Source organism: Enterobacter sp. UCD-UG_FMILLET (genome assembly GCF_000762975.1).
GTDB lineage: Bacteria > Pseudomonadota > Gammaproteobacteria > Enterobacterales > Enterobacteriaceae > Enterobacter > Enterobacter dykesii.
This window is the reverse complement of sequence record NZ_JRJC01000036.1, coordinates 344,793-402,463: the sequence shown is the minus strand read 5'-3', so window position 1 is coordinate 402,463 and position 57,671 is coordinate 344,793. Positions and strand designations below refer to the sequence as shown.

43 protein-coding genes and 3 pseudogenes (1 of these 46 only partly in view) are annotated in these 57,671 nt (G+C 53.4%); 37 read left to right on the top strand and 9 right to left on the bottom strand.

The window, feature by feature from the left end:
- Window positions 1–107: 107 nt before the first annotated feature.
- Entirely contained in the window at window positions 108–1,109 is a 1,002-nt protein-coding gene (locus tag LA04_RS23140) for a restriction endonuclease (protein ID WP_052119559.1), read from the top strand.
- 55 nt (window positions 1,110–1,164) lie between these two features.
- Here the strand turns inward: LA04_RS23140 and baeR are convergent, their stop codons facing one another.
- The 7 genes and pseudogenes from baeR to yegD all read right to left on the bottom strand — a co-directional run bounded on the left by baeR (window position 1,165) and on the right by yegD (window position 13,477).
- Window positions 1,165–1,887: a two-component system response regulator BaeR gene (baeR, locus tag LA04_RS16935; protein WP_023312418.1), complete on the bottom strand. Its 723-nt coding sequence runs from the start codon at window positions 1,885–1,887 to the stop codon at window positions 1,165–1,167.
- A pseudogene (locus tag LA04_RS16930) lies at window positions 1,884–3,141 on the bottom strand (two-component system sensor histidine kinase BaeS). The gene baeR and the pseudogene LA04_RS16930 overlap by 4 nt, the downstream one beginning before the upstream one ends.
- Window positions 3,138–4,553: an MFS transporter gene (locus LA04_RS16925; RefSeq protein WP_047652481.1), complete on the bottom strand. Its 1,416-nt coding sequence runs from the start codon at window positions 4,551–4,553 to the stop codon at window positions 3,138–3,140. The pseudogene LA04_RS16930 and the gene LA04_RS16925 overlap by 4 nt, the downstream one beginning before the upstream one ends.
- Window positions 4,554–7,631 (bottom strand): multidrug efflux RND transporter permease subunit MdtC, encoded by a 3,078-nt coding sequence (gene mdtC, locus LA04_RS16920; RefSeq protein ID WP_047652480.1) that lies wholly within the window; start codon window positions 7,629–7,631, stop codon window positions 4,554–4,556.
- On the bottom strand, window positions 7,632–10,754 hold the full coding sequence (locus LA04_RS16915; RefSeq protein ID WP_047652479.1) for an MdtB/MuxB family multidrug efflux RND transporter permease subunit: 3,123 nt from the start codon (window positions 10,752–10,754) through the stop codon (window positions 7,632–7,634).
- The gene (locus LA04_RS16910) at window positions 10,754–11,956 is read right to left on the bottom strand and encodes an MdtA/MuxA family multidrug efflux RND transporter periplasmic adaptor subunit (protein WP_047652478.1); all 1,203 of its coding nucleotides are present in this window, start codon (window positions 11,954–11,956) and stop codon (window positions 10,754–10,756) included. The genes LA04_RS16915 and LA04_RS16910 overlap by 1 nt, the downstream gene beginning before the upstream one ends.
- Window positions 11,957–12,124: 168 nt before the next feature.
- A complete protein-coding gene (gene yegD, locus LA04_RS16905) occupies window positions 12,125–13,477 on the bottom strand; it encodes a molecular chaperone (RefSeq protein ID WP_047652477.1) in 1,353 nt (450 codons plus the stop codon).
- Window positions 13,478–13,607: 130 nt separating this feature from the next.
- On the opposite strand from yegD, the gene alkA reads away from it, so the two are divergent.
- Window positions 13,608–14,486: a DNA-3-methyladenine glycosylase 2 gene (alkA, locus tag LA04_RS16900; protein ID WP_047652476.1), complete on the top strand. Its 879-nt coding sequence runs from the start codon at window positions 13,608–13,610 to the stop codon at window positions 14,484–14,486.
- On the opposite strand, the gene LA04_RS16895 is transcribed toward alkA, so the two are convergent.
- Entirely contained in the window at window positions 14,445–17,774 is a 3,330-nt protein-coding gene (locus LA04_RS16895) for a diguanylate cyclase (protein ID WP_047652475.1), read from the bottom strand. The genes alkA and LA04_RS16895 overlap by 42 nt on opposite strands.
- 344 nt (window positions 17,775–18,118) lie before the next feature.
- Between LA04_RS16895 and udk the strand changes: the two genes are divergently transcribed.
- From udk to asmA, 3 genes are all read left to right on the top strand, one after another.
- Window positions 18,119–18,760: a uridine kinase gene (gene udk / locus LA04_RS16890; protein ID WP_008500855.1), complete on the top strand. Its 642-nt coding sequence runs from the start codon at window positions 18,119–18,121 to the stop codon at window positions 18,758–18,760.
- A 91-nt stretch (window positions 18,761–18,851) separates the two neighbouring features.
- Entirely contained in the window at window positions 18,852–19,433 is a 582-nt protein-coding gene (dcd, locus tag LA04_RS16885) for a dCTP deaminase (RefSeq protein WP_023312408.1), read from the top strand.
- Window positions 19,434–19,455: 22 nt separating this feature from the next.
- On the top strand, window positions 19,456–21,306 hold the full coding sequence (gene asmA, locus LA04_RS16880; RefSeq protein ID WP_047652474.1) for an outer membrane assembly protein AsmA: 1,851 nt from the start codon (window positions 19,456–19,458) through the stop codon (window positions 21,304–21,306).
- An 89-nt stretch (window positions 21,307–21,395) separates the two neighbouring features.
- On the opposite strand, the gene LA04_RS16875 is transcribed toward asmA, so the two are convergent.
- On the bottom strand, window positions 21,396–22,979 hold the full coding sequence (locus LA04_RS16875; protein WP_047652473.1) for a TerC family protein: 1,584 nt from the start codon (window positions 22,977–22,979) through the stop codon (window positions 21,396–21,398).
- A 693-nt stretch (window positions 22,980–23,672) separates the two neighbouring features.
- Here LA04_RS16875 and LA04_RS16870 point away from each other — a divergent pair.
- The 32 genes and pseudogenes from LA04_RS16870 to LA04_RS16720 all read left to right on the top strand — a co-directional run.
- Entirely contained in the window at window positions 23,673–24,812 is a 1,140-nt protein-coding gene (locus LA04_RS16870; RefSeq protein WP_014170829.1) for a polysaccharide export protein, read from the top strand.
- A 6-nt stretch (window positions 24,813–24,818) separates the two neighbouring features.
- Window positions 24,819–25,262, top strand: a complete 444-nt coding sequence (gene wzb, locus LA04_RS16865; protein ID WP_023312405.1) for a low molecular weight protein-tyrosine-phosphatase Wzb — start codon at window positions 24,819–24,821, stop codon at window positions 25,260–25,262.
- A 2-nt stretch (window positions 25,263–25,264) separates the two neighbouring features.
- Window positions 25,265–27,427 carry a tyrosine-protein kinase Wzc gene (gene wzc / locus LA04_RS16860; protein ID WP_047652472.1) on the top strand — a complete coding sequence of 721 codons (2,163 nt, stop codon included), beginning with the start codon at window positions 25,265–25,267 and terminating at the stop codon, window positions 27,425–27,427.
- Between the two features lie 65 nt (window positions 27,428–27,492).
- Entirely contained in the window at window positions 27,493–28,335 is an 843-nt protein-coding gene (gene wcaA, locus LA04_RS16855) for a colanic acid biosynthesis glycosyltransferase WcaA (RefSeq protein WP_023312403.1), read from the top strand.
- On the top strand, window positions 28,335–28,826 hold the full coding sequence (gene wcaB / locus LA04_RS16850) for a colanic acid biosynthesis acetyltransferase WcaB (RefSeq protein WP_023312402.1): 492 nt from the start codon (window positions 28,335–28,337) through the stop codon (window positions 28,824–28,826). Before wcaA ends, wcaB begins: the two co-directional genes overlap by 1 nt.
- On the top strand, window positions 28,823–30,040 hold the full coding sequence (gene wcaC, locus LA04_RS16845; RefSeq protein ID WP_047652471.1) for a colanic acid biosynthesis glycosyltransferase WcaC: 1,218 nt from the start codon (window positions 28,823–28,825) through the stop codon (window positions 30,038–30,040). The genes wcaB and wcaC overlap by 4 nt, the downstream gene beginning before the upstream one ends.
- On the top strand, window positions 30,015–31,235 hold the full coding sequence (gene wcaD / locus LA04_RS16840) for a colanic acid polymerase WcaD (protein ID WP_047652470.1): 1,221 nt from the start codon (window positions 30,015–30,017) through the stop codon (window positions 31,233–31,235). Before wcaC ends, wcaD begins: the two co-directional genes overlap by 26 nt.
- A 16-nt stretch (window positions 31,236–31,251) precedes the next feature.
- A pseudogene (gene wcaE, locus LA04_RS16835) lies at window positions 31,252–32,000 on the top strand (colanic acid biosynthesis glycosyltransferase WcaE).
- Between the two features lie 15 nt (window positions 32,001–32,015).
- Window positions 32,016–32,565: pseudogene (gene wcaF, locus LA04_RS16830) on the top strand (colanic acid biosynthesis acetyltransferase WcaF).
- 24 nt (window positions 32,566–32,589) lie between these two features.
- Complete coding sequence (gene gmd / locus LA04_RS16825) at window positions 32,590–33,711, top strand: GDP-mannose 4,6-dehydratase (protein WP_014884502.1); 1,122 nt, start codon at window positions 32,590–32,592, stop codon at window positions 33,709–33,711.
- Between the two features lie 2 nt (window positions 33,712–33,713).
- Complete coding sequence (gene fcl / locus LA04_RS16820) at window positions 33,714–34,679, top strand: GDP-L-fucose synthase (protein ID WP_047652469.1); 966 nt, start codon at window positions 33,714–33,716, stop codon at window positions 34,677–34,679.
- 2 nt (window positions 34,680–34,681) lie between these two features.
- Window positions 34,682–35,161, top strand: coding sequence for a GDP-mannose mannosyl hydrolase (locus LA04_RS16815; RefSeq protein WP_045418617.1), 480 nt, complete (start codon window positions 34,682–34,684; stop codon window positions 35,159–35,161).
- Window positions 35,158–36,381: a colanic acid biosynthesis fucosyltransferase WcaI gene (wcaI, locus tag LA04_RS16810; RefSeq protein WP_047652468.1), complete on the top strand. Its 1,224-nt coding sequence runs from the start codon at window positions 35,158–35,160 to the stop codon at window positions 36,379–36,381. The genes LA04_RS16815 and wcaI overlap by 4 nt, the downstream gene beginning before the upstream one ends.
- A gap of 3 nt (window positions 36,382–36,384) precedes the next feature.
- Complete coding sequence (gene cpsB, locus LA04_RS16805; RefSeq protein ID WP_047652467.1) at window positions 36,385–37,821, top strand: mannose-1-phosphate guanyltransferase; 1,437 nt, start codon at window positions 36,385–36,387, stop codon at window positions 37,819–37,821.
- Between the two features lie 110 nt (window positions 37,822–37,931).
- Entirely contained in the window at window positions 37,932–39,302 is a 1,371-nt protein-coding gene (gene cpsG / locus LA04_RS16800) for a colanic acid biosynthesis phosphomannomutase CpsG (protein WP_047652731.1), read from the top strand.
- Between the two features lie 46 nt (window positions 39,303–39,348).
- Window positions 39,349–40,743 carry an undecaprenyl-phosphate glucose phosphotransferase gene (wcaJ, locus tag LA04_RS16795; protein ID WP_047652466.1) on the top strand — a complete coding sequence of 465 codons (1,395 nt, stop codon included), beginning with the start codon at window positions 39,349–39,351 and terminating at the stop codon, window positions 40,741–40,743.
- 1 nt (window position 40,744) lies between these two features.
- Window positions 40,745–42,223 (top strand): colanic acid undecaprenyl disphosphate flippase WzxC, encoded by a 1,479-nt coding sequence (gene wzxC / locus LA04_RS16790; protein WP_047652465.1) that lies wholly within the window; start codon window positions 40,745–40,747, stop codon window positions 42,221–42,223.
- A 17-nt stretch (window positions 42,224–42,240) separates the two neighbouring features.
- On the top strand, window positions 42,241–43,521 hold the full coding sequence (wcaK, locus tag LA04_RS16785; RefSeq protein WP_047652464.1) for a colanic acid biosynthesis pyruvyl transferase WcaK: 1,281 nt from the start codon (window positions 42,241–42,243) through the stop codon (window positions 43,519–43,521).
- A complete protein-coding gene (wcaL, locus tag LA04_RS16780) occupies window positions 43,518–44,738 on the top strand; it encodes a colanic acid biosynthesis glycosyltransferase WcaL (protein WP_047652463.1) in 1,221 nt (406 codons plus the stop codon). Before wcaK ends, wcaL begins: the two co-directional genes overlap by 4 nt.
- 12 nt (window positions 44,739–44,750) lie before the next feature.
- On the top strand, window positions 44,751–46,148 hold the full coding sequence (gene wcaM, locus LA04_RS16775) for a colanic acid biosynthesis protein WcaM (protein ID WP_047652462.1): 1,398 nt from the start codon (window positions 44,751–44,753) through the stop codon (window positions 46,146–46,148).
- Window positions 46,149–46,330: 182 nt separating this feature from the next.
- Window positions 46,331–47,326: an NAD-dependent epimerase/dehydratase family protein gene (locus tag LA04_RS16770; RefSeq protein WP_047652461.1), complete on the top strand. Its 996-nt coding sequence runs from the start codon at window positions 46,331–46,333 to the stop codon at window positions 47,324–47,326.
- Between the two features lie 215 nt (window positions 47,327–47,541).
- Window positions 47,542–48,438 carry a GalU regulator GalF gene (galF, locus tag LA04_RS16765; RefSeq protein WP_017383282.1) on the top strand — a complete coding sequence of 299 codons (897 nt, stop codon included), beginning with the start codon at window positions 47,542–47,544 and terminating at the stop codon, window positions 48,436–48,438.
- 355 nt (window positions 48,439–48,793) lie between these two features.
- Window positions 48,794–49,879 (top strand): dTDP-glucose 4,6-dehydratase, encoded by a 1,086-nt coding sequence (gene rfbB / locus LA04_RS16760; RefSeq protein ID WP_047652460.1) that lies wholly within the window; start codon window positions 48,794–48,796, stop codon window positions 49,877–49,879.
- Window positions 49,879–50,748: a glucose-1-phosphate thymidylyltransferase RfbA gene (rfbA, locus tag LA04_RS16755; protein ID WP_047652459.1), complete on the top strand. Its 870-nt coding sequence runs from the start codon at window positions 49,879–49,881 to the stop codon at window positions 50,746–50,748. The genes rfbB and rfbA overlap by 1 nt, the downstream gene beginning before the upstream one ends.
- Complete coding sequence (locus LA04_RS16750; protein ID WP_047652458.1) at window positions 50,745–51,152, top strand: sugar 3,4-ketoisomerase; 408 nt, start codon at window positions 50,745–50,747, stop codon at window positions 51,150–51,152. Before rfbA ends, LA04_RS16750 begins: the two co-directional genes overlap by 4 nt.
- Window positions 51,153–51,232: 80 nt before the next feature.
- Entirely contained in the window at window positions 51,233–52,336 is a 1,104-nt protein-coding gene (locus LA04_RS16745) for a DegT/DnrJ/EryC1/StrS family aminotransferase (RefSeq protein WP_047652457.1), read from the top strand.
- Window positions 52,333–53,583, top strand: coding sequence for an O-antigen translocase (locus tag LA04_RS16740; protein WP_047652456.1), 1,251 nt, complete (start codon window positions 52,333–52,335; stop codon window positions 53,581–53,583). The genes LA04_RS16745 and LA04_RS16740 overlap by 4 nt, the downstream gene beginning before the upstream one ends.
- Before the next feature lie 11 nt (window positions 53,584–53,594).
- Window positions 53,595–54,134: an acyltransferase gene (locus tag LA04_RS23785; protein ID WP_072015547.1), complete on the top strand. Its 540-nt coding sequence runs from the start codon at window positions 53,595–53,597 to the stop codon at window positions 54,132–54,134.
- Window positions 54,135–54,147: 13 nt separating this feature from the next.
- A complete protein-coding gene (locus LA04_RS16735) occupies window positions 54,148–55,083 on the top strand; it encodes a glycosyltransferase (protein ID WP_047652455.1) in 936 nt (311 codons plus the stop codon).
- A 10-nt stretch (window positions 55,084–55,093) separates the two neighbouring features.
- On the top strand, window positions 55,094–56,383 hold the full coding sequence (locus LA04_RS16730; RefSeq protein ID WP_047652454.1) for an O-antigen polymerase: 1,290 nt from the start codon (window positions 55,094–55,096) through the stop codon (window positions 56,381–56,383).
- Between the two features lie 44 nt (window positions 56,384–56,427).
- The gene (locus LA04_RS16725; RefSeq protein ID WP_081957718.1) at window positions 56,428–57,507 is read left to right on the top strand and encodes a glycosyltransferase; all 1,080 of its coding nucleotides are present in this window, start codon (window positions 56,428–56,430) and stop codon (window positions 57,505–57,507) included.
- Window positions 57,504–57,671: the start of an NAD-dependent epimerase/dehydratase family protein gene (locus LA04_RS16720; protein WP_047652452.1), read on the top strand. It continues 750 nt past the right edge of the window; the window shows 168 of its 918 coding nt (coding positions 1–168); the start codon lies at window positions 57,504–57,506; its stop codon lies off the right edge, out of view. Before LA04_RS16725 ends, LA04_RS16720 begins: the two co-directional genes overlap by 4 nt.

Here is a 57,671-nt window from a genome sequence, read left to right as displayed (position 1 = left end):
GTCATCAAGTCGTCTGTTCAGGAACCTATCTGAATACGTAGCTTGATTAATGAAGAGAAAAAGACGGAATCTGTTTATGAACCGTTACCATTTGTCAGGGGAAAAGTATGGCGAGGCTGGATTTCTGTGAACTTGCTTCTGCAAACGCAGAGACTGCAGATAGCGACCAATTTGAGAAGTTCGCAAAAATATTCATGGAAAAAATTTTGGGAGGGATTGTAACTAAAGGCCCAAGCCGGGGGGCGGATGGTGGCATAGATATACGGGTTGAGTTTGATATTGCCGGACGTCGCATTGCCAAACTGGTTAGCTGCAAACACTACGCTCCGTCTAAAAAGTCCGTTGGTCGCAGTGATGAAGAAGACATTCAGGACAGACTTGCTGAATTTGAATGTGATGAGTTTGTTGGATTCTATTCCACCATTGCATCGTCCGGACTTGAGCAAAAACTGGAGCGACTGAAAGATAAAAAAGGGATTTTGTACCAGATTTATAATTCAGAGGATATTGAAACCTTGTTACTGGAAAATCACGCGGGCTTTCAGTTAGCAAAGCGTTTTTTTCCTCGTTCAGTGCAAAATATATTACCACAATTTATTGCCCTACTGCCCACCTACACATCCTGTGATGCAGTGCGTCATTCTTCAGGTTGGATAGTCCCGGATGTTTATAGTGACTACGAGCCACGGGTCTACGCCTGTAATGCTAATTTAGCTGCACAGTATGCAAATGAGAAGGCGATGAATGATATCCATGAACCTATGTTCTTGCAGGCATGGAAAGATGCCGTCCATATGTTTTCAGATTATTTCGTTATTCCTGCTGCCGGTATTAACAGTGTAAGCAATATTAATGAATTACCACCGGACTGGGATACTTCAGACGATATAATAAATTTATCCGCCGGGAAACGATGGGCACTTTTGGCTATCTGGAGTTTTTTTGATGATAAAAAGGTTAATGCTATTTTGAAGAAAATGCATAAACATCCTTCTCAGCAAGATTTGAACGTTACTAGCTTCGCTTTCCTGGCGATGATAACTGGCACCGAGCGTCGCGATGTATTAGCGCGACTTTTTGCCTATGCTACACCTTTTCGTTCCTGGTAAGGCCACAGTTTTAATGTCTGGCGTCTCTGCCCCGCAGTGCTGCGGGGCAATATTCTCACATTATCCTGCACGCATCCGCTTCCCAGCGATACCCCACGCCGTACACCGCACGAATAAACGACTGCTCGGCGTCCAGCGCCTCCAGCTTGCGGCGCAGGTTTTTGATATGGCTGTCGATGGTGCGGTCGGTCACGACGCGGTAATCGTCATACAGGTGGTTCAGCAGCTGCTCGCGGGAGAACACTTTCCCCGGCTCGTGGGAGAGGGTTTTCAGCAGGCGGAACTCCGCAGGCGTCAGGTCCAGCAGCTTGCTGCGCCAGCTCGCCTGGAAGCGGCTTTCATCCACAATCAGCGGGCTTTCGGCGTCGAGCACCTGAAGCTCGCGCTGCGGCCTGCAGCGGCGCAGAATGGTTTTCACGCGGGCGACCACTTCACGCGGGCTGTAGGGCTTGCAGATGTAATCGTCCGCGCCAATTTCGAGCCCCAGCAGGCGGTCAATCTCTTCAATTTTTGCGGTGACCATGACGATCGGCACGTCGGAGAAGCGACGAATTTCCCGGCACAGGGTCAGCCCGTCAACGCCTGGCAGCATTAAATCCAGCAGGATCAGATCCGGCGGGGTCTGGCGCACGTACGGCAGCACCTGGTCGCCGTGGCTGATTAGCGATGGAGCGTAGCTGGCCGCACGTAAATAGTCGATCAGCAGCTGTCCCAGCTTGGGTTCGTCTTCCACGATCAAAATGCGCGGCGTGTTTTCGTCAATCGGTAACTCGGTCATACTTCTCTCGATAAATCCCGTTCCAGAGGTAACTCTACTGTAATGCTAACCCCGCCAAAAGGCGAATGGGCGGCGCGGATCGTGCCATTATGCGCCTCGACGATGTTAACGCAAATCGCCAGCCCCAGGCCGGAGCCGCCGCTGGCGCGGTTGCGAGAACCTTCGGTACGGTAGAAACGTTCAAACAGCTTTTCCAGCTGCGCGTCCTGCACGCCGGGGGCGGAATCCGCGAAGGTGAGGGCAAAGCGCCCGTTTTCCTGCCTGCCTGAGATATGCAGGCCGCCGCCGCTGTCGGTGTAGCGCAGGCTGTTTTCCAGCAGGTTATTGAACAGCTGCATCAGCCGGTCTTTGTCGCCAAACACCACCGCGCTGTCCGGCAGGGAGAGGTCGATTTTCAGGTTGCGGCTGGCAAACCGCTCGCGGAAGGCGCCGCGTAAACTGGCGCACGCCGTCCTGAATGGCCTCCAGCTCGCCGCGCAGCACCGCCAGCGGGGTGCGCAGTTCGTGGGAGATATCGGCCATAAAGTCGCGGCGCATCTGCTGGTTTTTCTCCAGCGTGCTGGCGAGTTGGTTAAAGTCCTGCGCCAGCTTGCCCAGTTCGTCCTGGCTGCGGGTATCGACGCGGGTGGTGAAATCCCCGGCGGCGAGCTTGTGCGTCCCTTCCATCAGCCGTTTCACCGGAGCGAGCAGACCGCGCGCCAGCGGGAAGGTGGCGAGCGCGGCGAGCAGGGTGGAGAGGGCGACAATCAGCCAGCTTGTCCGGCGCTGCTGGCGGTCAAAGTTGATGTCGGTGTTGCGCGTCAGGCGCTCCACCGGGGAGGCGATAACCCAGCCGACTGTCGCGTTATTGACTTTGATCGCCCGACGGGTGCCGTCCGGCGGGATCGGCGCGCGCGGACCCACCAGCGTGCGCATGTCCTGATCAATCACCCAGAACTGGGTGCGCCAGCCGTGCGGCGGCATGCCCGGCCCCGGGCGATCGTCACCGGTATCGTGCTCCAGCGAGCGCAGGATCTGGAAAATAAAGCGGTCGTTATTGCGCAGAAAACGCCAGTTGCCGTGCTGGGCGTACTGTTCACTCAGCGCATCGCTTAAGCCCTGTAAACGCTGTTCATTGCCATGCTTGATGTAATCAATAAAACCGCGCTCAAAGCTTACCCGCACTGCCCAGTGCATGGTGACCAGCAGGACGATACAGGTGGCAAATATCGCCACGAAGAGCTTGCCGGTAATGCCCGGACGCCAGAATTTCATGAACCACTCCTTTTGCCGCGCCTAATCACGACGTTCTTGCTAGTATCATCCGGCACTCTGGCGAAGATGAAAGCGGGCAGGGCGATGATGACCGCCATGCTGAGATAGGTATACAAAAAGACCTGATGCGCCACCGGCGTATCGACGCTGAGATGGTGCTGGCCGTACATGCCGAGCAGTAAACCCGCGATGGTCACCCCGACGCTCATCGAGAGCTGCATGATCATCGACAGCAGGCTATTGCCGCTGCTCGCCAGATCGTCCGGCAGGTCCTTCAGCGTCAGGGTATTCATCGACGAGAAGCGCATGGAGTTGACGATCCCCTGGCAGAACAGCACCAGCGGCAGGACGTAGTACCAGCCCATCAGCGCCACGGCCATAAACAGCAGGCTGACCAGCGCCAGCCCCAGCGTGGCGGCCACCAGCACGTGACGGTAGCCAAAGCGGTTCACCACCTGCACCACGATGCGCTTCATTCCCATGCTGCCGAGCACCATCGGGATCATCATCAGGCCCGCGTGGAACGGCGAAAATCCCATTCCGATTTGCAGGAAAACGGGCGTCATAAACGGCAGCATGCCGCTGCCGACGCGCCCGGCGAAGCTGCCGAACAGGCCAAGGCGATAGGTAGGGTTTTTAAACAAGTTCAGGCTGAACAGCGCCTTATCGTTACCTCTGGCATGCCGCAGATACCACAGAATGGCGGTGATGCCGATAACGACCAGCATCCCCAGTGTCAGGGTGGAAATCCCGAGCCCTTTTTGCCCGTCCAGCGCCAGGGTAAGCATTGCCATGCCCGCCGCCAGCAGGATAAAGCCAAAGAAATCAAAGCGCCGCGTCTGCATTTTGTAGTTTGGCATCAGCGTCAGGGTGGCGATGGCGCCGATGATGCCAACCGGGAGGTTAATTAAGAAGATCCAGTGCCAGGAGGCGTACTCCACCAGAATGCCGCCGAGCGCCGGGCCCAGCAGCGGCCCAACCTGGCCGGGCAGGGTGACAAAAGTCATCGCCGCCATGTACTGCTCGCGCGGTACGATCTTCATCACCGTTAGCCGCCCGACGGGCACCATCATCGCCCCGCCGATGCCCTGCAGCACGCGCGCCATCACCAGCTGGTCGAGGGTGTTGGCCTGGGCGCAAAACAGCGAGCCGGTGGTAAACAGCACGATGGCGGTAAAGAAGATATTCCGCACGCCCACTTTATCGGCCAGCCAGCCGCTGGCGGGCAGCATCACGGCCACCGTCAGCACGTAGGAGACAATCACCATGTGCATATGCAGCGGGCTCTCCCCCAGGCTTTTCGCCATGGAGGGGAGGGCGGTGTTGACGATGGTCGTATCCAGCGACTGCATAAAGAAGCCGAAGGCGACTATCCATAATTGCCAGCGAACGTTGCTGGGAAGCTCGGTCATTTACCCGTTTACCGTTTCTCTGTTTTTACGCGAAAAGCGCAGCCGCAGGCGGTCGAAGAACAGATAGACCACCGGCGTGGTGTACAGCGTCAGCAGCTGGCTCATCACCAGGCCGCCGACGATAGTGATCCCCAGCGGCTGGCGCAGCTCTGAGCCGTCGCCGCCCGAGATAACCAGCGGCAGCGCGCCAAACAGCGCCGCCAGAGTGGTCATCATAATCGGACGAAAACGCAGCAGGCAGGCCTGGAAGATGGCCTCTTCCGGCGACAGATTGCCGTTGCGCTGGGCGTCCAGGGCGAAATCCACCATCATGATGGCGTTTTTCTTCACAATGCCGATCAACAGCATGATCCCGATGAGCGCGATCAGGCTGAACGGCGCGCCAAACAGCTCCAGCGCAAGCAGCGCCCCCACGCCCGCCGACGGCAGCGTCGAAAGAATGGTCAGCGGGTGAACGTAGCTCTCATACAGCACGCCCAGCACAACATAGACCGTGGCGATGGCGGCCAGAATCAAAATCACCTGCGAGTTCATCGTCTCCTGGAACACCTGCGCGGTCCCGGCAAAGCTGCCGCGCACGGTGGACGGCACGCCAAGCTGCGTCATCGCGCGGTTGATTGCGTCGCTGGCTTCAGAAAGCGACGAACCGGCGGGCAGGTTAAAGGAGATGGTCGACGCCGCCGACAGCCCTTGGTGGTTCACCGACAGCGGCGCGTTGGCAGGCTGCCAGCTGGCAAAATAGGAGAGCGGGATCGCCTTGCCGTCGTTGTTAATCACAAACATTTTGTCCAGGGCGCTGATGTCCTGGGTGTAGCGCGGATCGACTTCCATCACCACCTTGTACTGGTTCATCGGCTGGTAGATGGTGGAGATCTCGCGCTGGCCGAAGGCGTTATTCAGCAGGCTGTTGGCGGCTTCAACGTTAATACCCAGCCGCGACATGGTTTCGCGGTCGTAGGTCAGGGCCATCTCGGCGCCGTTGTCCTGCTGATCGGAGTTGACGTCCGCCAGCTCCGGCAGGGCGGCCAGCGCCTTGCGGATCTTCGGCTCCCACTCGCGCAGGGCGGCTAAATCGTCCGAGAGCAACGTGTACTGATAGCTGGCGTTCGCCTGTCGCCCACCGACGCGGATATCCTGAACGGCCATCAAAAACAGGTTTGCCCCCGGCTCTTTGGCGAGCTTCACCCGCAGGCGATCAATCACCTGCTGGGCGGTTTCGTTGCGCTCGCCGCGCGGTTTCAGGGTAATAAACATCATCCCGCTGTTGACGCGTGACCCGCCGGTAAAGCCGGTGACGTTATCCACGGCTTTGTCTTCCCGAATGATCTTCATAAAGTCCTGCAGCTTGCCGCGCATCGCCTGGAACGAAATGCTCTGGTCCGCCTGAATCCCCCCCATCAGCACGCCGGTGTCCTGCTCCGGGAAGAAGGTTTTCGGGATGGTGATGTACATCCAGACGTTCAGCCCAATGGTGGCGATAAGCACCAGGCCGACCAGCCGGGTATGGTTCAGCACCCACTTCAGCGATTTGCCGTAGCCTTCCTGCATCGCCATCAGGAAGCGACCAAAGCCTTTGCGGCGCGGCTGCGAATGGGGTTTGCTGCGCTTGAGCATCCAGCCGCACATCATCGGCGTCAGCGTTAGGGAGATCGCCAGCGAAATGCCGATGGCGACGGAGAGGGTGACGGCAAACTCGCGCAGCAGCCTGCCCGGCAGCCCGCCCATCAGCAGCAGCGGCAGGAATACCGCCACCAGCGACAGGCTCATGGAGAGCACCGTAAAGCCCACCTCGCGCGTGCCCTGCAGCGCGGCCTGCAGCGGCTTCACGCCCGCTTCCAGGTGGCGGGAAATGTTTTCCAGCACCACGATGGCATCATCCACCACGAAGCCCGTCGCTATCGTCAGGGCCATCAGCGACAGGTTGTTGAGGCTAAACCCGCACAGGTACATGGCGGCAAAGGTACCGATCAGCGATACCGGCACGGCCACTGCCGGGATAAGCGTTGCGCGACCGGAGCGCAGGAACAGGAAGACCACCAGGATCACCAGCGCGACGGAGATAATCAGCGTTTGCTCCACCTCTTCAAGCGAGGCGCGAATGGTCGGGGAGCGATCCTGGGCAATTTGCAGATCGATAGCTGCCGGGATGGTCTCCTGCAGGTCCGGAAGACGGGCGCGAATGCTGTTCACCGTCTCAATAATGTTCGCTTCCGGCAGCTTGCGGATCATCAGCAGAATGGCCGGTTTCGCATTGGTCATCCCGGCGTTACGCACGTCCTGCACCGAGTCGGTGACGCTGGCAACGTCGCTCAAGCGTACCGCCGCGCCGTTGTTGTAGTGAATAATGAGCGGCTGATATTCCGCGGCGGTTTTCAGCTCGTCGTTGGTGTGGATCTGCCAGCGGTGGCTGCTGTCCTCAATCGCCCCCTGCGGTTTACGCACGTTGGCGTTGCTGATGGCGGAGCGCACGTCGTCCAGCGACACGCCCTGGTTGAACAGCGCCTGCGGGTTTAGGCCGACGCGCACGGCGGGCAGGGAGCTCCCGCCGACGCTCACGTCACCGACGCCGTTAATTTGAGAGATTGTCTGCGCCAGTTGGGTAGACGCAAAGTCGTAAAGCTGCCCCTGAGAATACGTATCCGAGGTCAGCGTCAGGATCATGATCGGCGCATCGGACGGGTTGGCCTTGCGGTAGGTTGGGCGGCTCGGCATCCCGCTCGGCAGCAGGCTTTGGGCGGCGTTGATGGCGGCCTGCACGTCGCGCGCCGCGCCGTTAATGTCCCGGTCGAAGCTGAACTCCAGAATGATGCGTGTGCTGCCCAGCGAGCTGCTGGAAGTCATCTCGTTGACCCCCGCAATCCGCCCGAGCGAGCGCTCCAGCGGCGTGGCAACGGACGAGGCCATGGTTTCCGGCGAGGCGCCCGGCAGCGAGGCGCTGACCATAATCACCGGGAAATCCACCTGCGGCAGCGGCGCTACCGGCAGCAGCCGGAAGCCCAGCACGCCGCAGAGGGTAATGGCGAGCGAGATTAAAATCGTCGCCACCGGGCGATAAATGAAGAGGGCGAAGAACTTCACTTATGCCTCCTCTTCACGTTTCGGGAAGCGGCTTTTGGTCCACAGCGCCAGGCGGTCAAACAGCAGGTAGATCACCGGCGTGGTGAACAGCGTTAGCACCTGGCTCACCAGCAGACCGCCGACCATGCCGATACCCAGCGGACGGCGCAGCTCCGCGCCGACGCCGGTGCTGAGCATCAGCGGCAGCGCGCCCAGCAGGGCGGCCAGCGTGGTCATCAGAATAGGACGGAAACGCAGCAGGCAGGCCTGGAAAATCGCGTCGCGCGGCGACATGCCCTGCTCGCGCTCGGCGGCCAGCGCGAAGTCGATCATCATGATGGCGTTTTTCTTCACGATCCCGATAAGCAGGATAATGCCGATGATGGCAATGACGTCCAGCTCGCTGCCCGCCAGCATCAGCGCCAGCAGCGCTCCCACGCCCGCCGTCGGCAGGGTAGAGAGGATGGTGATCGGGTGGATAAAGCTTTCGTACAACACGCCGAGCACGATGTACATCGCGACCACGGCAGCGACAATCAGCCAGATGGTGTTACCCAGCGCGGCCTGAAACGCCAGCGTGCTGCCCTGGAACCGGGTCTGAATATCGGACGGGAAGCTGAGCTCTTTTTCAGCCGCCTGAATGGCCTCCACCGCTTCGCCGAGAGAATAATTGTCCGGTACGTTGAAGGAGATGGTAGTGGACGGGAACTGATCCAGATGGTTAATCGACAGCGGGGTATAGCGTTCTTCCACCGTGGCGATAGCGCTCAGCGGCACAATGCCGCCGTCTTTGCTGGTCAGGCGCACCGAGTCCAGCCCCGCCAGGCCAGGCGTGTTCTCCGTGTTGTGCTCCAGCACCACGCGATACTGGTTGGCCTGGGTGTAGATAGTGGAGATCAGGCGCTGACCGAAGGCGTTGTACAGGGCGTTATCCACGTCTGCCATGGTAATGCCGAGGCGGCTGGCGGTATCGCGGTTGACGTTAACGTACGCCGCCAGCCCTTTGTCCTGCCAGTCGCTGCTGACGTCGGCGAGCTGCGGCAGGGTGTTAAGTTTATTGACCAGCTGCGGCACCCAGGTGCTGAGGGCATCCAGCGTGGTCGCCTGTAGGGTGAACTGATACTGCGTGCGGCTGACCTGGGTATCAATGGTCAAATCCTGAATCGGCTGCAGGTAAAGCTCAACGCCCGGCACGCGCGCGACGGCGTTTTGCAGACGCTCAATGACGGCGTTGACGCGATCGTCGCGTTCATCCAGCGGCTTGAGGTTGATCTGCAGACGCGCGCTGTTGAGCGACGGGTTGGTGCCGTCGACGCCCACGTAGGAGGTCAGGCTCTCGACCACCGGATCTTTCATGATGATTTCGGACACCTGCTGCTGGCGCTGGGCCATATTGGCGAAGGAGACCGACTGCGGGGCCTGAAGCGTTCCCTGAATAATGCCGTTGTCCTGAATCGGGAAGAAGCCTTTCGGAATGAAAATCCACAGCATCACGCTGAGCGCCAGGGTTCCCAGCGCCACGCCGAGGGTGGCCCACGGATGGTTCAGAACTTTCGCCAGCACGCGACCGTAGGCGGCAATAATCCGCTCGAACATGCGCTCGGAGGCGCGCGAGAAGCGGTTTTGCTTGCGCAGGGACTCATGGCTGAGCATGCGGGCGCACATCATCGGCGTCAGGGTCAGCGACACCACGGCGGAGATCAAAATGGCGACCGCCAGCGTCACGGCAAACTCGCGGAACAGCCGCCCGACGATATCGCCCATAAACAGCAGCGGGATCAGCACCGCAATCAGCGAGAAGGTCAGCGAGATAATGGTAAAGCCGATTTCGCCCGCGCCCTTCAGCGCGGCCGCCAGCGGTTTTTCGCCTTTCTCGATATAGCGCGAGATGTTCTCGATAACGACGATGGCATCATCCACCACGAACCCGGTGGCGATGGTGAGCGCCATCAGCGTCAGGTTGTTAATCGAAAAGTCGAGGAACACCATCACCGCAAAGGTGCCGACCAGCGAGAGCGGTACGGCAACGGCGGGAATAATGGTTGCCGGAACGTTACGCAGGAACAGATAGATGATCATCACGACCAGCGCAATCGCCAGCATCAGCTCAAACTGGGTGTCGGTGACCGACGCGCGAATATTCGTGGTGCGGTCGGAAAGCACCTTCACGCTGACCGATTTCGGCAGGCTTTCGATCAGCTGCGGCAGCATGGCGCGGATGCTGTCGGCGGTTTCGATGATGTTAGCACCCGGCTGGCGCTGCACGTTCATCACGATCGCCTGCTGTTTGTTGGCCCATGCCCCCAGCCAGCTGTTTTCTGCGCCTTGTTCTACGGTCGCCACGTCGCCCAGACGCACCGGGGCGCCGTTCTGGTACGCAATAATCAGCTGACGGTACTCATCGGCGGACTGCATTTGATCGTTGGCAGAGAGCGTCACGGCGCGAGTGGGGCCGTCCAGCGAGCCCTTCGCCGAGTTGACGTTGGCGCTGCTGATGGCGGTACGGATGGTTTCGCTGGTGAGCCCCAGCGCGGCAATCGCCTGCGCGTTAAGCTTCACGCGCACGGCGGGACGCTGGCCGCCCGCCAGCGTGACGAGGCCGACGCCGGAAACCTGAGAAATCTTCTGCGCCACGCGCGTTTCCACCATGTCTTCAACCTGGGTCATCGGCATGGCGGAGGAGGTGACGGCAAGCGTCATGATCGGCGGATCCGCCGGGTTGACCTTGCTGTAGACCGGCGGGTTAGGCAGATCCGACGGCAGCAGGTTGGTGGCGGCGTTGATGGCGGCCTGCACCTCCTGCTCGGCGACGTCCAGCGAAAGCGTCAGCTGGAACTGTAGCGTCACGACGGATGCCCCGCCGGAACTCTGGGAGGACATCTGTTTTAAACCCGACATCTGGCCGAACTGGCGCTCCAGCGGAGCGGTAATGGCGGACGTCACCACATCCGGGCTGGCCCCTGGATAAAGTGTGACAACCTGAATCGTTGGGTAATCCACCTCCGGCAGCGCCGACACGGGCAGGAAGCGATAGCCGATAATCCCGGCGAGCAGGATCGCCACCATCAGCAGCGTGGTGGCGACAGGACGAAGGATAAACAGGCGTGACGGCCCGCCTGTAGAGCCTGGGGGCATCACCTGCATCAGGATTTCTCTCCCTGTTTCGCAGGTTCAACCACTTCCACTTTGGCCCCTTCGGTCAGACGGTCAATGCCGTCGGTAACCACGCGGTCGCCTGCGGAAAGGCCGGCGGCGATGACCACCGTCTGGCTGTCCTGAATACCAGTTTTCACCAGGTGCTTGCTGACCTTATTGTCGCCGTTAAGTACCCAGACGAAGTTACCTTCGTTACCCATCTGCAGCGCAGCCGTTGGGATCACCACCGCGTTCTCTTCGGTCGCGACCAGCATGCGCGCATTGACGAACTGGTTCGGGAAGAGGGCATCGTCCTGATTGTTAAAGCGCGCCTTCAGCTTGATGGTGCCGGTGGTGGTGTCGATCTGGTTATCCAGACTGAGCAGGGAACCTTCGCTCAGCTTCTGCTTGTTGGTGCGGTCCCAGGCCTCCACCACCAGGCCTTTACCGGCTTTTTGCGCCTGCACCACGGTCGCAATGTCGCTTTCCGGCAGGGTAAAGACTAAATCAATCGGGTGGGTCTGGGTGATCACCACGATGCCCGTGGTGTCGCCGCTGGAGATCTGGTTGCCGATATCGACCTGCTTCAGGCCCACGCGCCCGTCAATCGGCGCGGTGATGCGGCTCCAGTCCAGCTGCAGCTGTGCGCTGGCGACGGCGGCTTCATCTGCTTTGATAGTGCCCTGCGTTTCACTGACCAGCGACTGCTGGGTGTCCAGCTCCTGACGAGACACGAGGTTGGTTTTCACCAGCTGCTGGTAGCGGGCTAAATCGCGACGGGCGTTGGCGAGGGTGGCTTTGTCTTTCGCGAGCTGCCCCTGCGCCTGGGCGAGGGCGACCTTAAACTGGCTCGGGTCGATTTCCGCCAGCAGATCGCCCGCTTTAACCTGCTGACCTTCCTGGAAGTGGATCGCGATGAGCTGGCCGTCGACGCGGCTGCGCACCGTGGCGGTGTTGGCGGCGGTAATGGTCCCGAGACCTGTGAGATAGCGAGGAACGGCTTTATTCACCGCCGTCGCCGCCTGTACCGGCGCCAGCGCGCCGCCGCGCATGCCGTGACGTCCTCCGCCTGCCGGGCGCTGCGCCTGACCGGTGGCACCGGCGGGAGCGGCGGAGTTCGCGGATTGACTGTGCCAGTACCATGCGGCGGCAAGGACCACCACAATGATGCCAGCGGCGATTGCCCAGCGGGATTTGTTACTGCCTTTCATCGTTATACGTTCTCATCCTGAATACTTCGGGGAATGATACTAGTTTAGTCAGCTAACACAGCGGAAAAATGGAGGAAATATGGAAGACTGTCAGGAATGGTCTGAGAGTAGCGCCGCGGTTTTCTCCCTCTCCCACAGGGAGAGGGAGAAAACCGGACCGCAACAACATTAGCTAAACATCACCTGCGCCCAGCGCGCCAGCCCTGCGGTAACGGAGCCAAAGTCATCGCCACCGGCAATAGGAATGCCCGGCAGCTGTTCCGCCAGCGCTTTTTTGATCAGCGGCGAACGGGCGCTACCCCCGGTCAGGTAAATCACGTCCGGCTTCTCTTTGCCGTTCTCCAGCGCCAGCTGCACCTGCTCCAGAATACGCTGTAGCGGCTGCGCGAGCGCCGTCTCCAGCCCGTCCTGCGAAATCGCGGTGGCCAGATCGTCGCTGATAAACGGCAAGGAGACCGCATGCTCAGTACGGTCGGAAAGGGCTATTTTGCTCTCTTCGGCAGTACGCACCACGCGGTAGCTCAGGCGCTGACGCCACACTTTGTACAGCAGCGCGACTTTTTCGGCGTCCTGCGCGTCACGCACCAGATCGTTAAGGAAGCGGCCGTTCGCGGTGCTGTAAAAATCACTCTGCGCAGGCACGTCATTAATGGCAATTGCGTTCCACCACGGCAGGATCGGCAGGGCGATGCCTTTTTCCGTCTGACCGCCCATGCCGAGCAGCGGCATCAGGCTCTTGAATGCCAGCGCGATATCGAGATCGTTACCGCCTACGCGGCAGCCGCTGTGTCCGAGCAGGCTGTTTTCACGATCGCGACGGTTATGCCACTGCGGCCCCATCAGCAGCAGCGAGCAGTCCGTGGTGCCCCCGCCGATATCCACGACTAACACGCGCTTCTCTTCCGTCAGCGTGGCTTCAAAGTCCAGCCCCGCGGCAACCGGCTCGTACTGAAACACCACGTCGCGGAAGCCTGCCCGGTGCGCCGCGCGTTCAAGGATCCCCTGCGCCTGCTGGTTGGCCTCATCGCCGCCCAGCCCCTGAAAGTTGATCGGGCGGCCAATCACCGCCTGGGTAATCGCATCGGAGACCTGCGTCTGCGCCTGATTGCGAATATGCAGCATCATCGCGCACACCAGGTCTTCGAACATCGCCACCTGCTGCGGCTTCAGGCCGCTGGCGCCGAGGAAGGATTTTGGCGACTTAACGAAGTAAACCTCTTCAGGATCTTCAATATAATGCCCGAGCGAAGAGAGGCCGAACTGCACGCTGGACGGCGAAACGTCGATGTCTTCCTCGCGGTTAAAGCTCACTGCCCGGCGCAGCAGCGCCTGGGTCTCCACCGCCGTGGCCGGAACCTGATGGTGGCGGAACAGCCATTCGCTTACCGCTTCACGCGTTGGCGCGCAGAGCATTGACGGCAGCAGCGTGCTCTCTTTTTCCATTTTCAAGAGCCGTGGCTGCCCGTTTTGCATAATCGCAACCGAGCAGTTTGCCGTACCGTAGTCGAATCCAATAAACACGATAAATCCCCATGCCAGTGAGAAGGGGCGAGACTTTAACGAAATGTCTTCATGGCGACAACAGGAATATGAAAGCAAGGCAATACAAGGTCTTTCCGTTTATGCTGATAAGAACAAAAAAGGAGCAACGATGTACACCCTGAACTGGCAACCCCCTTACGACTGGCAGTGGATGTTTGGCTTTCTTGGCGCGCGTGCGGTGTCAGGCATTGAAACCGTCACGCACGACTATTACGAGCGCAGTTTTGCCTGCGAAGGGCATCAGGGAATATTTCGCGTCACGCCGGATATCGCCACCCATACGCTGACCGTCACGCTCAGCCCGGGGTTAATTCCGGTTGCGCAGACGTGCCTTGAACGCATAGAGCGCCTGTTCGATCTCACCTGCAACCCGCAGCACATCGCGGATACGCTGGGCGATCTCGGCGCTGCCCGGCCAGGCTTGCGTTTACCGGGGGCGATGGACGCGTACGAGCAGGGCGTGCGGGCGATCCTCGGGCAACTGGTGAGCGTGGCGATGGCGGCGAAACTGACGTCGCGCGTGGTGGCACTGTGCGGCGAACCGGTGGCGGACTGTGCGGGCTATCTCTGCTTCCCCACGCCGGACGCGCTGGCGGCAGCGGACCCGCTGGCGCTGAAAGCGTTGGGCATGCCGGTAAAGCGCGCGGAGTCGTTAATTCACCTGGCGCAGTCGGTCATTGACGGGACATTTCCGCTTTTCCCGCCCGAGAATATTGAGGCCGGGATGAAGGCGCTACAGCAGCGGCCGGGGATAGGGCGCTGGACGGCAAACTACCTGGCCCTGCGCGGCTGGCAGGCGAAAGATGTCTTTCTGCCGGATGATTATCTGATTAAGCAACGCTTTGCCGGGATGACGCCCGCGCAAATTCGTCGTTATGCCGAACGCTGGCAGCCGTGGCGCTCTTACGCGCTGCTGCACATCTGGTACACCGACGGCTGGACGCCGTCAGTTGATGGCGAAATAGCTGGTGTTGAGCAGAAGATCTAATGGCTGCGGCTCGGCGATAGTGTCGCCATAGATGAAATCAATGCCGATGCCGGAGAGCGTATCCATCATGATGGGCTGATTGCACGGGCCCGCGATGGTTTTCATCCCCAGACGCTGGGCGTGGCCCTGAACAATGGTCACCATCATCTCATCCATCAGGTTGCCATACACGTTGCTTACCACCTCCGCGTCCAGCATCAGATAGTCGGCCATATTGGCGGTCAGGTGGGTAAAGACGTTCATGTCGCGGCCCACCTGGCTGAAGATCACGCGGCAGCCCGCCTGACGAAGCTTTTGCAGACTCCGCTGCAGGTTTTTATCCGGGCTGCACACCACGTCGGCAGAGATAACAAGATGCAGGAGACGGCCCGGCATGGGGCTTTTATCCAGCAGGTCGAGAAGTTCATCGACCAGCGTTACGCTGGCTAAACCGGCCTCAGATAGCGGCAGCGCCACTCCCATGCCTTTACTGGCGATCTGGGCGGCAGAGGCGCGGAAAAACTCATTAAAAATGCGCCTGTCGAGGGCGTGCAAAAGCTCAGGCTCCGCCAGGCCCGAGCGGAAGGCATGCTCCTCCTGGACTTCGCCCTGGCTGGTCCACAGGCGTAACGAGAGCAGCCAGAAATTACTGCTTTCCGGGATACGCGGGGAGGCGACGCTGCGGGCAATCATCATCAGGTGATTGTCTTTAATCATGTGCCACTGTTCATCAAGCGACATCATGCTGCGCGTGTTGTGATCCCGCTCCTGCTGGGGTTCGTAAACCGTCACCATGCCGCGCCCGCTGTTTTTCGAGGCATAACAGGCAATATCCGCCTGCGACATGATTTCCGACGCCTGATGGTTATTTTCATCAATCAGCGTGATACCTGCGCTGGCGCCGATCCGGTGCAGGCGGCCTTCCCACATAAAGTGATAGTCATTGATCGTGTGGATCAGACGCCCGGCAATATAGCGCGCGCTTTCAATATTGCAGTCCGGCAGCAGTAACCCGAACTCGTCCCCGCCCAGACGCGCCAGCACGTCGCTGGAGCGGAGCATGGTCAACATCAGGGAAGAGAGTTCCCGCAGCAGGGCATCGCCCGCCGCATGGCCTGCCGTATCGTTGACGGCTTTGAAGCGATCGAGATCGATAAAGACCAGGGCATGGCGCTGGCGCGTTTCGCGAACGGTCTGCAGGAGTCGTTTGAGATGATTTTCGAAGCTGACCCGGTTTGCCAGATGGGTCAGGGCATCGTGGGAGGCGCTATAGCTCAGCTGACGCAGCATTTTGCGCGATTCGGTCACGTCCTGAATCACGATAACCGAGCCAATATTCTGCCCGTCCAGCGTGCTGAGCGGCGTAATGCTGTAGTGAATATCAAAATTCCCGCCGGTACGGCAGTTCAGCACCACGTCCTGATCGATATCGGAACGGGACATATCGCCGCTGTGAATATTCTCCATCAGCGGCCCTTTTTCACCAAAGGTGATGTGCAACACCTTCAGGATCGGCTGGCCGATAGCCTCGGTCTGCAGCCAGCCGCTCATTTTTTCGGCCACCGGGTTCATAAAGGTGACGTTCATGTTGATATCGGTGCACAGCACCGCTTCACCGATGGAGTCGAGGGTAATGTGCAGACGCTCTTTTTCCTGGAAGAGCGCTTCGTTGAGCTGCTTCACCTCGGTCATATCCATGTTGATACCGAGCAGCCGTTCGACTTCACCCTGCTTATTGAGCACCCGGTTCGCCAGGGAGCGAATATGGCGCACGCCTTCCTTCACGCGGATGCGAAATTCCAGCTTAAACGGCAGGCGGGATATCAGCGAGTCCCGCAGCACCTGCTCGGCGTGGGCACGATCTTCCGGCAGCATCGTGTCATGCCAGAGCTGCCAGGTGGGCTTGATGTGCGGCGGGATTTCATACAGCTCAAACATCCGCTTGTCCCAGCTGATAATGTCTGGCTCCAGATCCCACTCCCAGATGCCGATGCCGCCCGCTTCGTTGGCGAGCGTAATGCGCTCCATCAGGCGTTTATTGACCCACTCGGTCTGCTTCAGGTCATTAATGTCTTCAATCTGAGCAATAAAATAGAGCGGCGAGCCGTCGGCATGGCGCACGACGGAGACGGCAAGCAGCGCCCAGACTACTTCCCCGTCGCGGGTGTAATAGCGCTTCTCGAGGGTATAGGTATTGATGTCGCCGTTGACCAGCTGTTCGAGCTGTTCCAGGTCGGTGTGCAGATCTTCCGGCCAGGTGAGCTGCTGGAAGGTCAGCGACTGGAGCTCCGTCTGGCTGTAACCGAGGAAATTGCACAACGCCTTGTTAGCCTGCAGCCATTTGCCCTCAATGCTGACCAGCGCCATACCGATAGCTGAATACTCCATCGCATTGCGGAAACGCTCCTCGCTTTCGGTGATGTGTTTGCGCTCGGCGCGGAAGGCGTACATCACCATGGTCATCACGTTGGCAGGCAGGAGCAGCATCAGGAACGGCAGCCAGGGAGCGTTCAGCATCGCCCCGACGTGCTGGGTTGTCAGCGCCACAGGATTTTGGGCAATCATCAGCGACACAACCATCACGGTGACCAGAAACACCAGGAACGCTTCCATTCGCGGCAAGCGCACGGCGCTCCACATAAGCAAAACGATTACGCAGGTGAAAGGCCACGGCAGCCAGGTGATGGCTGCCCAGCTGAGGGCCAGCGTTACGGCCAGCGTGGTCAGGGTTTCCAGCAGCAGTCTCGGGTCACGGTGGCGCAGCAGATAATGCGGTTTAAACAACAGCCCCAGCGGTACCACCGCCAGCGCGCCGATGGCTTCGGACAACACCCAGACGAAGAAATTACGCAGGGGTTCGGGGCCGGGCGCCAGCAGGGAAACCAGCAAGCCGCCAACCAGCGGCGGTATCACCGCGCTGCCGATGGCCACGCGGATCCAGTCATTCAGATTCTGCAGCGGGTTGTACCATGGGAGCAACTTGCGCAACAACAACGCACCGATAAAGGCTTCAACCACGTTAACTGAGGTGTAGGTAAGGTTTATCGATCCCCACGAAAAGAGCATCCAGGTGGCCAGAATATTGCCAAACGAACAGGCCAGGGCGATTCCGGGCCACATTTTTCCTGCGTGGCGATAAAACGCCACCATCATAATGGCGGTGGGGAACCAGAGGGGGGCCAGCAGGGTGCCGAACCGGGTGAGCTCCAGGGAAAATAAGGTAAAGATAAAGGTGACCAGGCCCAGACAGACAAGTCGTATTAAAGGATGTGGGGTGGTAACCAAAACCCGCTGGTATTGTTTATTCATTACCGCTTTATCCAGAGACGCCATGCCGTCAGGGAAGATGTCCGAACGCGTGAATTTGATAATTTGGTTTATGCTAGTACAAACAATTTACAATTCATATGGTGACCGCTCAGAATTTGACACCACAGACTTATTAAATAGAGGCTCCGTGAGAAAAAAACGGTTAAACGCTGAAAAAACGTTCATTTAAATTTCACTCAGGGAATAAAACGTCACTTTTCGGCCAGTCTCGCAGAACCTGTGCATTCGACTGGTATCACGCCCGCGAAATCCCTATAATTGCCGCGTTTGACGCTCCGGCGTCGTCCTTCCTTAACATCCAGGTTAATCAGGTCGCTAAATTTATGACTGATAAGTCTCATCAGTGCGTCATTATAGGCATCGCCGGCGCATCGGCTTCAGGTAAAAGTCTAATTGCCAGTACGCTTTATCGCGAACTGCGTGAACAAGTAGGTGATGAGCATATCGGCGTCATTCCCGAAGACAGCTATTACAAAGATCAATCCCATCTGTCGATGGAAGAGCGCGTCAAAACCAACTATGACCACCCAAATGCAATGGATCACAGCTTGCTGTTCCAGCATTTAGAAGCGCTTAAGAGCGGCCAGGCGATTGAGCTGCCCGTTTACAGTTATGTAGAACACACCCGCACGCAGGAAACCATCCGCATCGAGCCGAAAAAGGTCATTATCCTTGAAGGCATCCTGCTCCTGACCGACGCCCGCCTGCGTGAATCCATGAATTTCTCTATTTTCGTTGATACCCCTCTGGATATCTGCCTGATGCGCCGCATCAAGCGTGACGTGAATGAACGAGGCCGTTCGATGGACTCCGTCATGGCGCAGTATCAGAAAACGGTTCGCCCGATGTTCCTGCAGTTTATTGAGCCATCCAAACAATACGCCGATATCATCGTGCCGCGCGGGGGTAAAAACCGCATTGCTATTGATATCTTAAAAGCGAAAATCAGCCAGTTTTTTGAATAAGCCGCGTGAATTGTGTACCGTTCAGAGATAACCTGGTTTTACCCTGAGCGCTTACCGCCTCAGGGTACGATGCATGAAAGGAGAAATTGGCATGCGTCTTTGTGATCGCGATATAGAAGCCTGGCTGGATGAAGGCCGTTTATCTATTACCCCACGCCCACCCGTTGAGCGTATCAATGGCGTGACCGTTGATGTCCGCTTGGGGAATAAATTCCGCACCTTTAGCGGCCATACCGCACCGTTCATTGACCTCAGCGGGCCGAAGGACGAAGTCAGCGCCGCGCTCGATCGCGTGATGAGTGACGAAATCGTAATCGATGAAGGCGAAGCTTTTTATCTGCATCCGGGTGAACTGGCCCTGGCGGTGACGTTTGAATCCGTCACCCTGCCTCCGGACCTGGTCGGCTGGCTTGATGGCCGTTCTTCGCTGGCGAGACTGGGGCTGATGGTTCACGTGACCGCGCACCGTATCGATCCAGGCTGGTCGGGGCGTATCGTGCTGGAATTCTTCAATGCTGGTAAATTGCCGCTGGCGCTACGCCCGGGCATGATGATCGGCGCGTTGAGCTTTGAACCGCTGTCAGGCCCGGCAGATCGTCCTTATAACCGTCGGCAGGACGCAAAATATCGCGACCAGCAGGGCGCGGTTGCCAGCCGTATTGATAAAGACTGATCGTTAGTCCATTGAGGATGCCATGAGAAGAGTTCTGACAACGCTGATGATTTTGCTGGTGGTGCTGGTGGCTGGCCTTTCGGCGTTGGTTCTGCTGGTTAACCCTAACGATTTCCGCGCTTATATGGTGCGGCAGGTCGAGGCACGCAGTGGTTATCAACTGAAGCTTGACGGGCCGCTGCGCTGGCACGTCTGGCCGCAGCTCAGCATTCTCTCTGGCCGCATGTCGCTCACGGCGCCGGGGGCGGCCCAGCCGCTGGTGTCCGCAGACAACATGCGCCTTGATGTGGCGCTGATCCCGCTCATTTCCCATCAGCTGCAGGTTAACCAGGTGATGCTGAAAGGCGCGGTGATTCAGCTCACCCCGCAAACCGAAGCCGTGCGTGATGCCAGCGCGCCGGTTGCGCCGCGCGAAAATACCCTGCCTGATGAACCGTCCGATACCGGCTGGTCCTTTGATATCGGCAAGCTGAAAGTTGCCGACAGCGTGTTGGTTTTCCAGCATGAGCACCAGGAGCAGGTGACCATTCGCAACATTAACCTGCAGATGGAACAGGATGCTCACCATCTTGCGTCGCTGGAATTTAGCGGGCGCGTAAACCGCGATCAGCGCGATTTGGCCCTGTCGCTGAATGCTAATGTGAACGCCTCGGACTACCCGCATCAGCTGACGGCCGACATCCAGCAGCTGAGCTGGCAGCTGACGGGTGCCGATCTCCCCACCCAGGGGATAACCGGGCAGGGAACGCTGCAGGCCGTGTGGCGCGAAGAACAAAAGCAGCTAGAGCTGGATAATCTCAACCTGCAGGCAAATGACAGTAGCCTGAAGGGGCAGGCGAGCGTCACGCTCGAAGAGAAGCCGAAGTGGGTGCTGAATCTGCAGTTTGACAAGCTAAATCTGGAAAACCTGCTGCCGCCTCTGCCGGCCAGCGCCACGGATAGCGATGCCGCCCAGACGGGGCAAAGCCAGGTACCGGCATCACGTCCGGTTATCTCGTCTAATCTCGATCAGCCTGACTATAACGTCCTGCGCGGATTCACGGCGGATATTCTGCTGAAAGCCAATAGCCTGCGCTGGCGCGGTATTGATTTTACCGACGTGAGCAGCCAGATGTTTAACCATAACGGTTTGCTGGTGATCTCCGAGCTGAGCGGGAAGATGGGCGCAGGAAACCTCTCGCTGCCCGGCACGCTGGACGTCCGTAAAGACGTTGCCAGTGCCGAATTCCAGCCGCGTCTCGACAACGTTGAGATAGGCACCATCCTGAACGCGTTTAACTATCCGATATCCCTGACGGGGCAGTTGACGCTCGCGGGTGACTTCTCAGGGACGAAAATTGATGCAGATGCTTTCCGCCGCGAGTGGCAGGGGCAGGCGCATCTTGAGCTGAAAAATTCCCGTATGGAAGGGCTTAACTTCCAGCAGCTGGTGCAGCAGGCGGTTGAGCGCAGCAGCGATGTGAAGGCCCAGGATAACTACGACAGTGCCACGCGCCTCGACAGCTTCACCACGGACCTGACGCTGGACAACGGGCAACTCACACTCGACGGGATGCAGGGTGCCTCTTCACTGTTATCAATGACCGGTGAAGGTAAGCTGGATCTGGTGAAAGAGACCGCGGACACGCGCTTTAACGTGCGGGTACTTTCCGGCTGGCAGGGTGAAAGCAAGCTCATCGATTTCCTGAAAGAGACGCCGGTCCCGCTGACCGTATACGGCAAATGGCAGGCCCTGAATTACAGTCTGCAGGTGGATCAGATCCTGCGCAAGCATCTGCAGGATGAAGCGAAACGTCGGCTTAGCGGCTGGGCGGATCGCAACAAAGATTCACAGGACGGTAAGGACGTGAAGAAGCTGCTGGATAAGCTTTGATGTCCGTTGCGCCGGGGGGCGGCTTCGCCTTACCCGGCCTACAAAAGCCCGTACCGTAGGCCCGGTAAGCGCAGCGCCACCGGGCTTTTTTACACCTCAAAATCCAGTTCTTCCTCATCCCGCAGCGGAATGAGCTGAACCTTCTGCACGCGATGGTTTTCAATCTGCAGCGTTTTGAGCAGATAGTCGCCCACCTGAACCTCTTCTCCCGGCTGCGGGATACGCTGCAAATACTCCATCAGCAGACCGGCAATAGTGTGATATTCCCGTTTTTCATCCAGCGGCAGCGGCACGTATTGCACCAGGTCTTCCAGCGGCATGTGACCGTTAGCCGTCCACGAACCGTCTGCGTTTTTCTGAATATCATGGCGGGCGTCAATCTCATCCACCTCGTTAGGCAGATTACCGGCAATGGTTTCCATCACGTCGCTGAGCGTGACCAGCCCTTCCACCGAACCAAACTCATCCACCACAAAGGCAAAGTGCGTGCGCGCGTTACGGAATTGCTCAAGGGCGGAAAGCAGCGGTAGTCCCTCCGGGAAAACCAGCGGCTGGCGGACCAGGACGCGCAGATTGAGCGCCTCGCCGTGCAGCTGCTGCTGGAGCAGGTCAATAACGTGCACCACGCCCAGCAGTTCCTCTTCCTCTTCACCGCCGGTCACTACCACGCGGGTGTGCTGGTTTTTATCCAGCAGGGCGCGAATGTGCTCTTCCGGTGCCGTCAGGTCGATATGTTCAATGTCATGCCGCGAGGTCATGATGCTGCTGACCGTCCGCTGATTCAGATTGAGCACCCGCTCGATCATCCGTCGTTCCTGCGGGTCGAAGATCTGCTCGTCGCTGTGATCGGCCAGCATGGCGGAGGATTCGGCATCCAGCTCCGCATCCTCTTTCTTACCGCTTAGCAGGCGCATAACCGTGTCGGCCGTACGCTGACGCAGAGTCTGATTCGCGGACAGGAAGCGGCGGCGGTTAAATATTGCCAGCTGGTTGAGCGCTTCAATCATGACGGAGAACCCAATGGCGGCGTACAGGTAGCCTTTCGGAATATGGAAGCCAAAACCGTCGGCCACCAAGCTAAAGCCAATCATCAGCAGGAAGCTCAGACAGAGGATCACGATGGTCGGGTGACTGTTCACAAAGCGGGTCAGCGCCTTGCTGGCCATGACCATCAGCGTGATGGCAATGATCACCGCAGCCATCATCACCGCAAGGTGGTCCACCATCCCGACGGCGGTAATCACCGAGTCGAGGGAGAAGACCGCATCCAGCACCACGATTTGCGCCACTACCGGCCAGAATTTCGCCCCGCGGCGCTGGGTTGGGTTCTCGCTGTCTTTGCCCTCAAGCCGCTCGTTGAGCTCCACCGTGGCTTTGAACAGCAGGAACAACCCGCCGAAGAGCATGATCAGATCGCGGGCGCTAAAACTCAGGCCGTGAATGGAGAACAGAGGCTGAGTGAGCGTCACCAGCCAGGAGATAGAGGCCAGCAGCAGTAAACGCATCACCATCGCCAGCAGCAGACCCGTTACGCGCGCGCGGTCGCGCTGGGAAGGGGGCAGTTTTTCAGCAAGGATGGCGATAAAAACCAGATTATCAATCCCGAGCACCAGCTCGATGACGACCAGCGTAACCAGCCCGGCCCAGATTGAGGGATCGGCAATCCATTCCATAGTAATAGCAATACCTTCTGTTATATGACGAATGTCACACTTCGATCATGGATAAAGCTGGGGGAAATTGCAATGCCGGGCTGAGATTTCTCTTAATACGACGGTTAAAAAAGAGAGCATTCTCAATAATGTGTAAATAAGCGAAATGCGAATATTTAATTGCAGAGATAGCATTTTAGGATATATCGCAGGCGCTGTTTTTTACTCTCATTTTGTCAATATAAAGAAAATCCTAAAAGGTCAAAAATTTGCTCTTAATATTAATCTTAAAAACCGATATTAGGACTGTTGTCTCCTTGCCTGCTATTAGGTTAGCTGCAACAATTCTCCCAGCATCAAATGTTAAATCTCAGTGTTGCTATTAATGTTCGGTCTTCAGGAGATGGTTATTCATTATCCGTTGGGTTTCTCAAGCGACTGATATATTTCCAGAAGACCTTGCTCAAGAGGGTGTCTATCCATAACGCATTGTTTAGTCAGTGGATTGGTAACTGAAAGCCAAGGGCGGTAGCGTGCCTGAAAGCGTGTGAATCAGCCTCGATTATTCTGTCAATAGCCAATGGATGAATAAGCTTTTTTTAGGACTGATGCCAGTTATATTTCTATTTGATTAACTGCATGCTGAAACCCAATACGACTCGAGCTTATTTAAATTGCACAGGATAATTACTCTGCCAAAGTGATAAATAATCAATGATGAAATCCAAAATGAAATTGATGCCATTATTGGTGTCTGTGACCTTGATGAGTGGTTGCACGGTCTTTCCCGGCAGCAATATGTCAACAATGGGTAAGGATGTGATCAAGCAACAGGATGCCGATTTTGATCTCGACAAAATGGTGAATGTTTATCCACTTACGCCTCGTCTGGTCGAGCAATTACGTCCACGTCCGAATGTTGCCCAGCCGAATATGTCGCTGGACCAGGAAATTGCGTCTTACCAGTACCGCGTGGGGCCGGGTGACGTGATCAACGTGACCGTCTGGGACCACCCTGAACTGACCACGCCAGCGGGCCAGTACCGTAGCTCGAGCGACACCGGTAACTGGGTGCAGTCAGATGGCACCATGTTCTATCCCTACATTGGTAAAGTCCATGTTGCAGGGAAAACGCTTGCCGAGATCCGTAGTGATATTACCGGCCGCTTAGCGCAGTACATCGCCGATCCGCAGGTGGACGTTAATATCGCCGCATTCCGCTCGCAAAAAGCCTATATCTCCGGCCAGGTGAACAAATCCGGCCAGCAGGCCATCACCAACGTTCCTCTGACCGTACTGGATGCCATTAACGCCGCGGGCGGGTTAACCGACGGCGCCGACTGGCGCAACGTCGTGCTCACCCACAACGGGAAGGAGCAGCGCATTTCGCTGCAGGCGCTGATGCAAAACGGCGATCTGACCCAGAACCGCCTGCTCTATCCGGGCGACATTCTCTACGTACCGCGCAATGACGATCTGAAAGTCTTCGTGATGGGTGAAGTGAAAAAACAGAGCACCCTCAAAATGGACTTCAGCGGTATGACGCTGACCGAAGCGCTGGGCAATGCTGAAGGTATCGATCTGACGACCTCTAACGCGACCGGTATCTTCGTTATCCGTCCGCTGAAAGGTGAGGGCAGTGCGAAAGGCAAGATTGCCAACATTTACCAGCTGGATATGTCCGATGCGACCTCTCTGGTGATGGCAACGGAGTTCCGTCTCCAGCCATACGATGTGGTGTACGTCACCACCGCGCCGGTTGCCCGCTGGAACCGTCTGATCAACCAGTTGCTGCCAACCATCAGTGGCGTTCGCTACATGACGGATACGGCGCGCGACATTCATACCTGGTAATCCGCGATGTTTAACAAAATTCTGGTGGTATGCGTGGGGAACATTTGCCGTTCCCCTACGGCTGAACGGTTGTTGAAACACTACCAGCCCGAACTGACCGTTGATTCGGCAGGGCTGGGTGCACTGGTCGGTAAAGGTGCCGATGAGCGCGCAACGAGCGTGGCGCGGGATCATCATCTCTCTCTCGACGGCCACGTGGCCCGCCAGGTCACTGGCCGCATGTGCCGCGAGTATGACCTGATCCTGACGATGGAAAAACGCCATATTCATGCGCTGTGCGATATCGCTCCGGAGATGCGCGGCAAGGTGATGCTGTTTGGTCACTGGGACAATGAACGTGAAATCCCCGATCCGTATCGCAAAAGCCATGAGGCCTTTGAGGCGGTTTACACCTTACTTGACCAGTCTGCCCAACAGTGGGCGCAGGCACTGAAAGTTCAGCAGGGATAACAATGACAGAAAAAACAAGAGCTTCTGCCGCCCCGACTTCGGGCAGTGATGAAATTGATATTGGGCGCCTGGTCGGCACTGTTGTAGAGGCAAAGTGGTGGGTGCTTGGCATTACCGCCGTGTTCGCCGCGGCGGCCGTCGTCTACACGCTCTTCGCCACTCCTATCTACAGCGCCGACGCGCTGGTGCAGATCGAGCAGAATACCGGCAACTCGCTGGTGCAGGACATTGGTTCCGCGCTGGCGAACAAGCCGCCGGCATCCGACGCCGAAATTCAGCTCATCCAGTCACGCCTGGTGCTGGGTAAAACGGTTCACGACCTCGGGCTCGATATCTCCGTCACCAAAAATACCTTCCCAGTCTTTGGTGCCGGCTGGGATCGTCTGATGGGGCGAAGCAACGACACGGTGAAAGTGACTGACTTCGTGCTGCCGAAAGGGGCCGCCGATCAGACGTTTACCCTGACGGTGCTTGGCCCGAAACAGTATCAGCTAACCAGCGACGCAGGTTTTAGCGCCCGCGGTGAAGTGGGGCAGATGCTGACCAAAGACGGCGTCAGCATGATGGTTAGCGCCATCAACGCGCAGGAGGGGGGCGAATTCACCGTCACCAAATTCTCCACGCTGGGAATGATCAATAATCTGCAAAACAACCTGACCGTCACCGAAAACGGTAAGGACACCGGCGTGCTGAGCATGACCTTTACCGGTGAAGATAAGGATCAAATCCGCGACATCCTGAACAGCATCACCCGCAACTATCTTGAGCAGAACGTTGAGCGTAAGTCGGCGGAAGCGGCGAAAAGCCTGGCGTTCCTGTCAAAACAGCTCCCGGAGGTGCGTGCCCGTCTGGATGATGCCGAGAACAAGCTGAACGCCTATCGTCAGGATAAAGACTCCGTTGACCTGCCGCTGGAGGCGAAATCGGTCCTCGATTCGATGGTCAACATTGACGCGCAGCTCAACGAGCTAACCTTCAAAGAGGCGGAGATTTCCAAGCTTTATACCAAACGCCATCCGGCCTACCGCACGCTGCTGGAGAAACGCCGCACGCTGGAAGAGGAGAAGGCGAAGCTCAATGACCGCGTGACCGCGATGCCGAAAACGCAGCAGGAGATCGTGCGTTTGACCCGCGACGTGGAGTCCGGACAGCAGGTTTACATGCAGCTGCTGAACAAGCAGCAGGAGCTGAAAATCACCGAAGCCAGTACCGTCGGTGACGTGCGCATTGTCGACCCGGCGATTACCCAGCCTGGCGTGCTGAAGCCGAAGAAAGCGCTGATTATTCTCGGCAGCATTATTCTCGGCCTGATGCTCTCCATCGTGGGCGTGCTGCTGCGTTCGCTGTTCAACCGCGGTATCGAAAGCCCGCAGGTGCTGGAAGAGAGCGGTATCAACGTCTATGCCAGCATTCCGCTGTCCGAGTGGCAAAAATCCCGTGACAGCGTCAAAACCATCAAGGGCGTCAAGCGTTACAAACAGAGCCAGCTTCTGGCGGTGGGTAACCCGACCGACCTCGCCATCGAAGCGATCCGCAGCCTGCGCACCAGCCTGCACTTCGCCATGATGCAGGCCAAAAACAACGTCCTGATGTTAACCGGCGTGAGCCCGTCGATCGGTAAAACCTTCGTCTGCGCCAACCTGGCGGCGGTGGTCAGCCAGACAGACAAGCGCGTGCTGCTGATCGACTGCGATATGCGTAAGGGCTACACCCACGAACTGCTGGGCACCAACAACGTGAACGGTCTGTCGGAAATCCTGCTCGGCAAAGGTGACATCAGCCAGAGCGCGAAACCCACAACGGTGCCGAAATTTGACCTGATCCCACGCGGTCAGGTGCCGCCTAACCCGTCCGAGCTGCTGATGAGCGAACGCTTCACCCAGCTGATCGAGTGGGCGAGCAAAAACTACGACCTGGTGCTGATCGATACGCCGCCAATTCTGGCCGTAACCGACGCAGCGGTTGTTGGCCGCCACGCTGGCACCACGCTGATGGTGGCGCGTTACGCGGTGAACACCCTGAAAGAGGTTGAAACCAGCCTGAGCCGCTTCGAGCAGAACGGGATTGAGGTGAAAGGGGTGATCCTGAACTCCATCTTCCGCCGCGCGACCGGGTACCAGGATTACGGTTATTACGAGTACGAATATAAATCTGACAGCAAATAAAAATCCCCCTCACCCTAACCCTCACCCTCCGGGAGAGGGGCGGGGTGAGGGATAAGGGGAAGACCATGACCACACAACGCCCTTTAGTTTCAATCTATATGCCGACATGGAATCGTCAGCAGCTGGCGATCCGCGCAATCAAGTCGGTCCTGCGACAGGATTACGATAACTGGGAGCTGATCATCGTTGATGACTGCTCTTCCTCGTATGAACAGCTGCAAAAGTTTGTGACTGACCTCAACGACCCGCGGGTGGTCTATACCCACAACGCCATCAACTCCGGCGCGTGTGCGGTGCGTAATCAGGCGATTATGCAGGCCAAAGGGCAGTATCTGACCGGAATTGACGACGATGACGAATGGACGCCGAACCGCCTGTCTATCTTCCTGTCGCATAAAGAACAGCTGGTCACGCACGCTTTCCTGTATGCCAACGACTATGTCTGCCAGGGCGAGGTCTACTCGCAGCCCGCGAGCTTGCCGCTGTATCCGAAATCACCGTACTCTCGCCGCCTGTTCTACAAGCGCAACATTATTGGTAACCAGGTCTTCACCTGGGCGTGGCGTTTCAAAGAGTGCCTGTTCGATACCGAACTCAAGGCCGCGCAGGATTACGATATCTTCCTGCGCATGGTGGTGGAATACGGCGAGCCGTGGAAAGTGGAAGAGGCTACGCAGATCCTGCACATCAACCACGGGGAGATGCAAATCACCTCCTCGCCGAAGAAGTTCTCCGGCTACTTCCATTTTTACCGCAAGCACAAGGACAAGTTTGACCGTGCCAGCCGTAAATATCAGCTCTTTACCCTCTATCAGATCCGCAATAAGCGCATGAACTGGCGCACGCTGCTGACGTTGCTGTCCGTGCGTAACGGCAAGCGCCTGGCTGATGGACTTCGGGGGAAATAATGTTTCTGGAAGATTGCCGCGCTAACAGCTGGAGCCTGCGTCCGTGCTGCATGGTTCTGGCGTACCGCATCGCGCACTTTTGCTCGGTATGGCGTAAGAAAAACGTGCTGAACAATATCTGGGCGGCACCCGTGCTGGTGCTGTACCGCATCATTACCGAATGCTTTTTTGGCTATGAAATTCAGGCCGCTGCCACCATTGGCCGCCGCTTTACCATCCACCACGGCTATGCGGTGGTGATCAACAAGTTTGTGGTCGCCGGGGATGATTTCACCATTCGTCATGCGGTCACCATTGGCAACCGCGGGCCTGACAGCCTGGCCTGCCCGGTCATCGGCAACAACGTCGAGCTGGGGGCGAACGTGGTAATCATCGGTGACATCACGATTGGTAACAACGTCACGATTGGTGCTGGCAGCGTGGTGCTGGACAGCATTCCGGATAACGCGCTGGTGGTGGGAGAAAAAGCCCGCGTGAAGGTGATTAAATGAACATTCTGCAATTTAACGTACGCCTCGCAGAAGGCGGAGCGGCAGGCGTGGCCCTGGATCTGCACCAGCGCGCGCTGCAAAAAGGACTTCAGTCGCGTTTTATTTACGGCTACGGCAAAGGCGGCAAGAAAAGCGTCAGCCACGATAATTTCCCGCAGGTGCACAAGCACACGCCGCGTCTGACCTCCATTGCCAACATTGCGCTGTTCCGTCTGTTTAACCGCGACCTGTTTGGCAACCTGAACACGCTGTACCGCACGGTTACCCGCACCGCGGGCCCGGTTGTGCTGCATTTTCACGTGCTGCACAGCTACTGGCTGAATCTGGAAGAGGTAGTGGCGTTTTGCCAGAAGGTGCAGGCCCACAAGCCCGACACCCGCTTTGTCTGGACGCTGCACGATCACTGGAGCGTGACCGGACGTTGCGCGTTTACCGACGGCTGCGAAGGCTGGAAAGATAACTGCCAGAAGTGCCCGACGTTAAGCAACTACCCGCCGGTGAAGGTGGATCGCGCGCATCAGTTGGTGGCCGGAAAGCGTCAGCTGTTCCGCGACATGCTCTCGCTCGGCTGTACGTTCATCTCCCCGAGCCAGCACGTGGCCGATGCCTTCAACAGCCTGTACGGGGCAGGGCGCTGTCAGATTATCAACAACGGCATCGACGTAGCGACGGAAGCCATTCTTGCCGAGCTGACCCCGGTGGCCGAAACCGCGGGCAAACCGAAAATCGCTATTGTTGCGCATGACCTGCGTTACGACGGTAAAACCAACCAGCAGCTGGTGCGCGACATGATGGCGCTGGGTGACAAGATAGAGCTTCACACCTTCGGCAAGTTTTCGCCGTTCGAAGGGACCAACGTGGTGAACCACGGGTTTGAGACCGACAAGCGCAAGCTGATGAGTGCGCTGAATGAAATGGACGCGCTGGTGTTCAGCTCCCGCGTGGATAACTACCCGCTGATCCTCTGCGAAGCGCTCTCTATCGGCGTGCCGGTGATCGCCACCCACAGCGATGCGGCGCGCGAAGTGCTGGAAAAGTCCGGCGGGAAAACCTTCACGGAGCAGGAGGTCCTGCCGCTGGTACAGCTGCCGAAGGCGCAGATCGCTGAGATCGTTTTTGGCACGGACCTGGAATCGTTCCGCAACCGCAGCCGCAAGGCCTACAGTGGACAACAGATGCTGGAGGAATATGTCTCGTTCTATCAGAATCTGTAGTTATCTGCTGCTGCCGCTGATCTACCTGCTGGTCAACGTCAAAATTGCCCAGCTCGGCGAAAGCTTCCCGATAACCATCGTAACCTTCCTGCCCGTTCTGCTTCTGCTGTATGTCGATAAAATCAACCTCAAGAAGCTGATGATTGCCTTAGGGCTGGGCACGGGCCTGACGCTGTTTAACTACATCTTTGGCCAGTCGCTGGATGCGAGTAAATACGTCACGTCGACCATGCTGTTTGTTTATATTGTCATTATTATCGGTATGGTCTGGAGTATTCGGTTTAAAACTATTTCTCCGCACAATTATCGGAAAATCCTTAGGTTCTTTTATATTGCCGTTGCGTTAATTGTTATGCTTGCCGCCCTGGAGATGGCGCAAATTATTCTCACCGGCGGCAGCAGCCTGATGGAGATAATTTCGAAATATCTCATTTACAGTAACAGCTATGTATTGAACTTCATCAAGTTTGGCGGGAAGCGTACTACGGCCCTCTATTTTGAACCGGCGTTTTTCGCTCTGGCGTTAATCTCAATTTGGCTCAGCATCAAACAGTTTGGTATCAAAACGCCTAAGACCGATGCTATGATTCTTGCAGGAATTGTTCTGTCTGGATCGTTCTCAGGGGTAATGACATTTATCCTGTTTTACCTGCTGGAATGGGCGTTTCAGTACCTGAACAAAGATGCGATTAAGAAAAAACTGCCGCTGGCGATTATCTCCCTGACGGTGTTTATGGTAGGCGTGATATTTGCCTTCCCGTACATCTCAGAACGTCTGGGTGATTTGGGAACGGAAGGGTCTTCGTCCTATTATCGCATCATTGGGCCACTGGTAATGGTGGGTTATTCCTTAACCCATATTGATGGGGTAGTAAGATTCGGCTCACTTTACGAATATGTTGCATCATTCGGAATCTTTAACGGTGCGGATGTCGGTAAAACCATAGACAATGGTCTGTATCTGTTAATTATTTATTTTTCGTGGTTCGCCGTGCTGTTGACCCTGTGGTATCTGTTTAAAGTTTTCAAAATGATGATTAACGCGTTTGGTGATAACCAGAACTTTCGCGTTCAGCTTTATCTGTTTACTCCGGTGTCGCTGTTTTTTACCGGGTCAATATTTAGCCCGGAATATGCTTTCTTGATTGTCTGTCCGTTTATTCTGCGCAAGGCGCTTAATATTACGAACTTATGACGAAATGAGGTGATTTATGTTTCTTAGCGTCATTACTGTCGCTTTTCGTAATTACGAAGGGGTGGTAAAAAACCTGGCGCTCGCTGCGCAACCTGGCGCGCGATCCAAGCCTCACCTTTGAGTGGATTGTGGTCGACGGCGGCTCGAACGATGGCACGGCGGAGTTTCTGGAAAAACTCAACGGTGAGTTCAACTTACGCTACATCAGCGAGAAAGATAAAGGCATCTACGATGCGATGAATAAAGGCATCAGCATGGCGCAAGGCCGTTATGCCATCTTCCTGAACTCGGGCGATATTTTCCATGAAGACGTGGCGCTGTTTGCCCGTCAGCTGGCTCGCCAGAAAGAGGACGCCATGTATATTGGCGATGCGCTGCTCGATTTTGGCGACGGACATAAAGTGTGCCGCAGCGCGAAGCCAGGCTGGTATATCTACCACAGCTTGCCGGCCAGCCATCAGGCCATTTTCTTCCCGGTAAAGGGTCTGAAAAAACAGCCTTACGATTTGCAGTATAAAGTGTCTTCCGATTATGCGCTGGCAGCCAGCCTGTATAAATCAGGTTATCCGTTCCGTCGAATTAANAGGGTTGGTGTCTGAATTCTCCATGGGCGGCGTGTCAACGTCTAATAATCTGGAATTGTGCCAGGATGCCAAAAACGTACAGCGTAAAATATTACGCGTACCGGGATTCTGGGCGGAATTGTCTTATTTATTACGCCTGCGTACCACAGGCAAAACGAAAACCTTATATAACAAAGCCTGAATATAAGGAAACGCAATGCAGGATTTAAAAGGTTTCTCCGTGCCGAAAGGTTTTCGGGGCGGGAACGGTATTAAGGTACAGCTGTGGTGGGCCGTTCAGGCAACATTATTTGCCTGGTCGCCGCAAATAATGTACCGCTGGCGAGCTTTTTTATTGCGCCTGTTTGGCGCAAAAATCGGAAAAAACGTAGTCATCCGACCTTCTGTGAAAATTACCTATCCGTGGAAATTAACGCTGGGGGATTACGCATGGGTTGGGGATGATGCGGTGTTATATACCCTTGGCGAAATTACGATTGGCGCAAATTCGGTGGTTTCACAGAAAATGTTATTTGTGCACCGGCAGCCACGACTTTATGAGTCAGCATTTTGATATTACCGCTTCGCCTATAGCGATAGGTGAAAAATGCTGGCTGGCAACGGATGTTTTTGTTGCACCGGGTGTTTCTGTTGGCGATGGCACGGTAGTCGGTGCCCGCAGCAGCGTTTTTAAATCGCTACCGGCAAATAAAATTTGCCGTGGCAACCCCGCAGTGGTGATACGCGAACGCGTTGAAACTGATTAAATTCATAAGTAGAGGAATATAAACATGTCTAAAGTCGCTCTCATCACCGGCGTTACCGGGCAGGATGGTTCTTACCTGGCAGAGTTCCTGCTGGAAAAAGGGTATGAAGTACACGGTATTAAACGTCGTGCATCTTCTTTCAACACCGAACGTGTGGATCATATTTATCAGGATCCTCACGCGGCGAACCCGAAATTCCACCTGCACTACGGCGACCTGACCGATACCTCCAACCTGACCCGTATCCTGCAGGAAGTACAGCCGGATGAAGTCTACAACCTGGGCGCGATGAGCCACGTAGCGGTCTCCTTCGAATCCCCGGAATACACCGCTGACGTTGATGCCATGGGTACGCTGCGTCTGCTGGAAGCAATCCGCTTCCTCGGCCTTGAGAAGAAAACGCGCTTCTACCAGGCATCCACCTCCGAGCTGTACGGCCTGGTGCAGGAAATCCCACAGAAAGAGACCACGCCGTTCTACCCGCGCTCTCCGTATGCGGTAGCAAAACTGTACGCCTACTGGATCACCGTGAACTACCGTGAATCCTACGGCATGTACGCCTGTAACGGCATCCTGTTCAACCACGAATCTCCGCGTCGCGGCGAAACCTTCGTGACCCGCAAAATCACCCGCGCTATCGCCAACATCGCGCAGGGTCTGGAGTCTTGCCTGCACCTCGGCAACATGGATTCCCTGCGTGACTGGGGCCATGCCAAAGACTACGTGAAAATGCAGTGGATGATGCTGCAGCAGGAACAGCCAGAAGACTTCGTGATTGCGACCGGCGTGCAGTACTCCGTACGTCAGTTCGTTGAAATGGCCGCGGCACAGCTGGGCATCAAACTGCGCTTCGAAGGTACCGGCGTGGAAGAGAAAGGTATCGTGGTTTCCGTGACCGGCCACGACGCACCGGGCGTGAAGCCAGGCGACGTGATTGTCCAGGTTGACCCGCGCTACTTCCGTCCTGCTGAAGTGGAAACCCTGCTGGGCGACCCAACCAAAGCGCACGAGAAGCTGGGCTGGAAACCAGAAATCACTCTGCAGGAAATGGTTTCCGAGATGGTAGCTAAAGATCTTGAAGCAGCGAAAAAACACTCCCTGCTCAAGTCTCATGGCTACGAGGTTGCCATCGCGCTGGAGTCCTGAGAATGACAAAACAACGTATTTTTGTCGCCGGTCATCGCGGAATGGTGGGTTCCGCGATTGTTCGCCAGCTGGAGCAGCGCGGTGACGTCGAAGTGGTTGTCCGCACGCGCGACGAGCTGAACCTGCTCGACAGCCGTGCGGTACAGGACTTCTTTGCTAACGAACGCATTGACCAGGTGTATCTGGCAGCGGCGAAGGTGGGCGGTATTGTCGCTAACAACTCCTACCCGGCGGATTTCATCTACGAAAACATGATGATCGAGAGCAACATCATTCACGCGGCGCATCTGCACAACGTGAATAAGCTGCTGTTCCTCGGTTCGTCCTGTATTTACCCGAAAATGGCGAAGCAGCCGATCGCTGAGAGCGAACTGCTGCAGGGCACGCTGGAAGCGACCAACGAGCCGTACGCGATTGCCAAGATTGCCGGGATTAAGCTGTGCGAGTCCTACAACCGTCAGTACAACCGCGACTATCGTTCGGTGATGCCGACCAACCTGTACGGACCGCACGACAACTTCCACCCGAGCAACTCGCACGTGATCCCGGCGCTGCTGCGCCGCTTCCACGAGGCGACCGCCGAGAACGCGCCGGACGTGGTGGTGTGGGGCAGCGGTACGCCGATGCGTGAATTCCTGCACGTGGACGACATGGCTGCCGCCAGCATTCACGTGATGGAGCTGGATCGCGAAGTGTGGCAGGAGAACACCGAGCCGATGCTGTCGCACATCAACGTCGGTACCGGCGTGGACTGCACCATTCGCGAGCTGGCGCAAACCATCGCGCAGGTAGTGGGCTACAAAGGCCGCGTGGTGTTTGACGCGACGAAACCGGACGGCACGCCGCGCAAGCTGCTGGACGTGACCCGTCTGCATCAGCTGGGCTGGTATCACGAGGTGTCACTGGAGCAGGGGCTGGCCAGTACCTATCAGTGGTTCCTGGAAAACCAGCACCGCTTCCGGGGGTAACGATGTTTTTAAGTCAGGAAGATTTTGCCACGGTAGTGCGTTCCACTCCGCTCATCTCGATTGATTTGATCGTGGAGAACGAACGCGGCGAGTTCTTGCTGGGGAAACGAACCAACCGTCCTGCACAGGGCTTCTGGTTCGTGCCCGGCGGGCGCGTGCAAAAGGATGAGACGCTTACCGATGCGTTTGAGCGTCTCACTCTGGCGGAACTGGGCCTGCAGCTGCCGATGGCAGCAGGCCAGTTTTACGGGGTCTGGCAGCACTTCTATGACGATAACTTTTCAGGCACCGGATTCACCACGCACTACATCGTGCTGGGGTTCCGCCTGAAGGTGAGTGAGGCAGACCTGCGTCTGCCTGATTCTCAGCATGACGACTACCGCTGGCAGACGCCAGAGGCGCTGCTGGCGAGCGACAATGTGCATGACAACAGTCGTGCCTATTTCCTCGCTGAACGTCAGTCCGGAGTGCCGGGCTTATGAAAATTTTAGTGTACGGAATCAACTACTCGCCGGAATTAACCGGCATCGGGAAATATACCGGCGAGATGGTCGAGTGGATGGCGAGCCAGGGACATGACGTGCGGGTCATTACCGCGCCGCCGTACTACCCGGCGTGGAAAGTCGGGGAGCGCTACTCAAGCTGGCGCTACCGTCGCGAAGAGGGCGCTGCGACCGTCTGGCGCTGCCCGCTGTATGTGCCTAAGCAGCCCTCAACGCTGAAACGGTTACTTCATCTGGGCAGCTTTGCCCTGAGCAGTTTCTTCCCGCTGATGGCGCAGCGTCGCTGGAAGCCGGATCGCATCATCGGCGTTGTGCCAACGCTGTTTTGCACGCCGGGCATGCGTCTGCTGGGCAAACTCTCCGGTGCGCGCACTCTGTTGCACATTCAGGATTACGAAGTTGACGCCATGCTGGGCCTGGGGATGGCAGGCAAAAGTAAAGGCGGCAAGGTGGCGAAGCTCGCCAGCGCCTTTGAGCGCAGCGGCCTGCACAACGTGGATTACGTCTCGACTATCTCGCGCTCGATGATGAACAAGGCGCAGGAGAAGGGCGTTCCGGCAGAGAAGGTAATCTTCTTCCCGAACTGGTCCGAAGTGGCGCGTTTTCGCGACGTGACTGAGCAGGACGCTCAGGCCCTGCGCGCGCAGCTCGGCTTGCCTGAAGATCAAAAAATCATTCTTTACTCAGGCAACATCGGCGAAAAGCAGGGGCTGGAGAGCGTGATTGAAGCGGCCCAGCTGCTGAGTGAACATCCGTGGACGTTTGTGATTGTCGGGCAGGGCGGTGGAAAGGCGCGGCTGGAAAAAATGGCCGGGGAACGCGGCCTGACCAACGTGAAATTTTTCCCGCTTCAGTCTTACGAGGCATTGCCTGCGCTGCTGAAGATGGGCGACTGCCATCTGGTGGTGCAAAAACGCGGCGCCGCGGACGCGGTGCTGCCGTCCAAGCTGACCAACATTCTGGCAGTGGGCGGTAACGCAGTGATTACGGCAGAAGCCGAAACAGAGTTAGGCCAGCTGTGTGACAGCTATCCGGGGATTGCTGTGTGCGTGGAGCCGGAATCGGTCCCGGCGCTGGTCACCGGAATTGAGCAGGCACTTGCCATGCCAAAAGTGAACACGGTGGCACGTGAATATGCCGAACGCACGCTCGAGAAAGAGAACGTGCTGAGCCAATTTATTGCAGATATACGGGGATAAATCATGAGTCAAACCACTTTGTATCCGGTTGTGATGGCTGGTGGCTCTGGTAGCCGGTTGTGGCCGCTGTCCCGCGTGCTCTATCCAAAACAGTTCCTCTGCCTGAAAGGGGATCTCACCATGCTGCAGACGACGGTAAACCGTCTGCACGGCGTGGAGTGTGAAAGCCCGGTGGTGATTTGTAACGAACAGCACCGCTTTATTGTTGCCGAGCAGCTGCGCCAGCTGAATAAGCTCACCGAAAACATCATCCTGGAGCCTGCCGGACGCAATACCGCGCCCGCGATCGCCCTGGCGGCGCTGGCGGCAAAACGCAGCAGCCCGGACTGTGACCCGCTGATGCTGGTCCTGGCGGCAGACCACGTTATCCAGCAGGAAGACGCGTTCCGCGACGCGGTGCGTGCGGCGATCCCTTACGCCGAGAGCGGCAAGCTGGTGACCTTCGGCATCGTGCCGGATCTGCCGGAAACCGGCTATGGCTATATCCGTCGCGGCAGCGTGACGCCGGGTGAAGGCGACAGCGTGGCGTTTGACGTGGCGCAGTTTGTTGAAAAACCGAATCTGGAAACCGCGCAGGCCTATGTCGCCAGCGGTGAGTATTACTGGAACAGCGGGATGTTCCTGTTCCGCGCCGGACGCTATCTGGAAGAGCTGCGCAAATACCGCCCGGATATTCTGGACGCCTGCGAGAAAGCAATGGCGGTGGTGGACCCGGATCTCGACTTCATCCGCGTGGATGAAGAGGCGTTCCTCGCCTGCCCGGAAGAGTCCATTGACTACGCGGTGATGGAACGTACGGCGGACGCCGTCGTGGTACCGATGGATGCGGGCTGGAGCGATGTCGGCTCCTGGTCCTCCCTGTGGGAGATCAGCGCCCATACCCCGGAGGGTAACGTCCACCACGGCGATGTGATTAGCCACAAAACGGAAAACAGCTACGTCTACGCCGAATCCGGCCTGGTGACCACGGTCGGGGTGAAGGATCTGGTGGTTGTCCAGACCAAGGACGCCGTGCTGATTGCCGACCGTAACGCCGTGCAGGACGTTAAAAAAGTGGTGGAGCAGATCAAGGCCGATGGCCGTCACGAGCACCATATTCACCGCGAAGTCTACCGTCCGTGGGGGAAATATGACTCCATTGATTCCGGTGACCGCTATCAGGTGAAACGCATCACCGTGAAGCCAGGCGAGGGGCTGTCGGTGCAGATGCACCATCACCGCGCCGAGCACTGGGTGGTTGTTGCGGGTACCGCTAAAGTCACTATCGACGGTGAAATCAAACTGCTGGGTGAAAACGAGTCCATTTATATTCCGCTGGGGGCGACGCACTGTCTGGAAAACCCGGGGAAAATTCCTCTCGACTTAATTGAGGTGCGCTCCGGCTCGTATCTGGAAGAGGACGATATCGTGCGCTTCCAGGACCGCTACGGGCGGGTGTAGCACTCTGCATTATGCCCGGCGGCGCTGCGCTGACCGGGCCTGCGAATGACAAAAAATCAATTTGGCCATTAAGTGGTCAGGGCCGACTGTTGCCTGAAAAAGGGGTCATCATGGAAAAATTAACCTGTTTTAAAGCCTACGATATTCGCGGCAAGCTGGGCGAAGAGCTGAATGAAGACATCGCGTGGCGCATTGGCCGCGCGTACGGCGAATATTTAAAACCGCAGACCATCGTGCTGGGCGGCGACGTGCGTCTGACCAGTGAATCCCTCAAGCTGGCCCTGGCGAAAGGGCTGCAGGACGCGGGCGTGGACGTGCTGGATATCGGCCTTTCCGGGACCGAAGAGATTTATTTTGCCACCTTCCACCTGGGCGTGGACGGCGGTATCGAAGTGACGGCCAGCCACAACCCGATGGACTACAACGGGATGAAGCTGGTGCGCAAGGGCGCGCGCCCGATCAGCGGCGACACCGGCCTGCGCGACGTGCAGCGCCTGGCGGAAGCCAACGACTTCCCGCCGGTGAACGACGTGAAGCGCGGCAGCTACAAAAAAATCAACCTGCAGAAAGAATACATCGACCACCTGCTGGGTTACATCAACGTGGCGAACCTCAAGCCGCTGAAGCTGGTCATCAACTCCGGTAACGGCGCGGCCGGCCCGGTGGTGGATGCGCTGGAAACCCGCTTTAAGGCGCTGAACGTGCCGGTGACCTTCGTCAAGGTGCACAACACCCCGGACGGCAACTTCCCGAACGGTATTCCTAACCCGCTGCTGCCGGAGTGCCGCGACGACACCCGCAACGCGGTGATTGAGCACGGCGCGGACATGGGCATCGCCTTTGACGGCGACTTCGACCGCTGCTTCCTGTTCGACGAGAAAGGGCAGTTCATCGAGGGCTACTACATTGTCGGCCTGCTGGCGGAAGCGTTCCTCGAGAAAAACCCGGGCGCGAAAATCATTCATGACCCGCGCCTTTCCTGGAACACCGTCGACGTGGTGTCAGCGGCGGGCGGCACGCCGGTGATGTCCAAAACCGGCCACGCCTTCATCAAAGAGCGCATGCGCGAAGAAGACGCCATCTACGGCGGCGAGATGAGCGCCCATCACTACTTCCGTGATTTTGCCTACTGCGACAGCGGGATGATCCCGTGGCTGCTGGTGACCGAGCTGCTGTGCCTGAAGGGGCAGACGCTGGGCGAGCTGGTGCGCGACCGCATGGCGGCGTTCCCGGCGAGCGGGGAGATCAACAGCAAGCTGGCGCAGCCGGCCGAGGCCATTGCCCGCGTGGAGCAGCACTTTGCGATCCACGCGCTGGAAATTGACCGTACGGACGGCATCAGCATGGCGTTCCCGCAGTGGCGCTTCAACCTGCGCTCGTCCAACACCGAGCCGGTGGTGCGCCTGAACGTGGAGTCCCGTGCTGACACGGCGCTGATGGAAGCCCGAACGAAGGACATTCTGGCGCTGTTGAATCAGTAACAATTGCCCCTCCCGGCGGGAGGGGGAACCGAATACAGGAACAACGATGACGAATCTAAAAAAACGCGAACGAGCGAGAACGAATGCATCGTTAATCTCTATGGTGCAGCGTTTTTCTGATATCACCATCATGGTCGGCGGATTGTGGGCGGTGTGTCGGATCGGCGGGCTGCCGTTCTTATATATGCATCTGCTGATGGCCCTGATTGCGCTGGTCGTGTTTCAGATGATCGGCGGAATGACCGATTTCTACCGCTCGTGGCGCGGCGTCAAAATGACCACTGAACTGATGCTGCTGCTGCAAAACTGGACCCTGAGCCTGATCTTCAGCGCGGGCCTCGTGGCGTTTAGCCATGATTTTGATAATCGCCTCGTGACCTATCTGAGCTGGTATCTGTTAACCAGCGTCGGCATGGTGGTGTGCCGTTCCCTGATCCGCTTCGGCGCGGGCTGGCTGCGTAACCGCGGTTATAACCGTCGCTTCGTTGCGGTAGCGGGCGATCTGCCGGTTGGTAAGGTTCTGCTCGACAGCTTCCGCAAAGAGCCGTGGTTAGGGTTTGAAGTGGTCGGGATTTATCACGACGCGAAGCCGGGCGGCGTGCCGTCGGACTGGGCGGGCAATTACGAACAGCTTATTGAAGACGCGAAAGCCGGTAAAATTCACAACGTCTACATCGCCATGCAGATGAGAGATGAATCCCGCATTAAGCAACTGATGCGCGAGCTGGCGGACACCACCTGTTCGGTGATCCTGATCCCGGACGTCTTTACCTTTAACATCCTCCATTCACGCATTGAAGAAGTGAACGGCGTGCCGGTGGTACCGCTGTACGACACCCCGCTGTCGGGCATTAACCGCGTGCTGAAGCGCGCGGAAGATATCGTGCTCTCATCGCTGATTTTACTGCTTATCTCCCCGGTGCTGTGCTGCATTGCCCTCGCGGTGAAGCTGAGCTCTCCCGGCCCGGTTATCTTCCGCCAGACCCGCTACGGTATGGACGGTAAGCCGATTATGGTGTGGAAATTCCGCTCCATGAAGGTGATGGAAAACGACAAGGTGGTGACCCAGGCAACGCAGAACGATCCGCGCGTCACCCGCGTGGGAAACTTCCTGCGCCGCACCTCGCTGGATGAACTCCCGCAGTTTATCAACGTCTTCACCGGCGGCATGTCGATTGTTGGCCCGCGTCCGCACGCGGTGGCGCACAACGAGCAGTACCGCTCGCTGATTGAAGGCTACATGCTGCGCCATAAGGTCAAGCCGGGCATTACCGGCTGGGCGCAGATCAACGGCTGGCGCGGCGAAACCGACACGCTGGAAAAAATGGAAAAACGTATCGAATTCGATCTGGAATACATCCGTGAATGGAGTATCTGGTTCGATATCAAGATTGTTTTTCTGACCATCTTCAAAGGTTTCGTGAACAAAGCGGCGTACTAAGATGAGCTTACGTGAAAAAACCATCAGCGGGGCGAAGTGGTCAGCGATGGCGACCATCGTCATCATTGGCCTCGGTCTGGTGCAGATGACCGTGCTGGCGCGCATTATTGATAATCACCAGTTCGGCCTGCTGACCGTCTCGCTGGTGATTATCGCGCTGGCCGATACGCTTTCTGATTTTGGTATCGCCAACTCGATTATCCAGCGCAAAGAGATCAGCCATCTTGAGTTGACCACCCTCTACTGGCTGAACGTGGGGCTGGGGATTTTCGTGTTCGTGCTGGTGTTCCTGCTGAGCGACACTATCGCCAGCGTGCTGCATAACCCGGATCTGGCTCCGCTGATGCACACTCTGTCGTTTGCGTTCGTGGTGATCCCGCACGGGCAGCAGTTCCGCGCGCTGATGCAGAAAGAGCTGGAGTTCAACAAGATCGGCATGATTGAGACCAGCGCGGTGCTGGCGGGCTTTACCTTCACCGTGGTAAGCGCCCATTTCTGGCCGCTGGCGATGACCGCCATCCTCGGATACCTGGTTAACTCTGCCGTGCGTACGCTGCTGTTCGGCTACTTTGGCCGCAAGATCTACCGTCCCGGGCTGCATTTCTCTCTTGCATCCGTCTCGTCCAACCTGCGCTTTGGCGCGTGGCTGACGGCGGACAGCATCATCAACTATGTGAATACCAACCTGTCGACGCTGGTGCTGGCGCGTATTCTCGGCGCGAGCGTGGCGGGGGGCTACAACCTGGCCTACAACGTCGCGGTGGTGCCGCCGATGAAGCTGAACCCGATCATCACCCGCGTCCTGTTCCCGGCGTTCGCCAAGATCCAGGACGACACCGAGAAGCTGCGCGTTAACTTCTACAAGCTGCTTTCCGTGGTGGGGATCATTAACTTCCCGGTGCTGCTGGGGCTGATGGTGGTGTCCAGCAACTTTGTGCCGCTGGTGTTTGGCGAGAAGTGGAACGGCATCATCCCGATCCTGCAGCTGCTGTGCGTGGTGGGGCTCCTGCGCTCCGTGGGGAATCCGATTGGTTCCCTGCTGATGGCAAAAGCGCGCGTGGACATCAGCTTTAAGTTCAACGTGTTCAAAACCTTCCTGTTTATTCCGGCGATTATCGTCGGCGGGCATATGGCGGGCGCCATCGGCGTCACCCTGGGCTTCCTGCTGGTGCAGGTAGTCAATACCGTTCTGAGCTACTTCATCATGATCAAGCCGGTGCTGGGCTCCAGCTACCGTCAGTACATCCTGAGCCTGTGGCTGCCGTTCTATCTCTCGTTGCCGACCCTGGCGGTGAGCTACGGCCTGGGCATCATCCTCAGCGGCCACCTGCCGCTGGCCGCGCTGCTGGCGGTACAGGTTGCCGCGGGGGCGCTGGCATTTGGCGTGATGATTGTGCTGTCACGCAATGCGCTGGTGGTGGAGATGAAGCGCCAGTTTTGCCGTAACGAAAAAATGAAAACGCTGCTTCGCGCAGGCTAGTTATTTAAGAGGCCATTATGAAATTATTAATTCTTGGCAACCATACCTGCGGCAACCGTGGCGACAGCGCCATCCTGCGCGGTTTACTGGATGCAATTAACACCCTTAAGCCTGAGACCGAAGTGGACGTGATGAGCCGTTATCCGGTCAGCTCATCCTGGTTACTGAACCGCCCGGTGATGGGCGACCCGCTCTACAGCCAGATGAAACAGCACAACAACGCCGCGGGCGTGATGGGCCGCGTGAAGAAAGTGCTGCGTCGTCGCTACCAGCACCAGGTGCTGCTTTCCCGCGTGACCGATACTGGCAAGCTGCGCAACATCGCTATCGCGCAGGGCTTCACCGACTTTGTTCGTCTGCTGTCCGGCTACGACGCCATTATCCAGGTCGGCGGATCGTTCTTCGTCGATCTCTACGGCGTGCCGCAGTTTGAGCATGCGCTCTGCACCTTTATGGCGAAAAAGCCGCTGTTTATGATTGGCCACAGCGTCGGGCCATTCCAGGATCCGCAGTTCAACCAGCTTGCAAACTACGTGTTCGGCCACTGCGACGCGCTGATCCTGCGCGAGTCGGTCAGCCTCGACATGATGAAGCGCAGCGAAATTGACACCTCAAAAGTTGAGCACGGCGTGGACACCGCGTGGCTGGTGGATCACCAGGACGACAGCTTCCAGCCGAGCTACGCGGTGCAGCACTGGCTCGACGTGGCGGCGAAACAGAAAACCGTTGCCATTACCCTGCGCGAGCTGGCGCCCTTCGATAAGCGTTTAGGCACGACCCAGGCGGCGTATGAGAAAGCTTTCGCCGACGTGGTGAACCGCGTGCTGGACAGCGGGTACCAGGTGCTGGCGCTTTCCACCTGCACCGGTATCGACAGCTACAACAAAGACGACCGCATGGTGGCGCTGAACCTGCGCAGCCTGGTGAACGATCCGGCGCGGTATCACGTGGTGATGGATGAACTGAACGACCTGGAGATGGGCAAGCTGCTCTCCGCCTGCGACCTGACCGTCGGCACGCGCCTGCACTCCGCCATTATCTCCATGAACTTTGGCACGCCGGCCATTGCCATCAACTACGAGCACAAATCAGCAGGCATCATGCAGCAGCTCGGTATGCCGGAAATGGCCATGGATATCCGTCATCTGCTGGATGGGTCGCTCGGTGCGATGGTGGGCGACACGCTCGGCCAGCTGCCTTCGATCAATGAACGCCTGGCCGTGGCGGTGAAAGCCGAGCGCGAGAAGGGCATTGGGATGGTGAAATCGGTACTTGACCGCGTGCGGGAGGGGAAATGAAGGTTGGTTTCTTCTTACTGAAATTTCCGCTGTCGTCTGAAACGTTTGTCCTGAACCAAATCACCGCGTTTATCGATATGGGATATGACGTGGAGATTATCGCCCTGCAAAAGGGCGATACCAAAAATACCCATGCGGCGTATACCCAGTATGGGCTGGAGGCGAAAACCCGCTGGCTGCAGGATGAGCCGTCCGGGAAGCTGAGCAAGCTGCGCCACCGTGCCAGCCAGACGCTGCGCGGGATCCACCGCGCGTCGACGTGGCGGGCGCTGAACGTTTCCCGCTATGGGGCCGAATCCCGCAATCTGATCCTGTCGGCCATCTGCGGGCAAACCGCGCAGCCGTATCGTGCCGACGTGTTTATCGCCCACTTTGGCCCGGCGGGCGTCACCGCCGCGAAGCTGCGCGAGCTGGGCGTGATTGACGGTAAAATTGCGACCATCTTCCACGGTATCGACATCTCCAGCCGCGAAGTGCTGAACCACTACACGCCGGAGTATCAGCAGCTGTTCAGGCGCGGCGACATGATGCTGCCTATCAGCGAACTGTGGGCCGGACGCCTGAAAAACATGGGCTGCCCGGGAGAGAAAATTGCCGTTTCGCGCATGGGCGTGGATTTAACGCGCTTTACCCGCCGCCCGGTGAAGGTGCCGGGCAAACCGCTGCAGATCATCTCCGTTGCTCGCCTGACCGAGAAGAAAGGCCTCCATGTGGCCATTGAAGCCTGCCGCCAGCTGAAAGCGCGCGGGGTAGATTTCCACTATCGCATTCTCGGCATTGGGCCGTGGGAGCGTCGTCTGCGCACGCTTATCGAACAGTATCAGCTGGAAGATGTCGTAGAGATGCCGGGCTTCAAGCCGAGCCACGAGGTCAAGGCCATGCTCGACGAGGCGGATGTCTTTCTGCTGCCTTCCGTAACGGGCGCCGATGGCGATATGGAAGGCATTCCGGTGGCGCTGATGGAGGCGATGGCCGTAGGTATTCCGGTGGTATCAACCCTGCACAGCGGGATACCGGAGCTGATTAAGTCTGACCATTCCGGCTGGCTGGTGCCGGAGAATAACGCGATGGCCCTTGCGGACCGATTAGCAGCCTTCAGCGATATTGACCAGCAGGCGCTGGAGCCCGTGCTCCAGAACGCCCGACAAAAAGTGGAAACCGATTTTAACCAGCAGGTGATTAACCGCCAGTTAGCGAGCCTGCTGCAAACGTTGTAACGCCGAGGATGTATGCTGAAAAAGATTACCCGACGCACCTTTGTCTCTTCTCTTTCCGTTCTGGCGGCCACGCCGCTGCTGTCGTCACGCATCGCGCGGGCGGCAAGCGGCAGAACGGTCTCTGTTAATCAGTACAATAACAACGACTGGATCGCCGCCTTTAAGCAGGCGTTCAATGACGGCGACACCGTCGTGGTTCCCGCCGGGCTCACCTGCGAAAACATCAATACGGGCATTTTCATTCCCGACGGTAAAACCCTGCTGATCCGCGGGGCGTTAACCGGCAACGGGCGCGGCCGCTTTGTTTTGCAGGAAGGCAGCAAAGTGATAGGGGAAGGTGCCGGCCGCACGGAGAACATTACGCTCGACGTTCGCGGCTCTGACTGCGTTATCAAAGGGCTGGCCATGAGCGGTTTTGGCCCGGTGACGCAGATCTACATCGGCGGCAAGAAACCGAGCGTTATGCGCAATTTGCTGATTGATAACATCAGCGTGAGCCAGGCCAACTACGCAATCCTGCGCCAGGGTTTCCACAACCAGGTGGACGGTGCTCGCATCACCAACAGCAAATTTAGCCATCTGCAGGGCGATGCGATCGAGTGGAACGTCGCTATCAACGATCGCAATATCCTGATTTCCGACCATGTCATCGATAACATCAACTGCACCAACGGCAAGATCAACTGGGGCATCGGCATTGGCCTCGCCGGCAGCACCTACGATAATGACTATCCTGAGAAGCAAACCGTCAAGAACTTCGTGGTGGCCAACATCACCGGCAGTAACTGTCGTCAGCTGGTGCACGTGGAAAACGGGAAACACTTTGTTATCCGCAATATTAAGGCCAAAAATATCACCCCTGACTTCAGTAAAAAGGCAGGAATAGACAACGCCACGGTGGCCATTTATGGCTGTGATAATTTCATTATTGATAATGTCGACATGGTCAACAGTGCGGGAATGTTAATCGGCTATGGGGTCATAAAAGGCGATTATTTGTCCATCCCACAGAACTTCAAGCTCAATAATATTCACCTCGATAATCGACAGCTTGCGTATAAATTGCGCGGAATACAGATTTCATCCGGGAACGCCACCTCGTTTGTGGCGATAACTAACGTGGAAATGCAGCGGGCGACGCTTGAACTACACAACAAGCCGCAGCATCTTTTTTTACGCAACATCAATGTGATGCAGGAAGCCGCTGTGGGTCCCGCCCTGAAGATTAACTTCGACCTGCGCAAGGATGTGCGGGGTAAATTTATGGCGAAAGATGAGACCTTGCTGTCGCTGGCGAACATAAAAGCGGTGAATGAGAAGGGGCAAAGCTCGGTGGATATTGACCGGGTCGACCAGCAGGTGGTGAATGTGGAAAGGCTGAACTTTGCGCTTCCTTCCTTCAGAAAGTAAGTATTGACGTCACATCTCATTGAGTGCGCGGTAACCCCTAAAATTTGTTACTGAACTCAGCGATTTTAGGGTTTATAATCCGTGCCACATTTTCGTCAGTTCTGTCTTATCTTTAGCGATACCTCAGGGAATACAGTGATTACCGGAGGTTTGCCAAACACACATAACGCACTGAGTGGTTTATGAACGATAAAGTTTTGTTTATTGGCGCGTCCGGTTTCGTTGGGACTCGTTTGATCGAGATTTCTAAGGCTGAGTTTGATGTTACCAACTTCGACAAGCAGCAAAGCCATTTCTACCCTGAGATTACTGTCTCCGGAGATGTACGCAATCAGGAGCAACTCGATCATGCTCTTGCCGGTTTCGACACGGTAGTATTACTCGCTGCCGAACATCGTGATGATGTTAGCCCAACCTCGCTTTACTACGATGTAAACGTTCAGGGAACGCGTAACGTACTGGCAGCTATGGAAAAAAATAATGTTAAGAACATTATTTTTACCAGCTCAGTTGCCGTTTATGGTCTAAATAAAGTCAATCCTGATGAATCTCACCCGCACGATCCTTTTAACCACTATGGTAAAAGTAAGTGGCAAGCGGAAGAGGTACTGCGCGAATGGTTCAACAAAGCTCCAGAAGAGCGATCTCTGACAATTGTTCGTCCAACGGTCATTTTTGGTGAACGCAATCGAGGCAATGTCTTCAATCTTCTTAAGCAAATTGCGGGTGGAAAATTCGCAATGGTAGGTGCCGGAACTAACTATAAGTCTATGGCTTATGTCGGTAATATTGTTGAGTTTATCAAATTCCGATTGAGCAACGTCAAACCTGGCTACGACGTATACAACTATGTAGATAAACCCGATCTGAATATGAATCAGTTGGTTGCCGAGGTAGAAAAGAGCCTTAGCAAAAAAATCCCATCAGTTCATCTCCCTTATCCCTTAGGTATGCTTGGCGGTTATTGCTTTGATATTCTTAGCAAAGTTACCGGGAAAAAGTATGCGATTAGTTCCGTGCGTGTCAAAAAATTCTGTGCCACCACTCAGTTTGATGCGACGAAAGTGCACAACTCAGGTTTTAAAGCGCCTTATACCTTATCTCAAGGGCTGGACCGTACGTTGAAGTATGAGTTCGTGCATGAGAAGAAAGATGACATCACGTTCGTTTCTGAGTAATGACTTAGAATCTGGGATTTGTCGGAAACACGTTTTTCTTCTTCTTTATTGGTAGGGTTTCCGACGATTCTGGGTCACACTTATAGCTTAATGAGCTTTAGTAATCAGAGTTCTGAGCCAAACGTGATTTGCATTCGACGAAGTAGACTTTCTTCTACAGGCATTTTTCCTGACACAGTTTATACTTCGTCAACCATATTAAGGTGGAAGAGATAATGATCAATTTGAAAGCAGTCATTCCGGTAGCAGGCTTGGGCATGCATATGCTGCCAGCCACAAAAGCCATTCCTAAAGAGATGCTGCCGATCGTCGACAAACCAATGATTCAGTACATTGTCGACGAGATTGTTGCTGCAGGGATCAAAGAAATCGTTCTGGTTACGCACTCGTCCAAGAACGCGGTAGAAAACCACTTCGACACCTCTTACGAACTCGAAGCGCTGCTTGAGCAGCGCGTTAAGCGCCAGCTGCTGGCGGAAGTGCAGTCTATTTGTCCGCCAGGCGTGACCATCATGAACGTCCGTCAGGCGCAGCCGCTGGGCCTGGGTCACTCTATCCTGTGTGCCCGTCCGGTTGTGGGTGATAACCCATTCATTGTTGTTCTTCCGGACATCATCATCGATACCGCTTCTGCCGACCCGCTGCGTTACAACCTGGCGGCAATGGTGGCGCGTTTCAATGAAACCGGTCGTAGCCAGGTGCTGGCGAAACGCATGAAGGGCGATCTCTCCGAGTACTCCGTTATCCAGACTAAAGAACCGCTCGAAACGGAAGGGCAGGTGAGCCGCATCGTTGAGTTCATCGAAAAGCCGGATCAGCCACAGACGCTGGACTCAGACCTGATGGCGGTGGGGCGTTATGTTCTTAACGCGGATATCTGGGCAGAACTGGAAAAAACCGAGCCAGGCGCCTGGGATCGAATTCAGTTGACCGACGCGATTGCCGAGCTGGCGAAGAAGCAGTCTGTTGACGCGATGTTAATGACCGGCGACAGCTACGACTGCGGTAAGAAAATGGGGTATATGCAGGCGTTCGTGAACTATGGGCTGCGTAACCTGAAGGAAGGGGCGAAGTTCAGAAGCCGCATTGAGAAGTTGCTGGCTAACGACTAATATTTCTGTCTCCGGCTTGCGCAAACGGCAGTCATTATTTTGGTGTGTTAATATCCAACCAAAATGATGACTGCCTTTTTTTGTTATAAATTCAATATTTACATGGAGTTATCCAGACTGCTCCTGGACCGCATTGTAGCGATTTGTGCTTGTTTCTGAGGTCGTTTAGGACGACAATTAACGGCAGTTTCTTGTCTGTAATCAGACAAGAAAAAACATTTAATCAAACATCGCTCAGTGCACTGGTAGCTGTTAAGCCAGGGGCGGTAGCGTGCTCAATTTCTGAAACCGTTTATAAAAGCTCAGGTTTCAGAACGCCAGTATCCAGACATATACACTAGACGGAACAGATAACGTGAAAATTCTTGTGACGGGCGGAGCCGGCTTTATCGGCTCAGCGGTTGTACGACATATTATTAAAAATACCCAGGACGACGTCGTCAATGTGGATAAGCTGACCTACGCCGGCAACCTTGAGTCGCTTAGTGAAGTCATCGACAGCGAGCGATATGTTTTTGAACATGCGGATATTTGCGACAAAGACGCCATGGATCGCATTTTCGCAAAGCATAAGCCTGATGCGGTGATGCACCTGGCTGCTGAAAGTCACGTCGATCGTTCTATTACCGGCCCGGCTGCGTTTATCGAAACCAATATCGTCGGCACGTATGTGCTGCTGGAAGCCGCCCGGGGCTACTGGTCAACGTTGGATGAGCAGGCGAAGAAAGCGTTTCGTTTCCATCACATCTCAACAGACGAAGTGTATGGTGATTTGCCGCATCCTGATGAGCGTCCGGCATCAGCCGAGCTGCCACTCTTCACTGAAACTACCGCGTATGCTCCTAGCAGCCCGTATTCGGCGTCGAAAGCCTCCAGCGACCATTTGGTTCGTGCCTGGCTGCGTACTTACGGTTTCCCGACCATTGTGACAAACTGTTCAAATAACTACGGCCCGTACCATTTCCCGGAAAAACTGATCCCACTGGTTATCCTGAACGCGCTGGACGGTAAAGCACTGCCTATTTATGGGAAGGGTGACCAGATTCGTGACTGGTTGTATGTAGAAGATCATGCGCGTGCGCTGTACACCGTTGTCACTCAAGGGAAACCGGGGGAAACGTACAATATCGGCGGTCATAATGAGAAGCAGAACCTCGAGGTGGTGCATACTATTTGCGACCTGTTGGATGAAATTGTGCCTAAAGAAGGTTCTTATCGCGATCAAATCACTTATGTTAAGGATAGGCCTGGGCACGATCGTCGTTATGCAATTGATGCAACTAAAATTGGCAATGTGCTAGGTTGGCGTCCCCAAGAAACTTTCGAGAGTGGTATTCGTAAAACAGTTATGTGGTATTTATCTAATGAGTCGTGGGTAAATAATGTAAAAAGTGGAGCGTATGCTTCATGGCTTTCAAAACAATATGGAGAGAATAATTAATGAAAGGCATTATTCTTGCTGGAGGCTCTGGAACAAGACTCTACCCAATTACTATGGGGGTTTCTAAACAATTGCTCCCTATATATGATAAGCCTATGATTTATTATCCGTTATCGGTTTTAATGCTGGCGGGTATACAAGATATATTGATAATTACGACACCAGAGGATCAGGATGGGTTTGTCAGATTGTTAGGTGATGGAAGACAGTTTGGAATTAATCTGAGTTATGCAATTCAACCAAGTCCAGATGGTCTGGCGCAAGCATTTATAATTGGTGAAGAATTCATTGGAAATGATTCTGTTTGTCTTGTTTTAGGCGACAATATATTCTTTGGTCAGGGCTTTACACCAAAACTGCAAATGGCGAGTAACAGAGTCAGTGGAGCAACGGTCTTCGGCTACCAGGTAATGGATCCTGAGCGATTTGGAGTGGTGGAGTTTGATGCCGATTTTAAGGTATTGAGTATTGAAGAAAAACCAGAAAAACCGAAATCAAACTGGGCAGTGACTGGCCTTTATTTCTATGATAACGATGTAATCAATATTGCGAAAAATATAAAACCATCATCTAGAGGTGAGCTGGAAATAACAACTGTTAACGAAGTTTACCTTAATAATAATAATTTAAATGTTGAGCTATTAGGACGAGGTTTTGCATGGCTCGATACGGGTACTCATGATAGTTTAATTGAAGCTGGTAGTTTTGTTGAAACTGTTCAGAAACGTCAAGGTATGATGGTTGCGTGTCCTGAAGAAATAGCATGGCGTAATGGGTGGTTAAGCAAAGATGATTTATTTAAATTAGGAAGTAATTTAAGCAAAAATCATTATGGACAATATTTGATGAAGTTGGCAAATCATATATGAAAATAGATTTTATTTCTCTTCAGGTTCATGGCGATGAACGAGGCGCATTAGTATCTCTAGAAAGAAAAAATAATATCCCTTTTGATATTAGGAGGGTGTATTATATCTTTGATACTAAGAAAGGTGTAACTAGGGGTTTTCATGCGCATCGAAAGCTAAAGCAAGTTGCAATTGCAGTTAAGGGAAGTTGTCGTTTTATACTTGATAATGGCGTTGAGCGTGTCAGTGTTATATTAGATAACCCGACGCAGGGCCTTCTTATCGACTCATTTATTTGGCGAGAAATGACCGACTTTACGGAAGATTGTGTTCTGATGGTACTCGCGGATATGGAATATGAAGAATTAGACTATATTAGAGATTATTCTATTTTTAAAAATTTAGCACAGCAGCAGCAGAAATGAACCATCTTGTGCCAAGTAAGTGATGATGTTCGATTCTAATTGTCTATTAACTCATAATCTACGAAAAATAAAGGTGCAAAATGGTTGACTTCTTAAATCTCAAAAAAATTAATAACCGGCAAAAGAATGAAATACTCAGTGCCATCGAGAAAGTGATTGATTCAGGCTGGTACATTTTGGGTGAGGAACTTAAGGCTTTCGAGAAAGACTTTTCAGTATATTGTCAAGCTAAATATGCGCTTGGGGTTGCGAATGGTCTGGATGCTCTTATTCTAGTTCTCAGAGCATGGAAAGAAATGGGAAAATTGAAAAGTGGTGATGAGGTTATTGTCCAAGGTAACACTTATATAGCTTCTGTATTGGCTATTACAGAAAATGATCTTATTCCTGTTCTAGTTGAGCCAGATGAAGATACTTTCAATTTAAGCGCTAAAAATATTCGTGCAGCAATTTCAGATAAAACAAGGGTCATTTTGCCTGTGCATCTTTATGGCCAAATCTCTCCAATGAAAGAAATTATGGAGATTGCCCGCGAAAAGAATCTACTCGTCCTTGAGGATTGTGCTCAGGCTCACGGCGCTCAAATTGATGGGAAACGAGCAGGGAGCTGGGGAGATGCTGCTGGTTTCAGTTTTTATCCAGGCAAAAATCTGGGAGCTCTGGGGGATGCAGGGGCTATCACAACAGATAACTTAGAATTATATAATGTATTAAAAGCATTGAGAAATTATGGGTCAGAGCAGAAATATTTAAATATATATCAAGGCGTTAATAGTCGTCTTGATGAAATACAAGCTGCTATCTTACGTGTAAAGCTGAAAAACTTGGGAGAGGATATTAAAATTCGGCAGGTCATAGCCCAACGTTACCTTTCTGAAATAAAAAATCCATTGCTGGAGTTGCCGTATATTGAAAATATGGAAAACCACGTATGGCATTTGTTTGTAGTGAAAACAAATCAGCGAGAAGAATTACAGAGTTGGCTTAATAAACATAATATCCAGTCACTCATTCATTATCCGGTACCACCTCATAAGCAAAGTGCTTATAATGAGATGAAGGAAATTTCATTACCCTTGACAGAAAGTTTACATGCTAAAGTCTTATCTATTCCCATGGACCCGACGATGACTGAAGAAGAAATTAATATCGTAATAAATGCCTTAAATGGTTTTGTGGGATGAAAAAGCTTTTAAAAGTAACCGCCTCAACTGGTGTTTTAACCTTGGCAAAAATGGCTATGGGATTTGCTATTGCAAAGGTAGTTGCTATTTATACAGGGCCGTCTGGCATGGCCCTCCTTGGGCAGATTCAAGGATTTGTAACTGCCTTGACTGGGGTCATCAATGCTCCTGTAAGTAACGGAGTAGTAAGGTATACATCCGAATATAGCAATAGTGGTTATAATGAATGCTCGCCTTGGTGGCGAGCTTCATTAATTTGGGTGCTCGCTATTTTTTTTATATTATTGCCCTTTTCTTTACTAGTATCTGATAAACTGTCTGAATATTTTTTTGGTGATATTCAATTTCATTGGGTTATTACACTAACAGTACTATTGTTACCGTTTTCGGCACTGGGTACCCTTTTACTATCTATAATTAATGGTTTTCAAAATCATAGACGTTTCATTGCTATAAATTTTTTATCTGTGATGATTTCCAGTATCGTCATGATTTTATTGATCATTCGTTATAATATAAAAGGTGCAATTATAGCTGCGACAATTCAAACAGCATTGATTGGTTTAGTTATATTTCTAGTTAATATAAAACAAAAATGGATGCAGATAAAAAACTTTATCGGACATATTAAATTATCAGCATTCAATGGTATTGGTAAATATGTGCTTATGGCGATGACGAGTGCTCTTGTCATGCCAGTAGCGTTGCTGATTATCCGAAATGTTTTGGTGCAACATACGGGCTGGCAGGGAACAGGTCTCTGGCAGTCTGTATGGAAAATTTCTGAAGTTTACCTGGGTGTGATCACTATTGCACTGAGCACCTATTATTTACCTAAGTTGTCTCAATTAAGTGACACAGACAGCATTATGGAAGAGGTTACCTCAACTGCAAAAATAATTGTCCCTATTGTATCTTTAATTGCGGCAATGGTTTACGCATTTAGAGACATCTTAATTCATATATTATTCACAAGTGAGTTTAGCGGGGCAAGAGATCTCTTTTTTGTTCAGTTATGTGGAGATGTGATAAAAATAACTGCATGGTTATATGCATTTCCTATGTTGTCACGGTGTGCAGTGAAATGGTATTTATTTACTGAAATATTCTTTGGTGTAATGTTTGTAGCTTTATCGTATATATTGATCCCTATTTTTTTGTTACATGGGGCTAATTATGCTTATTTAATTAGTTATATATTATATGCTATTATTATAATTACGAATGTCAGACGAATTTTAACGTAGGGAAAAAATATTTGAATTTCATTATTAAAGCGTATCACGCTACATTGAATATAGTATATCTATTTCTGTTAAAAATATTCACTAAAAATACGATCAAATTTAGCTCTCCGAAGTTAGGTAAGGGTTTAATTATTACAGCCGTTAATAATTCTATTATAGATATCAGTAATTTATCATCTAGAAACAACGTAAATTTTTTTGTTAGTCAGGGTGTATTGGTATTCAAAAAAAATTGTTTTGTTAATAATAATTGTTCATTTAATAGCTTGCATCATATTCAGATAGGTGAAAATACTATTTTTGGTGAGGCTGTTAAAATTTACGATCATGACCATTCAATAGATGAGAATTACGTTGTAAGCAAAAATGATTTTGTAACTTCACCTGTAATGATTGGTGCTAACTGTTGGATAGGTTCTAATACTGTAATCTTAAAAGGTGTAAATATTGCGGATAATGTCATTATCGGTGCTAATTCGCTTGTAAATAAATCTATTTTAGTGTCTGGTATATATGTTACTAAAAACGGAATATTGACTAAAATTAAATAAAAACAGGCTTCACATGACCGATGCAGATACCAATAAAATTATCACAATAGCAGTTATTTCTTATAATTCAGGGGAAACTATTGCTGAAACTTTAAATAGCATTACACGCCAGACTTATAATAAAAATCTGATTGAAGTTATCATTTCAGACGATGGTTCGAGGGATCATACGCTTTCTATTGCTCTGCAGTGGAAAGAGCAAAATAAACATCTTTTTAAAGATATCATAATCGTCTCTCATGAAAAAAATAAAGGAGTTGCAGCTAATTGCAATCAGGCATGGAAATTGGCCTCAGGTTCATGGATAAAAAGCATTGCAGCTGATGATTTGTTATTACCTGAGTGCATACAATTAAATGTAAAATATATTACTCATTACTCCTCAGCTAAAATCGTCTTTTCTGATATGATACCTTTTACGATTGATGGAAATGGTGAGCCGATAAAACATGATAAACTGAAAATATGTGCTAAACAGCCATTGCAACTTAAATACATCCTTTCTGAGTGTTACTTGCTTGCTCCAACAGGGTTCATCAGTAAAGATGTGTTGGAATATGTTGGTTATGCAGATGAGTCATATCCAATGCTCGAAGATTATCCTCTTTGGCTTAAATGTCTAAGAAACGGCTTAACGTTTTCTTATATGGAAGAGAACACTGTTCTTTATCGCAAGGGTGATTCTCTGTCGCAGCAAGGAAGTAGAATCGGCAATGTGCTATACCTACAGTCTTTATATTCTTTTCAGAAAGAAAAGATTTGGCCATTGTTGCCTTCGCGAATGCTACTAAAAAAATGGGATGATTTTTTGCTCTTTAAACAAAAAACACTCTGGATTAGGTTCTTTGGTAATAAAGTAACTGTGCCATATCTTGTTGTGCAAAAATTAATATTTCTAATAAGGCCTTATAAATTATTTAATCTTGCGAAAAAAATTCTAATGAAGTAGAGAGATACAGATGGCTATTAATGTTATGTTGTTGCTATTTTTTGCGATAATTACTTTATTTGCAAATTTCCAGTTGCGTATTTTTAGCTTCAGACCAACAGTATTGGGAGCACTTTTCCTTTTAGCTCTCTTTATAGAGATTGTTCCCGGCACAATATTAGTGGCCTTTTTTAATTACCCTATGTCGTTCGGCGTTGATACACTTATAACTGATGAAAGTAAAATAGAAACATTCAGGTATACATTTCTCTCAATATCAATTCTGCTTCTTATGGTTTCTCTTTCATCTTGCATTTGTCGATTTGATGTTGATATTACAAAATTAAATACAACCCATCTGCGTGTTAAGTTAATCACTTTTTTTTCCTTTGTGGTAATTTTAATAAAAATATTTTCGGTTGGTGATATCCCTTTTTTGATGGCAATGAGAGGAGATTTTGATGGTGCCGCTTTGGCAAAAGCTCAAATACTCAGAAATGAAGTTGGGTTTGGAGGTTTGTTTATTGGTTATATATTTGTATATTTTCCTTATATTTCGCTCGTGTATTCATATTGTCATAAAAAGAAATATTTGTATAGTAGGTTACTATTCCGCATCAATCTCTTGTTAATAATAATATATAGCATGTACGACATGCAGAAATCTAAACTTATCGTTGTGCTTTTTATTCTTTTTATTCTTTATTTGAAATCAACAAAACGTATCAATTATATAATTATAACTGTTATTCCTGCAATTAGTCTAATTCTCTTGTGTTCATTCTTTATCCTTTTGCATAATATACCTTTAGGAGAAGTATTTGACTCTGTATTAGCCAGGCTCTTTATAGGTCAGACTGAAGGGTCCTTTATGATTTATCAGGCGCTGACTCCGGATATTTCTCGTATTGCTTACGGGATGCCTTTAGGAGGACTTTTTGGTGTATATGCAGTTGATCCGGCAGCCGAAATTATAACAATATTTTTTCCTACTGCAGGAGATGCATGGGTCAATTCAAATAGTTATTTCCAAGCTCACGCCTGGTCGATTTTTGGTGATGTTTCTTTGATACTTGGCCCATTATTCGTGGCTCTGAATATAATTGGTTTATATTTCCTTAAAGAATTTTTTAGTAGGATTGATAGAACATATGCTAGTTGCGTTTACATCGTATCTATTTTGACTTTACCGATCGTAAATGACTTTTCATATTTTCTTTTCTTCAAGTCTTGGTTTTGCATGATAGTGTTAATGATATTTTATCTTGCAACGATTAACATTATTGAATCATTTTTAAAATTAAAAAAAACAAACATTTAAGTTGATTGATTTTATGAATAATTATAGAATATTTTGGTGATTATATGAAAGTATTGCATATCGTTGGGAATCAAATAGAAACTTCGAATGGTATTGGTCGTTTGCTGCCAGAAATGATAAAAATGCAAAATAAATACAGCAAAAATATGGAGAGTGCACTTTGCTGCATTAATGATGTATATAATACATCTGAGTTTGAAGTTACCAATAAATATGATATCAATGATAAATTTTTTGATGATTATAATTTATTTATTTTTCACGGGCTGTATTTTTACGAATATACTAGACTAGCTAAAAAAATATTATCACGAGGAAAGAAATATTTTATTAAACCTCACTCTAGTCTTATTGTTAGTGCACAAAAAAAATCAATTATAAAAAAAACGTTGGCTAATTTTCTTTTCTTTAAGCGTTTTGTTAATAATGCTAGCTCTATCATATTTACAAATGAAGATGAAGCTAAAAACTCTGTTCAATGGAATTCTCAGTTCTTTTATGAAGGTAATGGCATTTCAAGTATTCAGGGATCGGAGATAATTCTTAGAAAGAAACACCAACCATATAAGTTTGTTTATCTTTCGAGAATCGATTTCTCGCATAAAGGCACCGACATTCTCCTGGATGCTTTGGAGCTACTGAAAGATAAATATGGTGTGAGTAATTTAGATCTTTCTATTTATGGAAAGGGGAATGAAAATGAGGAAACTCAACTTATTGATCGAATTCAAAAGCTCAATTTTTCTGGCGTGACTTTCAATGGCCCCATATATGGTGAAGATAAAAATTCTATGCTATATGATAAAGATATTTTTATTTTAACTTCACGATATGAAGGGTTTCCAATGGCTATACTTGAAGCTATGGACGCTGGTTTGCCATGCCTTGTGACTCGCGGGGTAAATATGACGACTATTATTGAAAAGCACCAAGTTGGATGGGAATGTGAGACAACGGTTAATGGCGTCGCTGAGTTAATCTTATCTGTGCTCAAAATGGATAGCAGTTTAATAGATAATATGTCCACTCGTGCCCGAGAATATATTATAAAAGAACATAATTGGCCTTCACTCGTTAATCACTCCGAATCGATTTATACAGAAGTATATAAGAGGGATATGTGAAAAGAAAGATTCTTATATTAGGAGGTGCGGGATTTATTGGGATTAACCTCATTGAGCACTTTTTACTACATAATTTCGATGTGATTGTCTATGGCAGAAATAGGCCCTTAGGTTTCGAAGAAAAAATTACCTTTATTGAAGCTGATTTAACTAGTATTAATGAT

Bases quoted from the DNA above. Each gene is read 5' to 3' on its own strand.
- LA04_RS23140 (WP_052119559.1), top strand. From the start codon at position 108: ATGGCGAGGCTGGATTTCTGTGAACTTGCTTCTGCAAACGCAGAGACT.
- baeR (WP_023312418.1), bottom strand. From the start codon at position 1,887: ATGACCGAGTTACCGATTGACGAAAACACGCCGCGCATTTTGATCGTG.
- LA04_RS16925 (WP_047652481.1), bottom strand. From the start codon at position 4,553: ATGACCGAGCTTCCCAGCAACGTTCGCTGGCAATTATGGATAGTCGCC.
- LA04_RS16915 (WP_047652479.1), bottom strand. From the start codon at position 10,754: ATGCAGGTGATGCCCCCAGGCTCTACAGGCGGGCCGTCACGCCTGTTT.
- LA04_RS16910 (WP_047652478.1), bottom strand. From the start codon at position 11,956: ATGAAAGGCAGTAACAAATCCCGCTGGGCAATCGCCGCTGGCATCATT.
- alkA (WP_047652476.1), top strand. From the start codon at position 13,608: ATGTACACCCTGAACTGGCAACCCCCTTACGACTGGCAGTGGATGTTT.
- LA04_RS16895 (WP_047652475.1), bottom strand. From the start codon at position 17,774: ATGAATAAACAATACCAGCGGGTTTTGGTTACCACCCCACATCCTTTA.
- udk (WP_008500855.1), top strand. From the start codon at position 18,119: ATGACTGATAAGTCTCATCAGTGCGTCATTATAGGCATCGCCGGCGCA.
- dcd (WP_023312408.1), top strand. From the start codon at position 18,852: ATGCGTCTTTGTGATCGCGATATAGAAGCCTGGCTGGATGAAGGCCGT.
- asmA (WP_047652474.1), top strand. From the start codon at position 19,456: ATGAGAAGAGTTCTGACAACGCTGATGATTTTGCTGGTGGTGCTGGTG.
- LA04_RS16875 (WP_047652473.1), bottom strand. From the start codon at position 22,979: ATGGAATGGATTGCCGATCCCTCAATCTGGGCCGGGCTGGTTACGCTG.
- LA04_RS16870 (WP_014170829.1), top strand. From the start codon at position 23,673: ATGATGAAATCCAAAATGAAATTGATGCCATTATTGGTGTCTGTGACC.
- wzb (WP_023312405.1), top strand. From the start codon at position 24,819: ATGTTTAACAAAATTCTGGTGGTATGCGTGGGGAACATTTGCCGTTCC.
- wzc (WP_047652472.1), top strand. From the start codon at position 25,265: ATGACAGAAAAAACAAGAGCTTCTGCCGCCCCGACTTCGGGCAGTGAT.
- wcaA (WP_023312403.1), top strand. From the start codon at position 27,493: ATGACCACACAACGCCCTTTAGTTTCAATCTATATGCCGACATGGAAT.
- wcaB (WP_023312402.1), top strand. From the start codon at position 28,335: ATGTTTCTGGAAGATTGCCGCGCTAACAGCTGGAGCCTGCGTCCGTGC.
- wcaC (WP_047652471.1), top strand. From the start codon at position 28,823: ATGAACATTCTGCAATTTAACGTACGCCTCGCAGAAGGCGGAGCGGCA.
- wcaD (WP_047652470.1), top strand. From the start codon at position 30,015: ATGTCTCGTTCTATCAGAATCTGTAGTTATCTGCTGCTGCCGCTGATC.
- gmd (WP_014884502.1), top strand. From the start codon at position 32,590: ATGTCTAAAGTCGCTCTCATCACCGGCGTTACCGGGCAGGATGGTTCT.
- fcl (WP_047652469.1), top strand. From the start codon at position 33,714: ATGACAAAACAACGTATTTTTGTCGCCGGTCATCGCGGAATGGTGGGT.
- LA04_RS16815 (WP_045418617.1), top strand. From the start codon at position 34,682: ATGTTTTTAAGTCAGGAAGATTTTGCCACGGTAGTGCGTTCCACTCCG.
- wcaI (WP_047652468.1), top strand. From the start codon at position 35,158: ATGAAAATTTTAGTGTACGGAATCAACTACTCGCCGGAATTAACCGGC.
- cpsB (WP_047652467.1), top strand. From the start codon at position 36,385: ATGAGTCAAACCACTTTGTATCCGGTTGTGATGGCTGGTGGCTCTGGT.
- cpsG (WP_047652731.1), top strand. From the start codon at position 37,932: ATGGAAAAATTAACCTGTTTTAAAGCCTACGATATTCGCGGCAAGCTG.
- wcaJ (WP_047652466.1), top strand. From the start codon at position 39,349: ATGACGAATCTAAAAAAACGCGAACGAGCGAGAACGAATGCATCGTTA.
- wzxC (WP_047652465.1), top strand. From the start codon at position 40,745: ATGAGCTTACGTGAAAAAACCATCAGCGGGGCGAAGTGGTCAGCGATG.
- wcaK (WP_047652464.1), top strand. From the start codon at position 42,241: ATGAAATTATTAATTCTTGGCAACCATACCTGCGGCAACCGTGGCGAC.
- wcaL (WP_047652463.1), top strand. From the start codon at position 43,518: ATGAAGGTTGGTTTCTTCTTACTGAAATTTCCGCTGTCGTCTGAAACG.
- wcaM (WP_047652462.1), top strand. From the start codon at position 44,751: ATGCTGAAAAAGATTACCCGACGCACCTTTGTCTCTTCTCTTTCCGTT.
- LA04_RS16770 (WP_047652461.1), top strand. From the start codon at position 46,331: ATGAACGATAAAGTTTTGTTTATTGGCGCGTCCGGTTTCGTTGGGACT.
- galF (WP_017383282.1), top strand. From the start codon at position 47,542: ATGATCAATTTGAAAGCAGTCATTCCGGTAGCAGGCTTGGGCATGCAT.
- rfbA (WP_047652459.1), top strand. From the start codon at position 49,879: ATGAAAGGCATTATTCTTGCTGGAGGCTCTGGAACAAGACTCTACCCA.
- LA04_RS16750 (WP_047652458.1), top strand. From the start codon at position 50,745: ATGAAAATAGATTTTATTTCTCTTCAGGTTCATGGCGATGAACGAGGC.
- LA04_RS16745 (WP_047652457.1), top strand. From the start codon at position 51,233: ATGGTTGACTTCTTAAATCTCAAAAAAATTAATAACCGGCAAAAGAAT.
- LA04_RS16740 (WP_047652456.1), top strand. From the start codon at position 52,333: ATGAAAAAGCTTTTAAAAGTAACCGCCTCAACTGGTGTTTTAACCTTG.
- LA04_RS16735 (WP_047652455.1), top strand. From the start codon at position 54,148: ATGACCGATGCAGATACCAATAAAATTATCACAATAGCAGTTATTTCT.
- LA04_RS16730 (WP_047652454.1), top strand. From the start codon at position 55,094: ATGGCTATTAATGTTATGTTGTTGCTATTTTTTGCGATAATTACTTTA.
- LA04_RS16725 (WP_081957718.1), top strand. From the start codon at position 56,428: ATGAAAGTATTGCATATCGTTGGGAATCAAATAGAAACTTCGAATGGT.